This is a genomic window from Streptomyces sp. A1136, from assembly GCF_004795055.1.
Lineage (GTDB): Bacteria > Actinomycetota > Actinomycetes > Streptomycetales > Streptomycetaceae > Streptomyces.
Genome location: NZ_SSBJ01000004.1, coordinates 55,955 through 112,441, shown reverse-complemented (window position 1 = coordinate 112,441; position 56,487 = coordinate 55,955). Strand labels below are relative to the sequence as shown.

Here is a 56,487-nt window from a genome sequence, read left to right as displayed (position 1 = left end):
ATGCGACCAACTTAGCGAGTGTCAGCCGGACATGCGGCCCGAACGGTGTGATCTCTGGTCCCGTAGCGGATCGGACCTGTCCGACAGCCGGCAGGCAGGGTGCGTCCGTCAGGGAGAGGTGGGAGCCGTTCCTACCGTGGGCGCGGGGGGTGCCCAGCGGTGGTTGTGGGGCACGGCGGCGGGGACGCCGAAGTCCTTCTTAAGCTGTTCGGGGATGGCGTAGTGCATGACGCGACCGCGGGTGAGGGAGGACAGTTCGAGGATGGTGGTGAGGTGGCCGAGACGGTCCAGGGCCCAGGCGCCCAGGGGTGAGCGGTCCTCGATGCTTTCCAGGACGCCGAGCAGGCTGGGGACGACTTTGACCACGGTGTCCCAGGCGGTGCGGGGGACCTGGAGCCAGTCCGCGCAGGTGTCGCCGATCAGGTAGCGGATCAGCGCGGAGACGATGGGATCGAAGAAGGTACCGGGGACGACCTCCTCGTAGAGGTCGATCAACTGCCGGGTCAGGGCGGCGCCCTCCGCGGACGGTCCCATGTGGCGGATCATGTAGAGATCGAGGAACTGCCGTGCCTCTTCGAGGGACTTCGGGACGGCGTCCTGGTCGACGCCCAGCATCGCGCCGACCAGGCGCCAGGCGTAGAAGTACGCCTGCGCCCCTTCGACACTCATGTGGATGCCGAGGCGGTGCAGGCTGTCCAGGACGAGCAGCGAGAAGAACATCTGCCCGCCGATCATGTCCTCCTGGCAGATCGGCACCCCCAGCGTCCCGACGTCCCAACGGCCCTCGCGTTTGAGGTGGTGCCGGATGGAAGCGTGCAGCAGGCGCACCTTCTGCGCGGCGGGGATGAAACGGCTGCCCGCCTCGAAGGCATCGGGTTGCATGAGGTAGACGGTGAACTGGCCCGTCTCGGCCATCCGCTTCGACGGATAGTCCAGCCCGTGCGTGGCCGACAGCAGCTTCGCCACATGGGGGACGACGTAGCAGGCGGGCATGGAGGCGAAGGACAGCGCAGTGGAGATATGCACGTTGTTGTCGATGAAGAACAGCCGGGCCTTCTCCATCTCCGCCCAGTCGACCCAGGGCGGCGGCACGCTGGTGGCCCGAAGGTATTCGCGGGCGACATCGGGCAAGCCGTCCGGCAGGGGGGAGCCGGCGGTGGACACGTGACGCATCAAGGTGTTGAAGGTACCCACCTCACCGCGCTCGAACAGTGTGGAGACGACGGCGTCGGCGAGTTCGTCCCCGGTCCGGCGCAGGGCGTCCATGGAGGCATCGGTGTGGGTCATGGCAGCGATCCTTCTCGGTGAGCCGCACGGCCGCGACGGAGAGTCGTCGGGGAAGCCGGTCAGTGGTGGCGGTCGGTGGCCAAGCCGGCGAGGTCGGTCAGCGCTCTCCGGGCGGGGTGCGGCAGGGCGAGCGCGTCCAGGCAGTCGACGGCTTCCCGCACACGGGACGTGATCATGCCTTCCACCTGTTCGGGAGCCTTGAGCGCCACCATCAGTGCGCGCACGTCGTGCAGGTGCTCCTCGGTGAGGTCTTGGCGGCCCAACACGCCCGCGAGGTACTCGCGCTGGGCGGGCAGTGCGGCCTGCCAAGCCGTGGCCAGCAGGGCGGTGGGGCGCTGTCCGCTGATGTCATCCAGGCTCGCTTTCCCCGTACGGCCGGGCTCGCCGAACAGGCCCAACAGGTCGTCGCGGAGCTGGAACGCCTCGCCGAGCGGTATCCCGTACGCGGACAGGCCGTTCCGGAGCCGAGGGGTGGCGCCCGCGAGCAGGCCGCCGATCAGCAGGGGTTGTTCGACGGTGTACTTCGCGGTCTTGTAGCGCACGACCTTCAGCGACATCTGCGGGTCCGGCCGCGCGCCGGTGCTGAGGATTTCCAGACACTCGCCCGCGATCAGGTCCCGCGCCAGGTCAGCCCACATCGGTCGCGCGCGGGCGAGGAAGGCGGCGGGCAAGCCGCTGGTGGCGAACAGCTGCCCCGCCAGGGCCATCAGATGATCACCCATCAGCATGGCGAGAGAGCGGGCGCCGGCATGGCCCCGGGGGCGGCCGGCGACGGCTGCTCGCAGCGCGACGTGGGCAGTGGGCCGGCCGTGGCGCAGGGGGCTGTCGTCGATGAGGTCGTCGTGCACCATCGCGGCGGCGTGGACCAGTTCCATGGAGGCCGCCGCGCGCACCAGGGCGTCGCTGTCGGGCTGGCCGGTCGCACGCCATCCCCAGTAGCAGAACGACGCGCGCAGTCGTTTGCCCTGGCCGGCCGCCGCCTGGAGCTGCGCGGCCACCGGCCTCAGTGCGTCGTCGATCGCGAGGAGTTGCTCGGCCTCCGCCGCGAGGAACTCGGTCAGGACGGTGTCGATGCGGTCCTTGAACGCGGAAGGGACCCAACGCTCAGGCATCGTCACCGGGTGCCGTCCCCGGGGCCGTGGTGTGCTGGGCCATGCTGTGCTGGGCCGCCAGTGCGTGCCGGGCCAGCACCTCCAGGTGGGCGGCGGGTGCGGCGGCGTACCGGTCGAGGGCGATGCGGCCGCGAGCCATCAGGTCCCGCTGGGCGTCACGTGCGATGTCGGGCCCGTCGGCGCGGCGAACCAGCCCCTGCAGCGTTCCCACGGCCGAGCCGATCGTCGTGACGGCCAGGTCCGCCAGCCCGGCCACGAGCAGTACCGCCTGCTCGTCCAAGCCCCGACTGCCGTGCGCGGATGTCATGTCGTGGCGTCCCCTTCGCTGTCGGACACGTACGGCACACACGGGTCGGAGCCATGCGCCGATCCCAGCATGACCGCGCGGCTCGTCCGCGTTACGGGCATTACCGCATCGAGTGACGGGCGGGAACGCATGTCCTACCCGCCGCTCGGCGAACGATCAGCAGGCCCGGCCATCGGCGCCCGGTCGCTCGGCGTGGCGCTCAACCGAAACAGCGGGGCACGGGTACCGGTAGCGGTCCGGTCCGGTCCGGTCGGGAGCGGACCGGCGCGGTGCGGGGCCGTCCCTCGGGCAGCCGCTGTGGGGGAACGCCCGTGCAGGTTGCCGCCCGGACGGCAATGGCTTCGTTCAGCCCCCGTTCACCGCCTCATCGACCGCCCGCGCATACCTACCCGCCAGCGCGGCCACGGCTCGGGCCACCGCTGCCCGCAGGTGTGGCGGACCGAGGACCTCCGCCTCCGCCCCCAACCGGAGCAGATCCCCCACCGCGACGGCCGGTGACTCCACCGGCAGCTCCGCCTCCACCCAGCCGTCCGCGTCCGGGGGCCCGGCACCCTCCAGGGCCCGCGTCCCCGCGGCTCCGAACCGCATGGGCAGCAGCCGCTGCGCGCGCGGCGAGAGCCGCAGCCGCGCCACCCCTTGCACAAGCGCGGTCTCCAGGCGCCGGGATGACTCCTCCCAGTGGGCCGCGAGCCCGAAGCCGACCGGCCGCTCGAAGCGCTCCCCGGTCTCCCGCACGGCCGCCAGCCGCGACACACGGTAGGTCCGTACGCCCCCCTCCGCGGGTCCCGCCACCATGTACCAGATGCCGCCCTTGAGGACGATGCCGAGCGGGTGCAGGTCCCGCTGCCGCAACTCCCCCGACCAGCGCCGGTACTCCACCCGCACCACCTGCTGCTCCCACACCGCCTGTGCGACCGCCGCCAGGTGGGGCACGGGGTCGGCGTCACGGAACCAAGCCGGGGCGTCCAGGTGGAAGCGGTCCTGCACGAGCCGGGCGCGGTCCGCCAGTTCGGCCGGCAGCGCGGCTTGGAGCTTCAGTTGGGCCGTGGCCAGCACGGCGCCCAGCCCCAGCTCCCGCGCCGGCCCCGGCGCCCCGGCCAGGAACAGCGAAGCCGCCTCGGCGTCGGTGAGACCGGTAAGCCGCGTGCGGTAGCCGTCCACCAGCCGGTACCCGCCCGCGGGCCCCCGGTCACCGCACACGGGGACACCGGACGCGCCGAGCGCCTCGATGTCCCGGTACACCGTACGGACGGACACCTCCAACTCCGCGGCCAGCTCCGGGGCGGTCATCCGGCCGCGGTTCTGGAGCAGCAGGAGCAGGGAGAGAAGTCGGTCGGCGCGCATGCGCCCATTCTGGATGCCGTACCTGACAGAGGATGTCAGGTACGGCATCCAGGCTGGTCGAAGCGCGGGGCCGAAGCCCGCGCGGCCCGTCGAAAGGACCACCATGCCCACCCGCACCGCCACCGGCCACTTCACCGCCGCCGACTGGGAGGAGCGCCCCGCCGGCCCCGCCGACACGCTGCCTCGGCTGGCACAGGCCTCGGTCGCGAACACCTTCTCCGGCGGCATCGAGGCCGCCGGCACCCGCTGCGCGTACACCATCGTCTACAGCACGGCGAACACCGGCTCCTACACCGGCCTGGAGCTGTTCACCGGAACCCTCGACGGCCGTACGGGCACCTTCGCGCTGGAGGAACGCGGCACGTTCGAACAGGACGGCACGACCCACTGCTCTTTCGAAGTCGTGCCCGGCTCCGGCACGGGCGAACTGACCGGCCTGCGCGGCACCGGCGGTTTCCTCGCCCGGCACGGCGAGCCGTCCGTCCCCTACACCTTCACATACGACCTGGACTGAGCGAGTTCGTCCGGGCGTCGGCGCCCCGAGGCGGGGGACGCGAGGAAAGCGAGCGACCGGTCCAGGGCCAGTGCGCCTGGGCCGGTGAACACCAGGAGCAGGAAGACCCAGCAGAACATCGCGGACGGTTCGCCGCCGTTCTGCAAGGGCCACACGGCGCGGGGCTGGTGGACGGTGAAGTACGCGTACGCCATCGAGCCGGACGCGAGCAGGGCGGCTGCCCGGGTACCCAGGCCGAGGACGATCAAGGTGCCGGCGACCAGTTGGATGACGGCGGCGTACCAGCCGGGCCACGAGCCGAACGCGATCGTGCCGCCGCCGTGCGCACCACCGAGGACGCCGAAGAGCGAGGCCGCTCCGTGCGAGGCGAACAACACGCCTGTGACGATCCGGAAGGACGCGACGGCATACGCCTGATGCCGGTCGAGGAATCGCGTGATCATGGGGCTCCCTATGGGCGCGGGTCTTCGGCTTTCGGTGAGTGAGGGCAACCGGCGGTTCGGCCGGACGGGCTGCCCGGCCCGGCCGGGGCGGGGTGGGTGCCGGGTGGGTGCCGGGTCGGTCAGCTGCCGCCGACGCCCAGGGCGGACAGGAGGACCAGGACCACTGTGACGACGGCGAACAGTCCGTGTGCGACGACCACGGGAACGGGGAAGTGCCGCTCGGCGGGGCCGGCCTGCTCCCCCGGCCGCGTTGCCGGCGCGGCGGTGGCGGGGGCTCGGTGGAGAGGAATCCAGCGGGCCAGCATCACGAAGCCGAGCAGGGCGACGGGCACCAGCAGGATGAAGGCGGTCCAGGCCAGCGCGTCCTTGTCGATGATGAGGTAGACGATCCAGACGACCAGGCCGATCGCGGCGAGCGCGAAGTGGCCGAAGATGACGGGGACCGGCAAGTGGCTGTTGCCGGCGCGGGCGCCGCCGTGCGAAAGCCAGGTGCCGAGCATGTAGAAGCCGCCGAGTGCGGTGATCACCCAGGCGACCAGTGCGGCGATGTCCATGGGAACTCCAGATCGGCGAGAGCCACTGCCACCGGCCGGTGGCGGACGGGAGGAAGTGGCCGTCAGCGGGTGTGGTGGTTCGGCGCGGGGCGGGCGGGGGCGAAGCCTTCTGCCTGGGTCGCCTCGTCCACGACCCGGACGCCATATCGGTAGGCGAGCTTGCCGCCCAACCATCCCGAGACGCCGAGTACGACGAAGGCGGCGGCGTTGAGTGCCAGCGGCCCGGCGGCAACGCTTCCGGAAGGGCCGCCCCCGGCGTGCCGCCAGAGGAAATTGCCGAGGTACGCGGCGGTCACCAGCAGGTTCAGCGTCATGTGGGTCAGGCCCACCCGAAACGCACGCGTACCGGTCGGGATGGCGAACAGGTCCAGGAAGCCCACCGTCGCCGCCGCCAGAGCGCCGATCACGCCGAGGGCGATCAACCACATCGCCCCGCGTGACAAGAACTCCGGGTCCCCCACCAGGTGGGAGGCGATGTCGAAGACCAGGCTGCCCACCCAGGCCCCGATCGGCACGGTCACCAGGATCGGGTGGAAGGGGTGCCCGTACGGGCCGGCGAGCACGGCGCTGACCGGCTGCTTGGCCTGGTGTGGCTGGGTCATCGTCGCCACCTCCTTATTTCACCAACAAATCTTGGTCTTATTCGGGACGCCGGTCAAGCACAGCAGCCCGAGCGCACACGATTCCCCTTCGATCACGCAGGTTGGCGTTACCGTGAGGAAGTGACCTCCGACATGACTGACACGACTTCGCCGTTGTCCTCCGAGGACGCCGCCATCGACTCCGTCAGCGCGCTCGGCGAGGGCACCAGGCGACAGATGTTCGCCTTCATCCGTCGCGCCCGCCGCCCCGTCACGCGCGACGAGGCGGCCGCCAGCGCCGGCATATCTCGGAAGCTCGCGGCGTTTCACCTCGACAAGCTGGTCGACGCCGGCCTGCTGCGTGCCCGCTACGGGTCCCCCACCGGCATTCGCAAGGTCGGCCGGCAGCCCAAGGTGTACGAACCCACCGACACGCCCATCCAGGTCAGCATCCCCGACCGCCGCCACGAACTCCTGGCCGGCATGCTCCTCCAAGCCGTGGTCAGCGAAGGCGAGGGCGAGAACGCCGTCCAAGCGGCCATGCGCACCGCCGAGGAACGGGGCGAGGCGCTGGGCGAGGAGGAACGCGCACGACTGCGTCCCGGCCGCCTCGGCGCCGAACGCGGCCTGACCCTGTGCGAGCGCATGCTGGACCGGCACGGCTTCGAACCCGCCCGGGAGGCCCCGGACCGGCTACGGCTGCGCAACTGCCCCTTCCATCCGCTGGCCGCTCAGGCGCCCGAGCTGGTCTGCGGCATGAACCACGCCTTCCTCACCGGCTACCTCCACGGCCTGCGGGCGGCGACCGTCCGGGCCGTCCTCGCCCCCCGCCCGGGCGAATGCTGCGTCGAACTGCGGCATGCCGCGGTACCCGATCCCGACCCCGACGCGGACGCGGACGCCGCCGGCCGGCAAGCCGGTGGGGAACGCCGAGAGCCGCAGGGGGGCCGGGTGCGCAGGGCCGTCAGCGGTCGGTGAAGCGGTTGCTCGCTCGGCCGCGGAGGCGGCCGGGCGGCAGACGGCGGCCGAAGGCCACCACGAGGAGGTCCTGGGCGGCTCCGTACACCGGGTCCCCCACGCCGTAGGACCAGTCCATGTCCTCTGCGCACAGCCGTATCCCGGTGAGGTCGACACCGAAGAACTTCAGGCCGCGGGGCTTGATGTCGTCGAGCAGGATGCGGAGCCGGTCCACTGGGACGCGCCGGTCGAGCCCGAGGGCGGTCGTGACGTCCAGCCCGTGGACCACGTCGTGTCCGAGGGCGGCGACGAGCCCGCCGACCGGCGGCGTCCACGGGTGGTCGGCGTTGTCACGCAGGAAGGCGCCGAGTTCCGCGACGGAGTGCGCGGTCGCGTCGCGCCGGGCGACGCGGTCGGTCATGCGGTGGAGGTTGCCTCTGGCTTTGACCAGTTCGCGCAGGGTGGCGGGCAGGGAGAGCCGGAAGCCCATCGACATGTGCGCGACGACCTCGCGGACCGTCCACCCTTCACACAGGCTCGGCGCGTTCCACCCGTCGGCCCGCAGGCTGTCGAAGAGGTCGGCCAACTCGCGGCGTTCCGCGGCGATGGCGGCCTTGATATCGGCTTGCTCGTCCTTGACTGTCGTCGCCTTTTCCATGTGATCAAGCGTGCGGGCGGCTCATCCATATGGCCAATAGACAGTTCTGCTGCCATCTAGCATGCGCGGTTATGGAACTTCGTCAGCTGCGCTACTTCGTCACAGTCGTCGAAGAGGGCAGCTTCACGCGGGCGGCGGCCCGCCTGCACCTGGCGCAGCCGGGCCTGAGTGCGCAAGTCCGGCAATTGGAGTCGGAGTTGGGGCAGCCGCTACTGGATCGCTCGCACCGTTCGGTGACGCTGACCGAGACGGGCCGGGCGGTCCTGCCGTACGCACGGGCGGCACTGGCCGCCGCGGACGCGGTGCGCGAGACGGTCGACGCGTACACGGGGCTCCTGCGCGGCAGGGCGTCGCTCGGCCTCGTCTCCGGGGCCGCAGGCCACGCGTTCGACATCGCCGCGTTTCTCGCGGACTTCCACGAGGCCCACCCCGCCTTGGAGATCGCGCTCACCGAGGACACCTCGGAGCGGATGCAGGCGGCCCTGTTGGCCGGGGAGCTCGACATCGCCCTTCTCGGGCCGACCGGTGAGGTACCGCCGCCCGGGTTGTCGCTGCAGACGGTGATCGACGTTCCCTTGGCCGTCGTCGCCGAGGCCGGCGACCCGGTCTTCGACGGAGCGGACCGTACCGGCATCCCGCTGGCCGGCCTGCGCGACCGGGCTCTGATCTGCCTTCCGCGTGGCACCGGCGTGCGGGCGGCGCTCGAACGTGCCTGCGCGCAGGTCGGGTTCCGTCCCCGCGTCGCCTTCGAGGCGGCGGCCCCGGATGTGCTCGCGCGGCTCGCCGCCCGGGGGCTGGGCGTCGCGGTGCTGCCGAGCGGCGAGGAGGAGGACGGTTCGTCGATCGGCGTGCCCCTGCGGACCCTGACCATCGTCCACCCTCAGATCCGGGCCCGCATCGCCCTTGCCTGGAGATCCACCGGCCCCGCGGGTCCGGCAGCGCGGGCACTGCTGGACAGGCTGCGGGAGAGCCTGCCGGCGGTAGGCGGGAACCCCTGCCGCCACCGATGTTTGGAATCGGGCAGACGGTGCATATGCCTTTAAAAGGGTTTCCATGTAGCTAAGAGGAAATCATGGGCATCATCGGCTGGATTGTGCTTGGCCTTCTCGCCGGAATCATCGCGAAGGTGCTGATGCCGGGCCGTGACCCTGGCGGCTTCATCCTTACGATCCTCATCGGCATCGCCGGCGCCTTGCTGGGCGGATGGCTCGGCAAGGTCATTTTCGGGGTCGACTCCGTCGACGGCTTCTTCGAGCTCTCCACCTGGATCGCGGCCATCGTCGGTTCCCTCGTTCTGCTGGTGGTCTACCGGCTCGTCGCCGGTCGGAGACATTCGTGAAAGTCGGCTCGCGTAGACGCGGGCACAAGCGGGGCGGCCGCCGCTCATTCGCTCGTGTACCCCTCGGGGCTTTCAGGCGCCTGATCCTGCTGCGGCTCGCGATCTGGGGCGTGCGGCTGCTGGCATGGGGCGCGGGACTGGCTCTACGGCGCGCGCTGCGGTGGGCGTTCCGTGCCGCGCTGCCCCGCGGGCTCCGGCTGACGGTGTAAGTCCGTCCCCGTTTGTCGCCCCCGGTGAGAGAGGGGTCGGTCATGAGCGCCGGCGAGAAAATAAAGGCCCGGGCCGAGCAGGTGATCGGCAAGTCCGTGAGGAAAGTGGCGCACGCCTTGGGGAACAGGACCACCGAGGCCAAGGGGGTCGCCCTGGAGGCCCGCGGAAAGGCCCGGCAGGTGAAGGAACAGGGTAAGGACGCCTTCAAGGGCTGACGTGACCTGCCCCCCGAACCCAACGAGGATACAGGGATGTGAGGGACGCACGGGTGGAGGCCCGACCCGGCCCGGCCGTAGCCGGGCCGGGTCGCCCAGCCCCGTCAGGACTGGTCGTCAGGACCGGCCGTCAGGACTGACCGTCGACAGCCATCTCGCCCAGCAAAGACCAGTCGTCCTGCGGCAATTGCATGTTCACGATGCGGGGCGTCGCGGCCAGATGGCGCGGCAGAGTCCGCTGCGCCGCCTTGAAGTGGTCGGACCGGACATGAGCCGCCCCCGCCTCGTCGTCACGGAACGCTTCGACCAGGACGTACTCGTTCGGATCGTCGACGCTCCGCGACCAATCGAAGGACAGACAGCCGGGTTCGGCGCGGGTAGCGGCGGTGAAGTCGGCTGCGATCTGCGGCCAGCGGTCCGCGTGCTCGGGCCGGACCTGGAACTTTGCGGTGATGAAGATCATAAGGCCTCCTTGAGTTCGGTTCCGATTCTCCGTCGTCGGCGTCGCCGGAGGGCGAGACACGACGACCACCCGTGCGGCGATCAGGGCAGATCCGGCACGGGAGTCGCCCGCAGGAAGGAGCCGAGTGCCTCGGCGACGGCGGGCGGATCTTCCAGCTGCGGATAGTGTCCGACCGGAGGCGGTCCGACGAGTTCGACGACCGAGGCCCGGGGGACCCTGGTGCGGATGCGCGCCAGTACGTGGGCGCCGCTGACGGGATCGGCCGGACCCCATACGAAGAGCACCGGGCCGGGGTATTCCTCCAGGGCCGTCGTCCACCGCCCGGCATGGCGACGGCGCTCGTCGATGTAGCGCAGCAGCTTCGGCGCGCGCCGGTGGCCGCCCGCCCGGGACGCCGCCGCCCAGAGTTCCCGTACGTCCTCGTCGCAGAGCTCCCGCCCCAGCACACCGCGCAGGGCAGCCCCGAATCGGCGGCGGGTGGTCAGGGGCGCGACCAGTGGGCCGAGCGGCCCGTGCAGCAGGCGCTGGGTCGGCACCGGGCGGTGCAGGTCGGGGTAGAGCCCGCCGTTGAGCCAGGCCACGCGAGTGAGGCGCGACGGATTCCGGGCCAGCAGCTCCTGCCCCACGCTGACGCCGTAGTCATGGGCGACCAGGGCGGTGGTTCCGATGCCGAACCGGCTCCACACCTCCTCGACCAGCGTGGCCTGGTCGAGCACCGAGTACGTGTGCCGGCGCGGTTTGTCACTCTCCCCGAAACCGAGGAAGTCAAGGGTGGTGACCCGCAGTCCGGCCTCGGTCAGGGACGGCACGACCGCCGCCCAGTCGTGGGAAGAGGTGGGGAAGCCGTGGAGCAGTGTCACCGGAGCCCCGGCCGCAGGACCGTCCTGGCGTACGAAGATCAGCCGGCCCCCGACCCTGACATGGCTGCCGTGCCGGGTCCACTGGCGCAGCGGTGGCAGGACCGCGCTCCTCGGCATGCCCATCACGTTCCGGCCCCTTCGCCCTGCAAGTGATCGAGTCCCGACACCAGCACGCGCAGCCCGAAGTCGAACTCTGCGTCTCCGTCGAGGGAGTTGAGAAGGTCCGCGTGGTGGCGAACCACCGGGTGGGTCAAGGGGGACAGACCGGCGAAGAGTTCGGTCATCGCCGCGCGCTGCGGGGCTGTTCGGGCCGCCCCACCGGTGTCGAGCACGGCGGAGCCGATCACGAAGTGGGTGACCGTGAGGTAGACGTGCACGGCCGTGCGCGGTTCCCATCCCTGGGCGAGGAGCTGCCCGAGGGCGTGCTCACGGGCCCGCAACGCGTTGGGGCCGAGCAACTGGCCGCTCGTCAGGGCCGGTACGAGGGCCGGGTGGCCGAGGAGGACGCGACGGAACTCCCGCGCGCCCTGCTCCAGGCCGGCCCGCCAGTCGCCGTCGAGGGAAGGGAGCCGGATCTCCCCCAGCATGTGGTCCACGGTCTCGATCAACAACTCCTCGCGGCTCGCCACATGGCGGTACAGGGAGGTGTGGCGCACCTGGAGGTGCTCCCCGAGGCTGCGCATCGTGAGGGAGTCCAATCCTGCCCGGTCGGCCAGTTCGAGCGCGCCCGCGGTGATCCGCTCAAGGGTGAGCCCGCCCGTACGCGGTCGGCGTCGGTCGCGTTCGGCGTACCGCGCCTGCCACCACGAGGCGGAACCCGGTTCCGCGGCCCCCTGGGCCGGGGCGGTCGGCTGGCTCTGGTCAGAGGCGGTCGTCATGTGGGCGCCCTACTCGAAGAGGTCGGGGTCGGTGCGCACGATCTCGTCCCACAGGGGCTGGAAGGAGAACCAGCCGGCGAGCGGGAAGCCGGTTTGGTCGCGGGTGTACCGGGCGGCGTCGGGGTCGATCAGCAGGGGCGTGCCGGCGGCCTGCGCGAGCAACTGCGCCTGGGCGCTGCGCTCCATGGAGATGAACCACCAGGCCGCCTCGTCGACGGACTCGCCGACCGTGAAGATGCCGTGGTTCTGGTGGATGACGGCCTTGTGCGGGCCGAGACCCGCGGCGAGCTGTCGGCCCGCCTCCTCGTCCACCACCACCGCGCCGGCGCCGTCCCGGTGAAGAGTGTGCTGCTCGTAGAGGGCGCAGGCGTCCTGGGTGATCGGATCCAGCAGCCGCCCCAGGCTGGAGAAGGCCTTCCCGTGCACGGCGTGTGCGTGGGCGGCCGCGACGACGTCCGGACGGGCCTTGTGAACAGCGGAATGGATCACGAACCCCGCCCGGTTGACCGGGCGCCGACCGTGACGGACCTGACCCTCGTCATCGACCAGGATCAGGTCGGAGACCCGGATGTGTCGGAAGGACATACCGAACGGGTTGACCCAGAACATGTTCGGATACTCGGGGTCGCGCACCGTGATGTGCCCCGCCACGCCTTCGGAGAAGCCGAACCGGCCGAAGACACGGCAGGCGCCCGCGAGCCGCTGCTTGCGGTGCTCGCGTTCCTGGTCCATGTCGTCGAACACGGGAGGCAGTGGCAACCGCAGGTCTTCCTGTCGCGGTACGAAGGCACTGCCGCGCGGGCCGTCCGCCGCCCCGACCGTCGCCGTGCCACTCGTCTTCACGCGGTCGGCCGCCCGCTCCTGCATGTCGCCCTCTTCCCCTTGTGCGTCCATTGGACGCACATCATGCGTCCGATGGACGCATGACGCAAGACCTCGGGGCCGACCGTGCGCACAGGCAGCCGCCGTTGTGGCGCCGGTCAGGGCGCCCCGGCCGTCACCGTTGGTGGTCGGGGTGCATGGTCAGGCAGAGCGCCCAGACGTCGGAGTAGGTGTTCGTTGCGGCCCGCCGCTGATCCTGAGGCCTCCGCCCCCCCGGGCTCGCCCGCGCTCCGGCCCGTCGCCGCCGGTGCAGCCGACCGTCGCCGTCTGCCCGGTCCCTGCCTCCGTGGGGCCCGCCGGCGAGTGAGCCGTCTCCCGGCATCGTGGTGGGGCGTCGGGTTCCGTGTCCCGGCGGAGATCCGAGCGGCGGCCTGCCCGGGCGACCAGGGGCGGCAGGGCCCATACGCTGCCGCACCGAGGGTCACCCGTGCGTCCGCAGATCGGGACTTCAGCAGACTCATCCGACACCATCTGCCGGGTCTGGAGCCGATTTCCCCGGCGTGAGCGGTAGGCCGGTCAGGCATGGGCATGGATCGCCCGGATGCGCGACCTGCTCAGCGGAAAGGGCGGGCGGATGCGCGGCGGCGGCGTGAGGAGGACGCACGTGGCGTCGGCGCCCCAGGCTCGAACACCGCGGGTCCACAGCAGGTCGCGAGCAAAGGCGGCGCGAGGGGCGGCCCTCCGCGGGGGAAAGGGGCCGATCGCGCCGCGCGGGATGGCGGGGCCGGCTGCGGCAGACCGCGGCCGGCCCCCTACGACCGGTGCCCGACGGTCAGCTACCGGCGGCGTGGCGGCGTCGCCACCGGTGGCCGTGCCGGCCGCGCCGCGCTGGCCGGCACCGCCGCGGAAAATGTACTTGCGGGCCCAAGACTCGCCGGCTGCGGGGATGGTTGTACGCAGCATCGAAAATGGCTCGTGGAATCGGGCCGGGCGGGTTTCCCGGGTCGTGCCGCTCAGCGGTCCGTGCGGCGGAAGGCGGTCCGGTAGGCGCTCGGACGGTGACCGGTGTGGCGGGCGAAGAGGGCGGCGAAGGTGCCGGGGTCCTGATAGCCGACGGCTGCGGCGACGGCCGCGACGGTGCGGTCGGTGGTCTCCAGGAGATGGCGGGCGCGGCGGACCCGAGAGGCTTGCAGGTACACCAGCGGGCTGCGTCCGGTCTCTTCGGCGAAGCGGCGCAGCAGCGTGCGTGTGCTGACCCGGAAGGCGTCCGCGAGTGCGACGAGGTCGTACCGTTCGGTGAGGTTCTGGTCCAGCCGGCGCATGACCCTCTGGGCGAACTCCCGGCCGGGCTGCGGGAGGAGCCGGGGATCGACGTAAGCGGTCTGGGACACGCGGGCGTCGTCGACGAGCGCCACCCGGGCGGTGGCACGGGCCACACGCGCGCCGTTGTGTCGGCGGATCAGGTCGAGCGCGAAGTCGTACATGGCGCTGAAGGCGGCCGTGGTCGTCACCCCGGTATCGGTGACGACCAAGTGCTCCGGGCGCACGTCGGCACCGGGGCAGCGCCGGGCCAGTTCGGCGGCGTACAGCCAGGAGGTGGTGGCCCGGCGCCCCTCCAGGAGTCCCGCCTCGGCGAGCAGGAACGCACCGACGCAGAGGGAGACGACGGCGGTGCCGGCGCCGGCCTGCGCGCGGATCGCCGTGATCTCGGGGGCCAGCCGGGCGAGCCGCGCGTCGAGGTCGGCCTCCGGGTGCAGTTCGAAACCGGGGACCACGAGGACGTCGACCTCGCGCAAGGGCCGTACGTCCAGGCTCGCGCCACCCGAGGCGGTGACCCGGCTGCGGGGCGAGAGGACCGACACCCGGTAGCCGGGCGCGTCCGCTCCGGCGACGTGCCCGGCCATCGTCAACAGGTCCGGAACTCCGAAGACTTCGGACGCGAAACAGCCCGGGTACGCCAGGACTCCGACCCGCAGCGCGCCCTGCCCGACGCCCTCACCCACGCCGTCCTCCTCCCGCGAAGCCGACTCGGGCCACCCTGGCCGACCCCCGGCAGATCGCATCACCGCTCGCCTCCGTGTGGCCGTGGCCGTGGCCGTGGCCGTGGCCGTGGCCGTGGCCGTGGCCGTGGCGACATTACCCCTGTCCTTGGCGATCCCGCCCCTCACCCTGTGGCCGGTGCCGCGACCAGGCTGGCCCCCATGAGCGACGACGACGCGATCAGCGACTTCACCCGACGGAGCGTGGCCGTGGAGGGGGTGGAGAAGACGGTGTGGGTGGCCGGGACCGGGCCCGCCGTCGTGATGCTGCCCGAGATGCCGGGCATCAGCCCAGACGTCCTACGGCTCGCACGCTGGGTGCGGGACGCCGGCTTCACCGTCCAGGTGCCCTCCCTGTTCGGGACGGACGGCGCCTTCCCCACCGCCGAGGGCGGCCGGGAAGTCGTCCGCCGCGCCTGTGTCAGCGCGGAGTTCCGTGCCTTCGCCGGGGGCGGCACCAGCCCCGTGACGCTTTGGCTGCGCGGGCTGGCGCGGCAGGCCCACATCGAATGCGGCGGGCCCGGGGTGGGCGCGATCGGCCTGTGCTTCACCGGCAACTTCGCCCTCACCATGGCCCTGGAACCGGCGGTGATCGCCCCGGTGGTCAACCATCCTTCGCTGCCCCTCGACGACCCGGGCGGACTCGAACTCGACGCGGCGGACGCGCGCGATGTGCGCGAGCGGCTCCGCCGCGACGGACTCACCGTCCTCGCCTACCGCTTCGAGGGCGACCGGTGGTGCACGGGGCAACGCTTCGCCGCCTACCGCGCCCTGCTCGGCGACGCCTTTGACGGACGCGTCCTGCCGGACAGCGCCGCCAACCCGTCCCCGCCGCCCTTCTTCGCCGACCTGGTCGGCACCCCGCACAGCGTCGTCACCGCTCATCTCGTGGACGAGGTCGGCCACCCCACGGTCCGGGCCCGCGACGAGATCCTCGCCTTCCTCGGCTCACGCCTCCACCCGCACGGAAACGGACCGCTGTCCGCCACCTGACCCGGCCCCCCGTCACCGGTCGTGTGGCGCACGCGGTCCCCGGCGGCTCACGAGTGTGCGTCTCGTAGGGTGAGGACATACGTCGCGGTCAGGGCGACGGGTCGGTCTCCGTCTCGTGACAGGGCTACGAGGGCACGCGACGCCGTACTCCCGGGGATGTCCGCGAGTGCCTGTGTCAGCCGGCGGCGGGCGGACGGACCGACGGTGTCGCGGTCGAGGCGGTCGACGAGCCCGGTGGCGATCCGCTCCGCGAGCTCGGGATCGCTCGCCAACGCGCTCAGTGCGTCGGCCGCGTCGGCGTCGTTCACGTCCTCGACGATCATGTCGATGAGGATGGGAACCGCGTCGGACACCGCGCGTGTTCCGAGCGCGAGGGCCGCGTACCGGCGAACCACCGTGTCGGAGTGCGTGAGGGCGTCCCGCAGCAGCGTCGTCGCCGCGTCGTCGGGAATCTCGGCGATGGACCGGACGGCACGCGTGCGGACTTCGGCCTCGGTCGAGGCAAGGCCCCGCGCCAACAACGCGAGTCCCCCTCCGGCGCCGCCCGATCGTTCCAGGGCCCAGCGAAGGGCTCCCGCGACGCTCGGGTCCGACTCGTTCAGGACGGCCTCGACCAGAGCCTCCACCGGCACGGGCACTTCCTCGACCGCGGACAGGGCCGCGCGCTGCCGCGCTCCGGCGCTCTTGGACCCCAACGCCTGTAGGAGCGGCACGATGTGAAGGACTGCTTCCCAGCCCGCGGGTTCCGCGGCACCGATCCGACGCAGTCGGGTGAGCAGCTCCGTCTCCGCGGCGATGCGCTCCCGCGTCTGGCGGATCAGGTCCTCGACGAGCTCCGCGGGCGCGAAGCCGGGGTCGTCCAGCGCCCGCCCGACGTCGCGCAGCGACAGGCCCAACGACCGCAGGCTCTCGATGTGGAAGACGCGGCGGATGTCCTCGCCGGAATACTCGCGGTAGCCGGAACCGGTACGACCCGTGGGCCGGACCAGGCCGAGCGCTTCGTAATGCCGGAGCATGCGGGCGCTCACCCCGGACCGTCGCGCGACATCGCCGATCAACACTGTCTACCGTCCTTTCCGTACCTACCCGCCGAGGGCCACGGCGCGCTTGGCCTCCTCGATCGCGAACCCGAAGCCGGCGTCCGGGTCGCGCCACAGCCGTTCCGTGGCGATCGCGTGGGCGCGCACGCGCGGGTCGAGGTCCGTCGTCGCCTCACCCAGCGCCGGCAACATCACCTCCCCGAGCGCGACCAGCGCCCGGCTCAGGCTCACTTGCGTCTCGCGTTCCCCACGCCCGAGTTGCGCCGCCAACCGTACGGCCAGCGCGCCCTCCTGCCCTTCGGGTACCAGTACGACCGCTGCCCGCCAGCCACTTCGGGCCACTTCGTCATCGGGGTCGGACAGCAGCGCCGGTGTGATCGCCGGCCACGCTCGCCGGTCCCCGATCTTGGACAGTGTGTGCAATGCCTGACTCCGTGCCTGCGCGCGCTCCGAGCGGACTTCGTCGACGAGCAGCGGGACCGTCACGGATGCCGCGTACCGGGTCAGGGCCCACGTCAGCATCTCTCGCACGGAGAACTCGGGCTCGACCGCGCACCGCTCGACGAGCTTGCCGACGAATCCGGGGTCCGGGGTCGTGCCGAGTGCGAGTGCCGTCCGCAGCCGGACCGATGAGCTGTCGTTCTCCAACCCCTGTAGGGCCCGCGCCCTATCCGTATCCATACCCGTATCCGTGGCCCTGCTCGCGTTCGTGTGCTCGTTCGCCGTGGTCATTGGCCCACCTCCTTGACCGCAGTGAAGACGTTGTCACCGTGTCAAGGTCAAGCGGGCCGAGCCCGGACAATGGCCGCGGGGGCGATTGCCCGCCGTGGGCAGGGCTTACTCCCGACCACCCGTCAGGGGTCTTACGGCGCGCGCCAGATGTTGGCGAAGGCCGCGTTCTCGATGGTGCGCCTCTGGCGTACGGCCTCCAGCTCCATCACCGCGTCGTGGACGGCGGCCAACACGGTCGTCACCGCCTCGTCATCGAGGCCTCGCTCGCCATCGGTTCGCCCGCCGTCGATGCCCACGACCGAGGCGAGGGCGGTCAGGACGGGTTCCTTCTCCGCCCAGCGGTCGGCCGCCCGGCGGCGGCCCAGCGTGTCGACCGGTTCCACGCGTTCCGAGCCGAAGGACAACCGGCTGCTTCGCTTCCGCGTCAACTCGCCGTCTTCCTCCAGTGCCGCCTGGTACACGGCCGCCAGGTCGCGGCCCCGACGCCACAGCCAGTCCTCGATCGGCTCGTAGGGCGCTTGCCGAGTGAGCACGGCCGCGGCCTCGTCCAAGAGCCGGTCGCCCGGCATCGGCGGACCGCCGGGCACGATGCGGTCGCCGTCCACGGCGACGGCTCCGGCACCGATGAGATCGACCAGCTCGGCTCCCGCGAGTGCGAGCGACAGGTCACCCTGCCCCACGGCGTGCTCCGGCCTCGTGTCCATGGCAATGATGAACAGGTCTTTCGCCGTGGTCATGAACGGCTCCCCTCGGAGACATCGACAAAGGTGCGCCGCCATCGGCCCGGCCCGCATCCGCAGCCGGTTCGGCGACGAGGCGACTGTCTCGACCAGTATCCCTCCCGACCGCCCGGCCGTGTCCCCGATGAGCACACTCACGGCCTGGGGTGAACGCCGAAGCAGGACACCTCGCGGGACATCGCGTAGTCGATCCATTACTCTCTGCTCGTGATGATCGGCGCGGCGGACAGGGCGCGGTGGGCTGTGGCGCGGGCGCTGTGGCCGGCTCTGGTGCTCGTCATCGTCCTGCACGTCGTGGGCTGCGCCCACGGCCCACTGGCCGGCGGCTCCTGGCGGGCCGACACCCTCACGACGTCCGGCACCGCTTCGGCCGCCCCGCCGCAAGCAGCCGCGCCAGGGCAGGCCACGGCCCGCCCGGTCGGGTGCGAGGGGCATCATCACGCACCGCGGCAGTGCGCCGATGTCGACGGGCCGGCTCGGGGGCGGGGCGGGGCCGAAGTCGGACCGAACCAGCCGGGGACGCCGGCCGCCGGTACGCAGCCGGGCGCCCTTCCCGTACGAGGACCGACGGTGTGGCAGCCGGTGCCCGTGCCCGGTGGTGGGCGGGCGCTGCTGCAGGTCTGGCGGATCTGACAGACCCGGTCGCACCGCGCGCCGCTGCCGCGCGCCCGTGCGACAAGACGAGCCGAGTCCGATCCCCTCGACCTTGCACACCGCCGTCCCGGCTGCCGCCGTGCGACCCGGCGGTGGGAGAGCCGTCATCGTGAACCACACCCCCTTGTCCTCCGTCCCTGCTGCCGCCGCTCCCGCCTCCCTCCCCTCGTCTGCCGCGCCGACGCCGGCCGCCCCGGTCCGGGTGGCCGCCACGCCGGCCGCCCTGGTCGGCGACACGCCCGTACTGTGGGTGGGCGAGCCGTTCACCGCGGCCGGGCGCGGATTCTGGGCCAAACTCGAAGGCCACAACCCCGGCGGCATCAAGGACCGCACCGCCTTGTACATGGTGGCCGCCGCCCGCGAGCGCGGGGACCTTCGACCCGGCGCCCGGATCGTGGAGTCGACCTCGGGCACCCTGGGCCTTGGCCTGGCCCTGGCCGGCATCACCTTCGGCCATCCGGTCTCGCTGGTCACCGATGCCGGACTGGAGCCCCAGCTGGCCGGGCTTCTGCGTGCCCATGGTGCCGAGGTCCACACCGTCACCACCCCGCACCCGCGGGGCGGTTGGCAGCGGGCCCGCCGGGAAAGGGTGGCCGAGCTGCTGGCCGCCGATCCGGACGCGTGGTGCCCGGACCAGTACCACAACCCCGACAACGTGCTCGCCTACCGGCCGCTCGCACACGAGCTGCTCGCCCAGCTCGGCCGGATCGACACGCTCGTCGTCTCGGTCGGTACCGGCGGCCACTCCGCGGGGATCGGGCGCGTACTACGAGCGTTCTTCCCCGCCTTGCGCGTGGTCGGCGTGGACAGCTGCGCCTCGACCCTTTTCGGGCAGCCCGCCGGCACCCGGTTGATGCGCGGCCTGGGCTCGTCGATCCACCCCCACAACGTCGCCTACGACATGTTCGACGAGGTCCACTGGGTGGCCGCCCCCGAAGCGGTGTGGGCCGCCCGCGCCCTGGCACGCACCCGCTACGCCACCGGCGGGTGGAGCGTGGGCGCCGTCGCGCTCGTCGCCCGCTTCCTGGCCCGCACCTCCCCCGCCGAGGACCGCATCGCGGCCGTCTTCCCCGACGGCCCCCACCGCTATCTCTCCACCGTCTTCGACGACGAATACTGCCGGGCCAACCAGTTGCTGGGCGCCCCTCCGGCCGACGACCCCGACGAGATCACCCACTGCGACCAGGCGGTGGTCACCCGCTGGACCCGCTGCCCGACCGTCACCCGCCCCCGGCCCGCCACCACCGTCGCCGGCGGTTTCGACCTGGCCGGAGCGGCCCGGTGAAGAACGTCCTCAGCCAGACGCGTTCGTTCTCACCCGCCGCCCGGTTGCTGATGGTGAACCAGTTCGCCATCAATCTGGCCTTCTACATGCTCATGCCCTACCTCGCCGCCCATCTCGCGGGCGACCTCGGCATGGCCGCGTGGACGGTCGGCCTGGTCCTCGGCGTGCGCAACCTCTCGCAGCAGGGCATGTTCCTCATCGGCGGCACCATCGCCGACCGCTTCGGATACAAGGCCCCGATCCTGGCGGGCTGTCTGCTGCGTACCGGCGGGTTCGCCCTGCTGGGCTGGGTGGACACCCTGCCCACGCTGATCGTCGCATCGGCGGCCACCGGCTTCGCCGGCGCCCTGTTCAACCCGGCGGTGCGCGCCTACCTCGCCGCCGAGGCAGGCGAACGGCGCGTGGACGCGTTCGCCCTGTTCAACGTCTACTACCAGGCCGGGATGCTGCTCGGGCCGCTGGTCGGGATCGCCCTGCTGGCCGCCGACTTCCGTGTCGTGTGCACCACGGCGGCCGTGCTCTTCGCCGCCCTGAGCGCACTGCAGGCCCGCGCCCTGCCCGCCCGCCACGCCGGCGCCTCCGGGCGGCCGGAAGGCCGGGCCGCGGCCGGGACGGCGCCGTCGGTGTGGGGGCAGTGGCGGCAGGTGGTCTCGAACCGGCCGTTCCTGTTGTTCTCCGCCGCGATGATCGGCTCCTACGTGCTGACCTTCCAGGTCTACCTCGTACTGCCGCTGGCCGCCGACGCGGCCCTGGGCCCGGACGGCACCAAGGCGACGAGCGGACTGTTCGTCATCTCCGCCGCGGTGGCGGTGACCGGACAACTGCGGCTGACCGGCTGGGCCAAACGCCGCTGGACGCCCCACCAGGCACTGGCGGCCGGGCTCGCGGCGATGGGCGCGGCGTTCCTACCCCTGGCCGTGGCCCCCGTCCACTCCCCCGTCGCAACGTCCGCGGCCCTCGCCGTCTGCGTCGCCGTCCTCGCCGGGGCCGGGGCGTTGGTCTACCCCTTCGAGATGGACACCGTCGTGGCCCTGTCCGGCAACCGACTGGTCGCCACGCACTACGGCCTCTACAGCACCGTCTCCGGGCTCGGCATCACCTTGGGCAACCTGGTCCTCGGAGCGTTGTGGGACGCCGCGCACGTCCACACCCCCTGGGTGGTGTGGACGGTGCTGGCGACGGCCGGAGTCGGATGCGCGGCAGCGATCACCGCGCTCGCCCGCACCGGACGCCTGGACACTCGACCCGTCCGGCCCGCCCCGGCCTGACACGGCCTGGAGCAGGCGCGTCGGCAGGTCTGCGACCCGCTCGTCGGGCCGGGGACCTGCCGACATCCCGAAACAGCACGTGCCGTCCCCGATCGCAGTGGGGACGGGGCGACTGCGGCGGCCGTGACCGGTCGGGCACGGCTCGCCACCGGGGTGCGGGGCAGCGTTCCCGTCAGCCGCCGCAGCCCCCGCACCCCCCTGACGTCTCGTGCCAACCGCCGCCCCCGCCGCGCTCCATGGGCTCCCTCGGGGGACGGGTCAGCAGCCCGCTCTCCTCGGTGAATCGCGGGAGCCGGGTCCGCAGCGCGGGGGCGCCGAACAGGGCCACGCTCAACAGCAGCGCACCCGGGGCGTCCCGCTCCGTGGCCCGGCGGACCCCGGCGTGGTCCTGGCGCAGCCGGGCGAGTAACACCGCCCCGCGCGGGGTGCGCCGGGACCTCGCCCACAACGCCACCGCGGCCACATCGGCGAGGAGGGCGAGCCACGGCCACACCGCCGCCGGTCCCCCCACGGCGGCTTCGACGGGCGCCGCCGCGAACACCGGGAACAGCAGGGCCCGTAGCGCCCACCGCCGCTTGGCCGACACCAGCAGCCCCGCGCGTTCCAGCCCCCGGGAGGTCTCCCCGATCGCACGCCGGACCCGCTCCTCGTTCTGCAGCCGTCGAGGGTGCGTCCGCCGGTAGAGCACGCCGTACTGCGCACGGGCCACCGCGGAGCAGCCTGGCGGCGGCAGCCGGGTCTCGACACCCCGGACCGTCTGCCGGAACCCGGCCTCCACCGCGCCGGCCAGGTACAGCTCCACCAACCCGGTCTGCGCCGCCCCCCGCGCGCCGCCGCGCAACAGCCCCACGTCGACCGGCGACAGCACCCTGCCGAGCGGCCGGGCCCGCCGGCCGCCGGGCCGCAGCAACAGGGCGAGCAGCACCAGGCACCACGCCACGCCCGCCGGCACCCCACCTGTCAGACCCACGCGAACCACCCCCGGCCGTTACCTCCCCGAGGGTCCGTCGGCCCAAGCCTCCGCTACGGCGGCGGTCGGGGGCGGTGACATCGATCACGAGCGGCGGCGTGGCTTGGCCGGCCGGCCTAGCGGCCCAGCGCGGTGCGCAGGGTGATCCCGTGCCGGCTGCGCAGGCGACGCACCTCCCAGACGGACAGCGCGGTCACCGAGAGCGGCCCGCCGAGGAGGAAGGTGTACAGCACCTCCGGGGGCGCGGCGACGTCGGGACCGGTGAACACCTGGAAGGCGAAGAGCGACCAGACCAACAGGGGTGAGAGCAGCGCCGGGAGCAGTTGGTGGACGTCCGAGGCGCGGAAGCAGGAGGCGACGCAGACATAGGCCGTGAGGACGGTGAAGGGGATCGAGACGATCAGCAGGACGAGCGCGAGGAGCCAGCCGAGGACGAGGACCGCGAAGCTGAGCAGGGAACACATGATGCCGCGGCCGACCACCGGGGAGAAGAAGTCCATGAGGTCCGCTCCCCCGACGAGGTCGCCCTTCACGGTGGTGAGGGACAACCAGATCGCCAGGGGGCCCGCGGCGAGAGCCAGGATGGACAGGACCGGTCTGAGCAGGCGGCCGGCGAAGTCGCGTCGCCTGTCCGGGGTGCCCGCGACGAGGAAGGCGGTGATCCCGATGATGCTCGCGACCAACAGGATGGCGCAGGAGATGCCCAGTTCGACGAGCTTGCCGAGGACGAACTCCTCGCGGCCGTTGCTCAGCGGGTACGCCAGGACCAACCAGACCGCGGCGATGATGCCGAGGATCGTACGCCCGAGCTGCACCCGGGCGATCACCGCGTCGTCCGGGCGTTCCTCTTGCCGGGGGCCCGCAGCCACGTACGCGTGGAACGCATCGTTCAATGTGGCCACGGAACCCGCTTCGCCTCCGAAACGCGGCCTGTCCCAGCTCACTTCTCGTCCCCCGGATACCACGTGTGCTTCGTGCGACGCTCGCGTTCACCACCGACGCGACCGTCGAACACCCTAACGGATCATGACTCGTTCGAGCCGCCGGCACCTGATCGCCGACAGACCGAGGACATGCCTTGGGGGGGTCCGGGGCGGGGGCTCGGTTCGGGCGCCGGCTACCTGGCTGTCGGGCACCACGGGGCGACTCCGGCCGGGCCGCGTCGGGGGTCCCGCACAGGCCGCGCAAGACCCTGATCGGGTGCCGCGCATCCCCCCTCCACTCGAACGTGTGAGTTCAAACGCGCCGAACCCCGGAGGCACTGCCTCGCACACCCGGCTCGCAATCGCGTTCGACCACTTCCCACTTCCGGGGCCGTTACGGCCTGGATTCCGGGGCGTTTTTGGAGCACCAGTGCCATCCCGCCGCCCAGTTGGAGGACACCATGAACAACGCCCCCGCCCCCACGCACCGCCCTCCCGGAATCGAACGGCCCGGAGCGACCCGGCACGGCGTTGCGGGTGGCCTCGGCCCGGCGCGTACGGACGCGGGGTGGGCGGCATGAGCGAATCCACCGATGCGGCGACCGACGGCGTCCCGGGGCAGCGCACCACTCCGCCGACGGCGTCTCCGCCGATGCCGCCGGGCGACACCTCCGGGACGGCCGCTCCCGAGCCACAGCTCCGGTACGTAGACCTGACCGGCAGCCGCGAAGCGGCCGGCCGTTCCATCCGGATGCGTGACATGGGCCGGCGCCTGCCGCAACTGGTGCGCCGTTCGCTGGCTTTGGCCTGGCGGGTCGACCGGCGGGCGACCGTAGGCCTCTTGCTCTGCCAGGTCGTCGCCGGCGTGATGCAGGCCCTGGGCCTGATCGCCATCGCCGGCACCCTGACCGCCCTTCTGAGCAGCGGAGACGTCTACCACCGCCTGCTGGAGGCGTGGCCGTCCGTGGTCCTGCTGGCCGGCGCTTCGGGGGTGCGCGCCCTCCTGGGGATCACCGTCAATTGGCTGTCCTCCCGGCTGGGCCCGCTGATGTCGCGCGAGGCCGAGCAGATGCTGTTGACCGGTTGCGCCGAGGTGGAACTGTGCGCCTACGACGAGCCCGACTTCAACCGGGACCGCGAGGCAGCCGACCGTGGGGCGCAGGTCACCGGTGACCTGATCGACGAGGGCCAGGACCTCATCGCCTCGGCGGCCTCCTTCCTCGCCGGGGCGGTCGTGCTGGCCGGGGTGCACTGGGTCCTCCTGCCGCTCCTCGTCGCCGCCAGCCTCCCGCAGGCCTTGGCCCAGGTCAGTGCCGCCCGGGTGCGGTACCTCGCGAACCTGCGCAGCAACGGCGACCAGCGAATGCTGTCGGTGCTGCGCTGGCACATCTACACCAAGGACGCCGCCGACCAGATCCGCGCCGGCACCATGAGCGGGTTCCTGTCCGGCCGGTACCGGCAGACGGTCGCCCGGATCAACCGCGAGGACCGGGCCGCGGCCGACAAGGGCGCCCGCATGTCCCTGGTCGGCGCGCTGTGCGGAGGCGTGGGCTCGGCGGTGGTGTGGGCGGCGGTCGTGTGGTTGCTGGCCACCGGCCGCATCAGCGTCGGACACGCCGGAACGGCGGTCTTCGCCCTGCAGACGGTCGGGCAGTCGGTGCGCGGACTGGTGGCAGTGGGGGCGCGTGCCGTGCGTACCGGCCTTTACATGGACGACTGGAGCGGCTTCCTGGACAAGGCGGGCGGATTCCGGATGCGGCGGGGCCCGCGCCGGCCGGCGCCGCCGAAGACGATCGAGATCCGGTCGGTCACCCACCGGTACGCGGGCAAGGACCGCGACGCGCTGTCCGACGTCTCGCTCACCTTGCGCCGCGGCGAGGTCACGGCCCTGGTCGGCTTCAACGGCTCGGGCAAGTCGACACTGTCGAAGCTGGTCAGCGGCCTGTATCTGCCCACCGGCGGTCAGGTGCTGTGGGACGGCGTCCCCACGGGCGACGCCGACCCGCAGAAGCTGTGGGAGCAGGTGGCCCTGGTGCCGCAGGACTACGCGCACTGGCCCCTGACCGTGCGCGAGAACGTGACGCTGGGGCAGCCCACGGCGCGTGGTGACGCGGCGGTGCGCGCGGCGTGCGAGGCCGCCGGCGCCGACGAGGTCGTCGACCGGCTCGGGGCCGGGCTCGACACGCTCCTGGCCCGCGAGTGGCTCAACGGAGAGGAACTGAGCGGCGGACAGTGGCAACGCATCGCTCTCGCCAGGGCGTTCTTCCGCGAAGCCGGGTTGCTGGTCCTCGACGAACCGACCGCGAACCTCGACCCACGAGCCGAGTACCGGATCTTCCAGCGGCTGCGGGACCTGGCCCGGGAGCGGGTGGTGCTGTTGGTGACCCACCGCATCACCAACGTCGCCGTGGCCGACCGGATCGTGGTCCTCGACGAAGGGAAGATCGTCCAGGTGGGCACCTACCGGCAACTCGCCGTACAGGAAGGCCTGTTCAAACAGTTGCTGTCCTACCAGGTCACGTCCGAATCGGACACCGCGAAGCCCGGCGCGCCCAGGTGACTGGCTCGCCGTCCTGATCCTGCGGGGGCCGTGTCAGCGCGGCACACGGGCGAGGGAACGCGAGCACGGCCGGTCCGCTCCGGCGGCCACCGCCGCCTTGGCGGTGGCCGCCGACGAAGCAGGCCGGGTGCTGCCGGTCCCCTGACCCCGCCCGGCCGTACGTGCGGCACACCGTACGTACGGCCGGGGGCGCTCCCGGGCGGCCGAACCCGGCTCGCGGGGTCGGTACGGGTGCACGGGCTCGCGGGGTAGGTCCTCCCGCGGAGCGGCCGGTGGTGATCATCTTCGAATGCGCGGATGGCCTCAGGGCATGAGCGCGGTGTGATGACGAAGCTCAAGGTGATGGTGTTCGCAGTGCCGGGCGTCCTGGCGGGCGCCGCGGCCGTCGCGGCGGTGGCGCTCTCCGCTTGGTGGTGGGCGCTCGCCGTGCCGATGGCCCTTCTGGTGGCCCTGGCGGTATGGGACGTATGCCAGCGGCGGCACTCCGTCCTGCGCAACTATCCGGTCCTCGGCCATTTCCGGTTCGCGCTGGAGACGCTGCGGCCGGAGCTCCAGCAGTATTTCATCGAGCGCAATTTCGACGGTCGTCCATTCGACCGCGACACCCGCAGCATCGTCTACGAGCGCGCCAAGGGCACCGATGCCGAGGAACCGTTCGGCACGGAGCGTGACCTGTACCAGCCGGGTAGCGAGTACCTCGTCCCCTCCATGGCCCCGCGGCCGGTCCACGAGGACCCCCCGCGGGTCAGGATCGGCGGGCCCCACTGCACCCGCCCCTACGAGATGGCCCTGCTCAACGTGTCGGCCATGAGCTTCGGCTCCCTGTCGGCCCAGGCCGTCACGGCGCTGAACACCGGTGCTCGACAGGGCGGCTTCGCCCACGACACGGGCGAGGGCGGTCTGTCCGAGTACCACCTGGGGCCGGGCGGTGACCTGGTCTGGGAGATAGGCACCGGCTACTTCGGCTGCCGCACCGACGACGGCCACTTCGACGAGCGACAGTTCGCCGAGAAGGCCGCCAAGGAACAGGTGAAATGCGTTTCGCTGAAGCTGAGCCAGGGCGCCAAGCCCGGCATCGGCGGCGTGCTCCCGGGCGCGAAGGTCAACTCCGAGATCGCTTCGGTGCGCGGGGTGCCCGAGGGGGTCACCGTCGTCTCACCGCCCTACCACACCGCGTTCTCCACTCCTCGGGGGCTGGTTCTGTTCCTCGCGCGCATGCGTGAGCTGGCGGACGGCAAGCCGGTCGGCTTCAAACTGTGCGTGGGCTCGCGACGCGAGTTCCTCGCGGTGTGCAAGGCCATGCTGAGCGAGGACATCACTCCGGATTTCATCATCGTCGACGGCGCCGAAGGGGGCACCGGCGCCGCGCCCCTGGAATTCGCCGACAGCGTCGGACTGCCCCTCACCGACGGTCTGATCACCGTCCACAACGCCCTGGTCGGCACCGGGCTGCGCGACCGGATCAAGATCGGCGCCAGCGGCAAGGTCGCCACGGGGGGCGACTTGGTCAAGCGGCTGGCGCAGGGCGCGGACTACGCCAACGCCGCCCGGCCGATGATGTTCGCACTGGGCTGCATCCAGGCCCAGCGGTGCCACACCAACACCTGCCCCGTCGGCGTCGCCACCCAGGACCCGCACCGCGCGGCGGCCCTCGACGTGCCCGACAAGTCGCAGCGCGTCCGGCGCTACCAGGAAGCCACCGTCAAGAGCGCCCTGCAGATCATGGCGGCGATGGGGGTCGACCACCCGGGTCAACTGCATCCCGGCCTGCTGATGCACCGCGTCGATCCGCACACGGTGCGCTCCGGTGCGCAACTGTACGAGTGGCTCACGCCGGGGCAGCTCCTGGACGACGCGCCTAGCTCCTGGGCCGAGGACTGGGCCGCCGCCGACCCCACCCGTTTCACCCACTGACCCGCTGTCCCCCGACTTCCCACCCGGCCCGCCGGCAGCGCCGTACGAGCACCGGCCCGCCCACGACCCCACAGGACTGCCTCATGACACGCACCGTTGCCCGCGCGATCGTCGACGCGTTGAAGGACCTGGACGTCCGCCAGGTCTTCGGCGTCGTCGGCGACGCCCTCAACCCGCTCACCGATGCCATCCGCACCACAGACGGCGTGGACTGGGTCGGCTGCCGCCACGAAGAGGCGGCAGCCTTCGCAGCCGGCGCTCAAGCCCAGCTGTCGGGCCGACTCGGGGTGTGCATGGGCACCGTGGGCCCCGGCTCGGTCCACCTCCTCAACGGGCTGTACGACGCCGCCAAGAGCCACGCCCCCGTCCTGGCCATCTGCGGGCAGGTCCCGCTCGCGGAGATGGGCACCGACTACTTCCAGGAAGTCGACAACGAGCAGCTCTTCCGTGACGTCGCCGTCTACCGGGCGACCGTCACCTCTCCACAGCAGATGCCCCGAATGCTGGAATCCGCCGTCCGTGCGGCGATCAGCCAGGGCGGCGTGGCCGTCCTGACCGTCCCGGGCGACCTCGGCGACCAGGAGATCGAGGACGACCGCCCCGTGCGCTTCGCCCTGGACCGCCCGGTGACCCGGCCCGACGATCCGGCCCTCGCCGAAGCCGCCGAGCTCGTCAACGCCGGGTCCAGGACCACGCTGCTGGTCGGCCGCGGCGCACGGGAGGCGCGGGAGGAGGTGTTTCGCCTGGCCGAGCTGCTCAAAGCGCCCATGGTGCTCACCCTGAAGGCCAAGGAGGGGTTCGAACACGAGAACCCGTACCAGGTGGGCCAGACCGGTCTTATCGGCAACCCCGCCGCCTCCCACGCGCTCGACCAGTGCGACACCCTGGTCATGTTGGGTACCGACTTCCCGTACCGCGACTGGTATCCCACCGACTGCAAGGTCGTTCAGATCGACACCCGGGGTGAACACCTGGGCCGGCGGGTCCCGGTGGACGCAGGGCTGGCCGGAGACGTCGGCGCCACCCTGCGCGCCCTGCTCCCGCGACTCGACGCGGCGTCCGACCGGTCCCACCTCGACGACTCCCGCTCCCGCTTCGACTCCTGGACCGAGGACCAGCACAAGCTCGCCGACCCCCGCCACGACCACCGCTGGACGGGCAAGCTGCGCGCCCTGGTGGACAACCGGGACCACGACATCCGCCCCGAGGCCTTGGCCGCGTGCGTGGACCGGCACGCCGCCGACGACGCGATCTTCACCTCCGACACGGGGATGGCCACCGTCTGGCTGTCCCGGTTCGTCACCATGCGCGGGACGCGGCGGCTGCTCGGTTCGTACAACCTCGGATCGATGGCCAACGCGATGCCGCAGGCCCTCGGCGCCCAGCTGTGGGCGCCCGATCGCCAGGTGGTCGCGTTCTGCGGCGACGGCGGCCTGAGCATGCTCCTCGGTGACCTGATGACCATCAAGACGTACCGGTTGCCGGTCAAGCTCGTGGTCTTCGACAACCGGCGCCTGGGCATGGTCAAACTCGAACAGGAGCAGGCCGGTCTGCCCGAGTTCGGCACAGAACTCGACAACCCGGATTTCGCGGCGGTCGCCACCGCCCTCGGCCTGACCGGCATCCGCGTCACCGACCCGACGGCATTGGACGACGCGGTACGCCAGGCGTTCGACACCCCCGGCCCCGTCCTCCTCGACGTGCTGACCAATCCCCGGGAGATCGCCGTACCGGGCAAGCCCACCGTAAGCCAGGGCTGGGGCTTCGCCATCGCCAAGGTCAAGGAGACCCTCACGAGCGACGGCGGCTGACGACCGTACGACTCGCGCCTCCGCACGCGTCTCGGTACTCGCCACCTGCGCTTCCGGCGGTTCGCCTCGGGCCCCTCTTGAGGGTGAACGGGGGCAGAGCGGCCGGTGACGGACGCGAGGCGGTTGCAGACTGTCGGGCGGACACATCGGGAGCCTCTGCGCGAAGGCGGATGACATGACTGACGACGGCGTGGTCCTGCTGGCATTGCGTGAGAACCCGCTCGGCGGTGGTGCCGACGGCGAGCAACTGCGGCGGATCGGGAAGGAGCTGGAGAACCGGGGCCTCACGTTGCGGTGGGCCCGCACCGCGCGGGAGGCTCGTGCCGTCCTGCACACGGAGACGGGACTTTCGGCGGCCGTGGTCGCCTGGGATCTCCAGCCGGACGCGGCCCGTGAGGACGAGGAGGGCGGCGGGGCCTCGGTGTTGCGGCAGATCGAGCGGCGGTTCAAGGACCTACCGGTGTTCCTGGTGATGGCGGACGAGTCGGATCACGACCTCGAAAGGCTGCCCCTGTGGGTGTCGGAGACGGTCGTCGGCTACATCTGGGCCCTGGAGGACACCCCTGCCTTCATCGCCGGCCGTGTCGCCGCCGCCGCACGCTCCTACCGCAGGGGCGTGCTGCCGCCGTTCTTCAAAGCGCTCCGTCGGTTCGACGACGCGCACGAGTACTCCTGGCACACGCCCGCCCACGCGGGCGGGGTGGCGTTCTTGAAGTCCGCGGCCGGGCGGGCGTTCTTCGACCACTACGGGGAGCGGCTGTTCCGGAGCGACCTTTCGATCTCCGTGGGTGAGCTCGGCTCGCTCTTCGAGCACAGCGGTCCCATCGGCGAGGCGGAGCGCAACGCGGCCCGGGTCTTCGGCGCCGACCGCACCTATTTCGTCCTGCACGGCGACTCCACCGCCGACCGCATGGTGGGGCACTTCAGCGTCACCCGCGACGAGATCGCCCTGGTGGACCGCAATTGTCACAAGTCGGTCCTGCACGGGCTGGTCATCTCCGGTGCCCGGCCGGTGTACCTGGTTCCGACCCGCAACGGCTACGGCCTGGCGGGTCCGCTGCCGCCCACCGAGATCTCCCCCCAGGCGGTGGCGGCAAGGATCGCGGCCAACCCACTGGCCGTGGGGGCGGCGTCGCGCGAGGCGCAGTACGCGGTGTTGACCAACTCCACGTATGACGGACTGTGTTACGACACCTTGCAGGTGACGCGCGCCTTGGCCGCCAGTACGCCCCGGCTGCACTTCGACGAGGCCTGGTTCGCCTACGCCCGCTTCCATCCCCTCTACGCCGACCGCTACGGGATGGCCGTCGGGCCCGACTCCTTCGACGGGCCGATGCGCCCCACGGTCTTCGCCACGCAGTCGACGCACAAGCTGCTGGCGGCGCTGTCGCAGACGGCGATGGTGCACGTGAAATCGGGGCCCAGGGCGCCCGTGGAACACGAGCGTTTCAACGAGGCGTTCATGATGCACGGCACCACCTCGCCGCTGTATCCGGCCATCGCCTCGCTGGACGTGGCGACCGCCATGATGGACGGCCCGCAGGGCAGGTGGCTGATCGAGGAAGCCATCACCGAGGCCATCCGTTTCCGTCAGGCCATCGTGCGCACGGGTCGGCGTATCGCCGCCGCCGGCGACCGCCCGGCCTGGTTCTTCGGCGTCTGGCAGCCCGACACGGTCACCGATCCCACCACCGGTGAACGCGTCGCGTTCGCCGACGCCCCGCCCGCGCTGCTGGCCGGCGAGCCCGGCTGTTGGCACCTCGAACCCGGCGCCGCGTGGCACGGCTTCCGCGATCTGAGCGAGGGTTACTGTCTGCTGGACCCGGTCAAGGTGACGCTCACCTGCCCCGGGGTCACCGCCACCGGCGAAACGAGCGAGTGGGGCATCCCCGCCCGGATCCTGACCGCCTACCTGGCCACCCGCGGCATCGTGGTGGAGAAGACCGACACCTACAGCACCCTCGTGCTGTTCTCGATGGGCATCACCAAGGGCAAGTGGGGCACCCTGGTGGACGCGCTGATGGACTTCAAGGCCCTCTACGACAGCGACGCGCCCCTGGACCGCGTCCTGCCCGCCCTCGTCGGGCAGCACCCCCGCCACTACGCCGGCACCACCCTGCGCGCCCTGTGTCAGGAGATGCACGAGCACCTCACCCACGCCGAACTGATCACGGCCCTCGACACCGCTTTCCAGCAGCTCCCCGAGCCCGTCGCACCCCCGCAGCACTGCTACCAGCAGCTCATCCGGGAAGGTACCCGGCGCATGCGCCTCGCGGATGCCGCGGGCCACATCGCCGCCGCGATGGTCACCGTCACACCGCCCGGCATCCCGGTCCTCATGCCCGGCGAGGCCGTCGGCACCCCGGACGGCCCCCTCCTTCGGTACCTGTACGCCCTGGAGGCCTTCGACCGGCGCTTCCCCGGCTTCCACAGCGAGGCCCACGGCGTCACCATCGACCCGGAGACCGGCGACTACCTCATCGAATGCGTCCGTCCCGGCTCCGAGCAGGCGGCGCCGGGGGCCTGAACCGTCGGCCCCGCCGGGTGTCGGCGCGCAAGGCGTGAGGGTTCGCGTCAGGACGGGGCGAGGACGCAGAACTCGTGGCCCTCCGGGTCGGCCAGGCACGTCCACGGAACGTCGCCCTGCCCGAGGTCGAGGTCGGTGGCGCCGAGGGCCCGCAGCCGGGCCACCTCCGCCGCCTTGTCGTCGCCTGGGTAGGGAAGCATGTCGAGATGGACACGGTCCGGCACGGTCTTCACACCGGGTGTGCGGAGGAATTCGAGGAACGGGCCGCCGCCCTTCGCGGACCGCAACACGGCCAGTTCGTCGGTGACTTCGTGCACGGTCCAGTTTGTCGCCTCGCCCCAGAACCGGGCCATGGCCCGCGGATCCGCGCAGTCGACCACCACCGCGGCGATCGGCCCGGTGTCCCGGTAGGTCTCCCGGGGCTCCAACACGCAGAACTCGTTGCCCTCGGGATCGGCGAGGACCGTCCACGGGACGTCGCCCTGACCCACGTCGACGGGCGTCGCGCCGAGAGCACGGAGGCGCGAGACCGACTCCGCCTGATGGGCCGCCGAGGTGGAGGCCAGATCGAGGTGCACCCGGTTCTTCGTCGCCGTCTTGGGCTCCGGCACGGGAACGACGTCGATGCCGAGGATGACGGGGTCCGGCCACACGAGGCCGCCGGCGGGCCCGACGTAGGTGGTCACGCCGGGGCTGTAAGCACTCCAGCCGAGCGCCTCCGCCCAGAACCGGCCGACTGCCGCGGGATCGAGGGCTTTGATGTTCACCTGGACAGGTCGCAGCGCCATGCCGGGGATTCTATTCGTCCGGGCCGGTCGATGATCGTTCAGCCCGTTGCCCTAGAGGAGGGCCAGGTCCTCGCCCTTCGTCAGCACGGCCGCGCCGCCGGCACGGCGACCGTGCCCCGCCTCCTGTCCCCCGCCCAGCCGCGCCGGCTCGACCGGGCGCAGGCCCGGCGCCCGCGGCCTGCGTGCGCGGCCGGGGCGGCGTCGGAGCCGGGGCGGCGGGTGAGGCGTCGCGTGGCTCAGCCGGCTGTGGACCGGTGCAGGTGCGGCATGTTCCAGCCTTCGGCCAGTCTCGACGGATGAATGGTGTGGCCACCGCCGAAGAACTCGCAGAATTTCATGATCAAGGGGTCCCAGCCGAGGGGGTCCACGTAGTGAGTCCCCGGAAGAACCAACTCCTCCTCCACGTGGGCTCGTACGACCTCGACCTGGAAGGCAGTGGCGCTCGGAGACGGGCTGCCGAAGGGGTGGGCGGATACGACCCTGCACTCCAGTTGGATGGGGCATTCCGCGACCCTGGGGGCTCGCACCAGGTCCGATGCCTGCTCGGTCAGTCGCGCGACGGAGAACTTGTCCGGCTCGTGCCGGTAGCCCTGCTTCGCCTTGTGGTCCGAGACCACCGCCTTCCCGGTGGTGAGCGCGAGGCGGTCGACGGCATCGACCATCGCCGACGACGGCAGGTTGAGCACGCACTCGCCCTCACGGAGCAGGTTCGCGGTCGTCTGGGCGCCGTTGCCGAGGCCGAGCATGCAGGACTGCCCCAGCCACCAGGCCGAGGACATCGGCGCGAGGTTCGCCGTGCCGTCCTCGTTGAGCGAACTGATCAGAACCACCGGGGTTCCGAAGTACAACACCTTCAACCCGGGGACGACGTGCATGCGCTGAGCCTTTCGCAGAGGGTCGGGGGGAGGAGGGCCCACGATCAGGGCCGCGAGCCGTCACCGACTCTCTCCCGAGCCGGACCGCACCCGCCGGCACCTATACGACATCGCGTTCCGGCCGAAGCGGTTGCGTAGGCGGTGGCCTCGGCCCGCCCCGTTCCCTCAATACGCCCGCGGGCCGTCCTCGGTGGCACGCATCGGCTGCGGGTAGTACAGCTTCCCGTCCTTCATTCGGGTTGGCCAGGGCCCACAGGGTCGGGGTGCCGGTCGGGGTGCAGACCAGGAAGAGGCGAAGGCCCCGCAAGAACCGGCTGTGGCCGGCGCAGTACCCGTATCCGGCCCAGCCGGCCGTGTCCGACCGCTTCATGGTCGGACGCGAGCGGCCGCATTCCACGGGGTGGAGTCGATGATCCAGTGCGGGTCGAACCAGAAGTCCGTGTCGACGGCCGGCAGCCGTATTGCCTTCTTGCCCAGTGGCAACGCGGCCCTCAGTCGCTTGTTCCAGCCCGGCTGCTTGGGCACGTACGGGAACATCGCGCCCAAGCGGGAGTCCACGAACCGCAGCCACCGCGACTCCGAAGTGAAACCCAGCAGCGCCTGCGCGACGGCGAGGCAGACGCGCTCGGAGTCCGTCAGCTGCGGCGGTCGGCCGGCCCGGCCACCGGGTACCTCCGATCTCGTCGTCGATCTTCACGTACAGTGCGGTCAGCAGGCGTCTGGGTTGTTCGTCACACAATGATCTTGGACGCCCTGTCCGTGCTCCTGGACACCGTCAGCAGTCGAAATGACTCGACGGGAGATACACCCCAGTCGAGTCGGCGACCGTCCAAGCGTGGGTGACAGGGTGAACGAATGGTGACGAAGCGCGAGTACTCATCCGATCTCCACCCCACTGGATTCACACCGTGGCCGGACACCGCCCCGGCCCACAGTGATCTCCTTGCGGCGAAGACCCTCGTCTACGACCCCTGCGGGTTCACCTGCTCGCAGCCGGTCCCCGAAGCTGAGAGTGCCGCGTACGCGGCCCACGCATTCACCCTTGACGGAATCTCCATCCGATTCCGCGCAGCCAAGACGACCCCCACCAAGGTCGGCCAGTTCGTCACCATATGGAAGAGGTCCCCGGGCGGGCCCATCCAGCCCTTCGACGCCACGGACCCCGTCGACCTCTTCGTCATCAGCACCCGCGACCAGCACTGTCTCGGCCAGTTCGTCCTTCCCATGGACGCGCTCCGCCGGCACGGCGTCGTGTCGGCAAACGGTTCCGGTGGGAAACGGGCTTTCCGCGTCTATCCGCCCTGGGTGACCACCCCCAACCGCCAAGCCGGCATGGCGCAGGCCTGGCAGCTGGACTACTTCCTGCACCTGCCTCAAGACGGGGCCATCGACTCAGCCCGTGCCCGAGAGCTCTACCGTCGATAGGACGGCGGTGACGCAACCACAAGTAGAGCCATCCCATCACGCGATCACTGATCGCCGACGACCACTGATCATTTGGAATGACTCGTCCAGTGCGCGGGGCAGTCACGTGATCACGGCCGCGAAGCCGGTGGTGGGCCGGCTCGCGCGGCCCGGTGGGGGCCCGGGCCGCGCAGGGCCGCATCCCCCGGGCTCTGTCCAAAGACAGAGCCCGGATCGGTCCTGAGGTCGACGCCCGCCCGCCGGACGCGATCGATACTGGGCGATGTGTCGCTCATCAGCCGTTTCCGTCAGTGTGTCCCGCCGAGGGTGGATGGTCCGGCACGCCGGACGGGAGTCGGTCGAGTCGTCGGCGAGAGCGCCGGTGTGACGCTCGCCGCGCTCTGTCTGTTCGCGGTCTCCCTCCGGTCGTGGGATCTGCCGCATCCCGGGTTCCAACTGTGCGCGATCGCGGTTTCCGTCGCGCTCTTCCCGCTGCGTCGGCGCCGGCCCGAGGTCGTGCTCCTGCTGCTCGCCGTCCTCACCGGCGCCGCACCCGTCGTCGGCCCCGTCACGGCCGCCTCCTCGTACGGGGCGGCGATCGGTACGGTCCGTCCGCGTCATCGCGCCCGGCTGATCGGCGGGGCGAGCCTGCTCGTCATGCTGTCCGCGGCCGCGACCGGACCCTTGCTCGGACCCGGGGGTCGGGTCGTCTACGCGCTGGAGCTGGCGTTGCTCCTCGCGGTGACCTCGGTGGTCCTACCCGGCCTGGTCGGAACGGTCCACGGGCAGCAGGACCGGCTGCTGCAGGCGCTGCGCGAACGCGGTGACGCGGCCGAGCGGGCCCGCCGGTCCGCGGACAGCGAGGCCCGCACCCGTGAGCGGTCCAGGATCGCCGCCGAGATGCACGACCTGGTGGGCCATCGGCTCAGTCTCATCTCACTGCACGCCGGTGGCCTGGAACTGGCCCTCGACGAGGCCGACCCGGAGCTGCGCGAAGAGGCCGTCCTGGTGCGCCGCGCCACCCGGGACGCGATGCGCGAACTGCGGCAGGCGCTCGGGGTTCTCGGCCCGCTGGGCCGGGACACGGGACCGGACGCGCTCACCGACGCCACCGGCACCCGGGCCGACGTCGAGGCGCTGGTCGCGGAGTCCCGCGACGGCGGGATCGCCGTGCGGCTGGAATGGAGCGGCCCCGACCTCGACGGCCGCCCGGCGCGGGTACGGCGCGCGGTGCACCGGCTGGTGCGGGAGGCCCTGACGAACGTACACCGGTACGCGGCGGCCTCCCACGTCCTCGTACGGGTCGAGCACGACGACCGGGCGGTGCGCGTGACCGTCCGCAACGGCGCGCCGGCCGCTTCGGCCGAGGCCCCGCCCGGGGGCGGGACGGGACGCGGTCTGCCGGGTCTGCGCGAACGGGTCGAACTGCTCGGCGGCGCCTTCGAGGCCGGCGCGCTGCCGTCCGGCGGATTCCGGGTCTCGGCGACCGTCCCCGCGGATCCGGGCGACTCAGTCACGAGGAGACCGTCCGAAGGCGGCGCGGCAGCCTCCCCACCCGAGACGTTCGACGACACCGTGGGCGCGGCGGCGCGCGGACCGCGGACCGCCGGCGTCTTGACGTTCGGACTGGGGGCGGCGGCGCTGTGGGTGCTGATGGCACTGTCGATCAGCATGGTGTACGGCCAACCGAGGGGCGCGCCCCTGCCTCCGGAGCCGCGCCTCGGCATGACGTACCAGGAGTTGAAGGGGGTCTTCGACAGTCCGGCCGTGCGGGCCGCGGCCACCGGACACGAACCACCGCGCCCGGACGGCACCGCGGGGTGCGTCTACCCACCCGCCGGCCCCGGCCCCCGCCCCGGTGCCTTCACCGTCACCCGCTACTGCTTCGACGCCTCGCAACGCCTCATCTCCATCAACCGCTTCACCGTCGCGTCCGTACGGGACGCACCGCCCTGGGAGACCCTGTGAGCCAACCCGCCCAGCCGATCCGTGTCCTGCTCGCCGACGACGAGACGATGATCCGGCACGGGGTCCGTCTGATCCTGCGCCATGCCGAGGGCATCGAGGTGGTCGCAGAGGCCGCCGACGGACACGCGGCCGTCGAGGAGGCCGCCGCGCACCACCCGGACGTGGCCCTGGTCGACATCCGGATGCCGGTGTGTGACGGGCTGGCGGCGATCGCGCCGCTCCTCGCCCTCGACCCCGCGCCGCGAGTGGTGATGCTGACGACCTTCGGGGACGACGACAACGTGGTGCGGGCGCTGCGGGAGGGCGCCGCCGGGTTCCTGTTGAAGGACGAGGGGCCCCAGGAGCTGATCAGCGCGGTCCGGGCGGCCGCCGCCGGGGACGCCGTACTCTCGCCGGGCGTGACCGGGACGGTGATCTCCCGGATGCTGCGGTCCGATGCGTCCAAGGACGTCGGGGCCGTGCCGGTCGACGAGCGGATCGCCCGGCTCACCGGTCGGGAGCGGGAGGTGTTGGCGATGCTCGGACAGGGGCTGTCGAACCAGGACGTCGCCGGGCGGCTCGGTATCGGCGTCGGCACGGTGAAGACGCATGTGGGCGCCATCTTGGACAAGACCGGTTCGGCGAGCCGGGTCCAGGCCGCACTGCTGGCCCACAGGGCCGGCCTGGCGTCCTGACGGGGCCCCGGAGACCGGCGACCCACCTGCTGCCCCTGTGCCCCGGATGGGGTTTCCCCTGGCCGGTCCTCGACCTTCGACAGAGGGGAAGCGGGGGCGGTCGGCCTTTGGGCAGAGGTCGACTCCCGCCTACAGCACGATGTTTGCGCAGTTCAGGGCCGTGAGGATGGATGCGTCCCCCCGGCTCGCGGCATTTCTCGCGGGCCGTCGCACGCCACACGGGAGTTCCCATGCCAACCGCTTTCCCTTCCTCCGGCACACCGTCCACGGAGCCCGCCGCCCGTGCGTCCGGCCTGACCAAGACGTACGGGAAGGGGGAGACCCGGGTCACCGCGCTGGACGCGGTGTCCGTGGAGTTCGCGCGGGGCCGCTTCACGGCCGTCATGGGTCCCTCCGGCTCCGGTAAGTCCACCCTCATGCATTGCATGGCCGGCCTCGATCCGGTCACCTCCGGCTCGGCCCGGATCGGTGGTGTCGAACTGTCGTCCCTGAACGACCGGCGGCTCACCGAGTTGCGCCGGGAGAAGGTCGGCTTCGTCTTCCAGGGCTTCAACCTGCTGTCCACCCTGACCGCACTGGAGAACATCCTCCTGCCGCTGCGGCTGGCCGGCCGCCGACCCGAGGCGGCCTGGCTGGACACCGTCATCGCCACCGTCGGGCTCGCGGGCCGGCTCGCGCACCGCCCGTCCCAGCTCTCCGGCGGCCAGCAGCAGCGGGTCGCCGTGGCCCGTGCCCTGCTTGCCCGGCCGGAGATCGTCTTCGCCGACGAGCCGACCGGCAACCTCGACTCCCGCTCCGGTGCCGAAGTGCTGGGTTTCCTGCGCGAGTCGGTACGGGAACTGGGCCAGACCGTCGTGATGGTGACCCATGACCCGGTGGCCGCCGCGCACGCGGACCGGGTGGTGTTCCTGGCGGACGGGCGGCTCGTGGACGAACTGCGCGAACCGACCGCCGACGCCGTACTCGACAGGATGCTCGCCTTCGAGGCCCGGGGCCGCGCCTCCTGACCGCGTTCCCGTTCCGTCCTCGCCCTTCCGCACTCTCGAAAGCCGACCATGCTGCGAACAGCCCTGCGCAACGTCCTCGCCCACAAGGCCCGACTGGTCATGACCGTGCTCGCGGTCGGTCTCGGTGTCGCGTTCATCTCCGGCTCCCTGGTCTTCGCCGACTCCACCACCGCCGCCTATCGCGCCTCCATGTCGCGCGACTACGCGGACGTCGCCGTGAGCGTGACCGCGAAATCCCCTCCGGGCGCCTCGGAGGCCGAGCAGTACGGCGCGCTCGACGACGTACTCGTACACAAGCTGTCCGCCGTTCCCGGCGTCGCCTCCGTCCGTCCGGCCGCGGACGGTTCGGTCACCCTGTCGGCCAAGGACGGCACACCGATGCGACCCGGGAGCAAGATGGGCCGGTTCGGTGCTGCCTACGTCCCGGGTCCCGGGGGCACGGACGGCCGCCACCCGCTGACGGCCGGGCGGGCCCCCCGGGACGGCGGTGAAGTCGCCCTCGACCGCGGGACCGCGGCCGCGGGCGGTTACGTACTCGGCGACACCGTCACCCTCGCCAAGGACGGACCGGTCCTCAGGATGCGCCTGGTGGGTCTGGTGTCCACCGGGGACGGTCGGGTGAACGCCGGCGGCACCCTGGCGGTCTTCGACAAGGGCACCGCCCAGAAGTCGTTCGCCTCACCGGGGCACTACAACCGGATCGACCTGAGCGCCAAGGCCGGCACCGGCCAGCCCCTGCTGGCCGAGCGGGTCACCGCCATGTTGCCGGCCGACCGCGCCGAGGCCACCACCGGCGCCGCCCAGGCCGAGCAGCAGTCCGTCTTCGTCAACGGCAAGATCCACAGTTACGCACGACTGCCCGTGCTCTTCGCCGTCGTCTCGCTGTTCATCGGCACGTTGCTCATCGTCAACACGTTCACCATGCTCGTGGCGGGGCGCAGCCGTGAGATCGCCTTGCTGCGTGCGATCGGCGCCACCCGTCGCCAGGTGGTCCGTTCGGTCCTCGCCGAAGCGGCCGTGGTCGGGCTCGCCGCGTCCGTGCTCGGATTCGCGGTGGGGCTCGGGGTGGCGGTCGCGCTGCCGGGTGTACTGGGCACCTCCGACGACCTGATGCCCGACGGACCGTTGGTGATCGGTCCGACCACCGTCCTCGCCTCGGTCGTCGTGGGCGTCGGCGTCACCGTGCTCGCCGCCTGGCTGCCGTCGCGCCGCGCGGCGCGGATCGCTCCCGTCGAGGCGATGCGCACGGTGGGGCAAGCGCCGTCGGGCATGGCGTCGCGCGTCCGCGCCTGCGTCGGTCTGGTCGTCGTCGCCGTGGGTGTGGGGCTGCTGTTCTCGCTCGGTGACGCCGACAGTGCCACCGATGAGAACCTGCGGACCGCGCTGTTCGGCGCGGGCCTCCTCGTGCTCGGTCTGATCACGACGGCTCCCCTGCTCGCCGCCCCGGTGATCCGTTCCCTCGGCCGCTTCACCACCCGCTTCGGTGTCGTGGGCGACCTGGCCCGCGAGAACACCCTGCGCGACCCGCGCCGTACCGCCGCGACCGCCGCCACCTTGCTGATCAGCACCGCGCTCGTCTCGGGCCTCGCCGTCATCGACCAGTCCAGCAGCCGGGCCCTGGACGCCCAGGCCGCCGCCGGGCTGAGCGCCGACTACGTCATCAGCGCCCGCGACACCACCACCGCCGTCGCCTCCGCCGACCTCCGGCGCGTCGCCGATGTGCCCGGGGTGCGGACCTCTTCCGCCGTGGCGGACTCCACCATCGACGCCGACGGTCTCGTCAAGACGATCTCCGGGGTGGACCCCGAGACCGTGGGCGAGGTGATGAGGCTGCGCTTCCTCAGCGGTTCCGCCGAACACCTCCGCCCGGGCACCATCGCCGTCTCCCAGAGCTTCGCCCGGGACCGGCACGTCACCACCGGCGAGCGCGTCCGGGCGGGCATCGGCCCCGGAACCGGCGACCGTGACGAGTCGTACACCGTCGTCGGCGTCTACCGGGACAACCCGACCGCCCAGGACGTCATCGGGTACCGCACCGACGTGCAGCAGCGCGGCTTCCTGCACGACTCCGTGCAGCGCATCCTGGTCCGCACCGCGGACGGCGCGGTCTCCCCGGACCTGGAGAAGCGCCTGCGCGCCGCCGTGAGTGACAGTCCACTGCTGAAGGTCCAAAGCCGCGCGCAGCTCGTCCGGGAACAGGCCGGAGTCGCGGGCGACCTGATGACCATGGTGTTCGGGCTGCTCGCCGTCGGCGTACTGATCTCCGGGCTCGGCATGGTCAACACGCTCGCCATGGCGGTCTCGGAGCGCACCCGGGAGATCGGCGTCCTGCGGGCCATCGGCATGGACCGCGGCGGCGTCCGCCGGATGATCCTCCTGGAAGCCGTCGGCGTCGCCGCCTTCGGCACCCTGCTCGGTCTGGCCGGTGGACTGTTCGGTGCGTGGAAGGTCAGTGGATTGGCGGGCGGCGCGATCCCCCAGTACACCTTCTCCCCGCCGTGGGGCACGCTCGCCTGCGTGGTCCTGCTCTCCCTGTGCGTCGGCGCCGTCGCGGCGGTCCTGCCCGCCCGCCGGGCCGCCGCGCTCAGCCCCTTGCGGGCCGTCACGCAGTCATAGGCCCGGTCGCCGAAGGCCTGTCTGTCGGGTCGCGCGCGGCGCCGTCCGGGTGGTGGCGCCCGTTCGGCCACCACGCCCGGAACCGCGCCACGGCGATCACTACCGTCTCAGCGCCGCGACACGGGGAAAGGTTGCCTGTATGACAACAGAGCTCGGTTTGCCCGAAGAGATCCAGGCGTGCCTCTTCGACCTCGACGGGGTCGTCACCAAGACGGCCGTGGTGCACGCGGCCGCCTGGAAGGAGACGTTCGACGCGTTCCTGCGCGAGCGCGAAGGGGACGGCTTCCGGCCCTTCGACCCGGTCGCCGACTACGACGAGTACGTCGACGGCCGTCCCCGCGCCGACGGCGTCCGCACCTTCCTCGAATCGCGCGGCATCCGACTGCCCGAGGGCGGCCCGGACGACCCGCCGGACGCCCGGACGGTCAACGGCGTCGGCAATCGCAAGAACCAGCTCGTGCTGAAGAAGATCCACGACGAGGGAGTGGAAGCGTACGACGGCACGTTGCGCTACATCGAGACGGCCCGGGCCGGCGGCCTGAAGACGGCGATCGTATCCTCCAGCGCGAACGCCCGGGACGTGCTGCACTCCATCGGCGCGGAACACCTCTTCGACGTACGCGTCGACGGGGTGGTCGCCGCCGAACGCGAGTTGCCGGGCAAGCCGCACCCGGACACGTTCCTGTCGGCCGCCCGGGACCTCGGCGTGGACGCCGAGCACGCCGCCGTCTACGAGGACGCGCTGGCCGGCATGGACGCGGGCCGCTCCGGCGGCTTCGGCTTCGTCGTCGGTGTCGACCGCGTCGGCCAGCGCGACGCGCTGTACGCGCACGGCGCCGACGTGGTGGTCAAGGACCTCGCGGAGCTGCTCCGGGAGCGGGGAGGCGCCGCGTGATCACCCATCGCTCCTACACCGTCGAACCCTGGGCCGTGCGGGAGACCGAGCTCGACTTCGAAGTCCTGGCGCAGAGCGAATCGGTGTTCGCGCTGTCCAACGGACATGTCGGCTGGCGCGGCAACCTCGACGAGGGCGAACCGCACGGTCTGCCCGGCTCCTACCTCAACGGCGTGTACGAGGTGCATCCGCTGCCGTACGCCGAGGCCGGTTACGGCTACCCCGAGTCCGGTCAGACGGTCATCAACATCACCAACGGCAAGATCGTGCGGCTGCTCGTCGACGACGAGCCGTTCGACCTGCGCTACGGCCGGCTCGTCTCGCACGAACGCGTCCTGGACCTGCGCGCGGGAACGCTCACGCGGACCTGCGAATGGGTCTCCCCCGCCGGCTCCCGCATCCGGGTGCGTACCACCCGGTTGGTCTCCCTCACACAGCGGGCGATCGCCGCCGTGGCCTACGAGGTCGAGGCCGTCGACCGCCGGGCGCGCGTGGTGCTCCAGTCCGAGCTGGTCTCCAACGAGCAACTCCCGGAGTCCGACGGCGACCCGCGTGCGGCGATGGCGCTGCAGGCGGCGCTGGAGCCGGAGGAGAACTTCGCCTCCGGCAGCCGGCTGCGCCTCGTCCACCGCACTCGGCGCAGCGCGCTGCGCGTGGCCGTGGCCGCCGACCACGTCGTGGAGGGCCCCGAGGCGACCACTACCGCGAGTGAGAGCCATCCCGATCTGGCCCGGGTGACCGTCACCTCGGTCCTGGAGCCCGGGCAGCGGCTGCGGGTGGAGAAGCTGACCGCCCACGGCTGGTCCGGAGTCCGCTCACTGCCCGCGATGAGCGACCAGGTCGACGCGGCGCTCGCCGCCGCCGCACGCGGCGGCTGGTCGGGACTGGTGGACGAACAGCGGGGCTACCTGGACGACTTCTGGGCCCGCGCCGACGTCGAGGTAGAAGGCGACGAGGAGATCCAGCAGGCCGTACGGTTCGCCCTCTTCCATGTCCTGCAAGCCGGCGCCCGCGCCGAGCAGCGGGGCATCCCCGCCAAGGGACTGACCGGCTCCGGCTACGACGGGCACGCCTTCTGGGACACCGAGATGTTCGTGCTGCCCGTGCTCACCTACACCGCGCCCCAAGCGGTCGCCGAGGCCCTGCGCTGGCGGCAGTCGACGCTGCCCGCCGCGCGCGAGCGCGCCGCTCAGCTCGGGCTGTGCGGCGCGGCCTTCCCGTGGCGGACCATCGAGGGGCAGGAAGGGTCGGCGTACTGGCCCGCCGGGACGGCCGCGTTCCACGTCAACGCCGACATCGCGCACGCCGTGACGCGGTACGCGGCGGCGAGCGGCGACGAGGAATTCGAGCGGGACACCGGGGTGGAACTGCTGGTGGAGACCGCCCGCCTGTGGCATTCGCTGGGCCACCACGACCACCACGGCGCCTTCCACATCGACGGGGTCACCGGGCCCGACGAGTACAGCGCGGTCGCCGACGACAACACCTACACCAACCTGATGGCCCGGGCGAACCTGCTGGCCGCCGCGGAACTCGTGGAACGGCATCCGAAGGAGGCCGAACGGCTGGGCGCCGGCGAGGAGGAGAGTGCCGCGTGGCGCGACGCCGCCCACGCCATGAACATCCCCTACAACGACGAGATCGGTGTCCACGAACAACACTCGGGCTTCACCCGCAACCAGCGGTGGAACTTCGCCGGCACGCGACCGGACCAGTATCCGCTGCTCCTGAACTTCCCCTACTTCGACCTGTACCGCAAGCAGGTCGTCAAGCAGGCCGACCTCGTGCTCGCCATGTACACCTGCGGTGACTGGTTCGACGAGGAGCACGTCGCCCGCAACTTCGCCTACTACGAGCCCCTGACCGTGCGGGACTCCTCTCTGTCGGCCTGCGTCCAGGCCGTGATCGCCGCGCAGACGGGACACATGCGCCTCGCTTACGACTACGCGTCCGAGGCGGCGTTGATGGACTTGGAGGACCTGGAGCACAACACGCGCGACGGGCTGCACATCGCCTCGCTCGCCGGCACGTGGATGGCGCTCGTCGCGGGGTTCGGCGGCACCCGACGAACGCGAGACGAGCTGCGGTTCTCGCCGCGGCTGCCGGAGAAATTCAGCCGTCTCACCTTCACGCTGCAGTTCCGCGGCCGGCGAGTCCGGGTGGAGATCGGCCGGCAGAGCGCCACCTACACGCTGCTGGAGGGCCCGACCCTGACGATCCACCACCACCGCGAACCGGTCGTGCTGCGCCCCGGCACCCCGATGTCCCGCCCCATCGCCCCGCTGAAGCCGGGTCCGGCTCCCGAGCAGCCCCCGCACCGCCGCCCGAACGCCCATCACGGCCGCGTGTGAGGGACAACAGGACAACGTCGGCGGCGACCTCGCGGCTGCCGCGGATGTGCTGCTCACACCGGTCCGGGAGGCAGGTGCCCCCACGTCGGGCCGGGTTGCGCACACGGTAGGCGAAGGCGAGCCCGGCCGGTCGCTCCGGCCGGGTTTCCTTTGCCTCCGCCGTGGTTCGGGCCCACCGCGAGTCGGGCCTGCCGGGTTTCAGCCCTTCCGACGGGCCGTGTGGTAGAGCTCGGCGGTCAGCGCGGCGGCCTCGTCCTGCGAGGCGCCCGGACCTCCGGTCCTGGTCTGCGACCAATGGTGCGCACGCTGACCCCGGACCGTTCGGCCACCTGCTCCTGCGTCAGGTTCGCCCGCACGCGTAACGTGCGTAGCATCATGCCGAGGTCGTCCCCTGTCATCGAGCGTCTCCCCCTACCTGCCGGTGTGAACGGCGGAGAGCCTGCCCGCGACCTCCGGTCACGAATGGCCGGTCGTCTGGCCTGTACGGCCGCCACGACCGGGGACACGGTGGAAGTCGGCGCCCGGAGCGCACCGATGGAAGGCAAGGAGCCGCGTGTGGCCAACCGCTACTGGTGCGGGGAGTGCGGCTTCAAGACGCCCTGGCTCGGCAGGTCCGAGGGACTGCGCCGACGGGTCGAGCACTACGCCCGCAAGCACCCCGGCACTTCCCCCGGCGGCCAGGTCGAGACCCGACGGCGCGGCCCCGCGCCGGTCCGCTGTCGCCTGGCGGCCCTCGCACTCGCCCTCCTCGCCGTCGTGGCCGCCCGGCACCGATGAGATGGGCGGAGGGAGGCTAGTCGACCTGCGGCCAGTCCCAGCCGAGTTGGAGGAAGAGACCGAGACGGTCGCTCACCGCGCGGATCTCGGCGATCTTGCCGTCCCGCACGGTGAGGATCCAGATCGCCTCGTTCTCGAAGGGACGACCGGTCGGCTCGGGCATACGGGGGTGGGCGCCGCCGTTGACACCGCGCTGCGTGAGGCGGGCGACGACCTTGTCGCTGGCGGCGATCACTTCCTCGACGTGGATGGTGAGGGGATCGAAGGCGGCGAGCTGCCGGCGCAGGCCCTCGAAGGCCGCACTCGGCTCGTCGGCCTCGCCGTGGATGATCTTGTTGTGGTCGACGACGTCGTGCGCCATGAACTCCGGCAGGTCCGCGAGGCGGCGTTCGCTGACCGCCTCGAAGAAGTTCCGGATCGCTTCCTCGTTGTCGTCCATCACGGTGGTTTCCCCCCGTCGATCAAGGTTTGGTGACCGAGACCTTACCTCTTGGCCATGGGTTCGACCTCTCAAGTGATCACCCACGCACGGTGAATGGCGGTGGCCGGCACCACTGCCGGCCCCGCTGCCGGCGTTGTCGGGGCGCCCGGGATACCTCCGGTGCACGGGCGCCGTCGCCTCGTCAGGAGAGCTTGCCGCCGTAGTCCGGGAGCTTGAAGGTGCGTTCCGCGTGACCTCCGACGAGGTCGCTCTCGTTGTTGCCGATGTTGGCGATGATCGTGTAGCCGCGGTTCTCGATCTCGGTGCGCTTGGCCGTCTTGTACGCGCTGACCTCGCTGAACAGGTTCGGCAGGTCGCGTACGTAGAGTCCCGACACCGGGTAACCCACCGAGGTCAGGTTGTGTTCGGTGAGCGAGTAGAGGATGCCGGGGCGGGCGGTGACGAAGAAGACGGCGACGCCGCGCGCGTTCGCGTACCGGGTCAGGTCGAGGACGGGGGCGATCGCGGGGGTGGGGTTGGTCCAGAACCAGTGGAAGTCCGTCTCCAGCGATGAGTTGTCGATGTCGAGGACGATGGCGGGCTTCTCGCCGGCGGGGGATGAAGCGAGCCGTTGCTCGATGTACGGCCGGGCGGCGCCCATGACGGCTCCGACGTCGCGCTGCCAGGTGGCGTAGTCGATGCCGAGGATCGCGGCGTTCCCGCCGGGCGCCCAGGCGGTGACGGCGGCAGGGGCCTGCGCGGGCGCGCCCGTCGCCGCGTCGGCGGCGGTGGCCGGGGCCAGGGACAGTACGGCCGCGGCGGCGGCGATGCCCATGGCGGTGCGGGCTCTGCGTGTGGGGGTCACGGGGTCACTCACTCCTGGTCGCGGATGGCATGTACGCGAAAAGAATCAGTCACAACTCCCGCGATTTCTACTGGCCGGTAGGTAATTTCTGGCGACCGCCCGGTGAACACGGGACGCGGACGCCGCGAGGGCGGCGCGGTCACCACACCACCCGGGCGGGCTGCGCGGGCGCGGCACTCGACGGCAGCCGACGAGTAACGAAGACATGGCCTCGACTCTGCTCGGTACGCGGTCACTTCCCGAAGTCGACCGGGCGCTCCGCCCCGCCGGGCGGGCACGACGGGACGGAGCGGTCAGGAACTGAGTAGAGCCCTGTGACGTTTTTTCGTCAACACTTTTCACAAGGATTGAAGAAACTCCAAGTTCACAGGCTCGTTGCCCAGTTGAGCAACAGTCAGGCCTTAAGTTCCTGAACGCCGAAACCCTTGACGGCCCACCTGAGGGGCAGTTCACTCACGCTTCGATCCCCCCAGGATCCAAGACGTCAGGAGCCCCCCGCATGCCAGTCCTCTCCGATCGCCCGCCGCGGCTGACCGTGGCCGCGCTCGCCGCCGCCCTGATCGCGGCCCTCCTCGTACTGCTGCCCGGCACCCCGGCCCAGGCGGCCCCCGTCCTGCTCTCCCAGGGCAAGCCCGCCACCGCCTCCAGCGTGGAGGGCGCCGGGACCCCGGCCGGCGCGGCCGTCGACGGCGACAACGGGACCCGCTGGTCGAGCCAGTTCGCCGACCCGCAGTGGATACAGGTCGACCTCGGCGCCACCGCCCAGGTGAACCAGGTGGCGCTGCGCTGGGAGGCGGCGTACGCGAAGTCCTACCGGATCGAGCTGTCCACCGACGGCGCCACCTGGTCCACCGCCTACTCCACGACCGCGGGCACCGGCGGGGTCGCGACCCACGACATCACGGGCACCGCACGCTACGTCCGCGTCCACGGCATCCAACGGGCCACCACCTACGGCTACTCGCTCTGGGAGTTCCAGGTCTACGGCACCACGGGCACCGGCCCGGTGATCCCCGGCGGCGGAGACCTCGGACCGAACGTGATCGTCTTCGACCCCTCGACGCCGGACATCCAGACCAAGCTGGACCAGGTCTTCGCCCAGCAGGAGTCCGCCCAATTCGGCTCCGGTCGTTACCAGTTCCTCTTCAAGCCGGGCACCTACAACGGCCTCAACGCCCAGATAGGCTTCTACACCTCGATCTCCGGCCTCGGCCTCAACCCCGACGACACCACCATCAACGGCGACGTGACCGTCGACGCCGGCTGGTTCGGCGGCAACGCCACCCAGAACTTCTGGCGCTCCGCCGAGAACCTCGCCCTCAATCCGGTCAGCGGCACGGACCGGTGGGCCGTCTCGCAGGCCGCGCCGTTCCGCCGGATGCACGTCAAGGGCGGCCTGAACCTGGCGCCCAACGGCTACGGCTGGGCCTCGGGGGGCTACATCGCCGACTCCAGGATCGACGGGCAGGTCGGCAACTATTCGCAGCAGCAGTGGTACACCCGTGACAGCTCGATCGGCGGCTGGTCCAACGCCGTCTGGAACCAGGTGTTCTCGGGCGTCCAGGGCGCACCGGCACAGAGCTTCCCGAACGCCCCCTACACCACGCTCGACAGCACGCCCGTCTCGCGCGAGAAGCCCTTCCTCTACCTCGACGGCACCCAGTACAAGGTCTTCGTACCGGCCAAGCGCACCGGTGCCCGCGGCACCTCCTGGGGCAACGGGGCGCCACAGGGTTCCTCGATCCCGCTGAGCCAGTTCTACGTGGTCAAGCCGGGCGCGGGCGCCGCGACGATCAACGCGGCGCTGGCCCAGGGTCTGCACCTGCTCTTCACGCCCGGCGTCTACCACGTGGACCGGACCATCCAGGTCAACCGCCCGGACACGGTCGTACTGGGTCTCGGCCTGGCCACGATCGTCCCGGACAACGGAGTGACCGCGATGAAGGTCGCCGATGTCGACGGCGTCAAGCTCGCCGGCCTCCTGATCGACGCTGGTCCGGTCAACTCGCCCAACCTGCTGGAGGTCGGTCCCACCGGTACCACCACGGACCACGCCGCGAACCCGACCACCGTGCAGGACGTCTTCGTCCGGGTCGGTGGCGCGGGCGCCGGCAAGGCCACGGTCGGCATGGTGATCAACAACCACGACACGATCGTCGACCACACCTGGATCTGGCGCGCCGACCACGGTGACGGGGTCGGCTGGGAGACCAACCGATCCGACTACGGGTTCCGGGTGAACGGCGACGACGTCCTGGCCACCGGTCTGTTCGTCGAGCACTTCAACAAGTACGACGTGCAGTGGAACGGCGAACGGGGCCGCACGATCTTCTTCCAGAACGAGAAGGCGTACGACGCGCCCAACCAGGCCGCCATCCAGAACGGCTCCACCAAGGGCTTCGCGGCCTACAAGGTGGCCGACTCGGTGAACACCCACGAGGGGTGGGGGCTGGGCAGCTACTGCTACTACAACGTGGACCCGACCATCCGGCAGGACCACGGCTTCGAGGTGCCGGTGAAGCCGGGCGTCAAGTTCCACGACCTGCTCGTCGTCTCGCTCGGCGGCAACGGCCAGTACGAGCACGTCGTCAACGCCACGGGAGCACCGACCTCGGGCACCTCCACCACCCCCTCCACCGTCGTGTCCTTCCCCTGACCCGTCCCTGAACCCCGGGGAGACGCGGGGCGGCAGCCGGCCGCCCCGCGTTTCCCGGGCCGCTTGAGAGAGCGCTCTCCCACCGTCGGGGGAGCGTCCCACCGATCGAAGGAGCAGAAGTGAACCACCGACCCCGAAGGCTGTCAGCCCTACTGGTCCCCCTCGCCTTCGCCCTGACCGCCGCCGCCGGTCTGGGCGGTCTCGCCCTGACCGCCCAAGCCTCCGTCGACGGCGGCACGGCCGTCCACATGGACCACACCGCCGTCGCGCCCCTGGCCACCGGTGACGACCCGGACGGGGACGGCTACGTCCCGGCCGTTCCGCCCGTCACCGGCGTCACCCCCTCCTGGGCGAACCCGCCCGACCGCTACTTCCACGAGTTCCAGGCCGACTGCGCCGTCAGCAGGACCGCGCCCGACGACCCCATCGTCTTCGCGGGCCGGCCCGGCGCCTCGCACAACCACACCTTCATGGGCAACACCACGACCGACGCCTACTCCACCACGGCCTCGCTCAGCGCCGGCGGCACCCGCTGCAACGCCCCCGGCGACCTGTCCGGCTACTGGATGCCCACGCTCTACAACGGCAACCAGGCCGTCCTGCCCACCGGACCGCAAGTGATCTACTACAAGAGCGGCGTCACCGACTACAAGAGCGTGCGCCCCTTCCCCAAGGGACTGCGCTTCGTGGTCGGCAGCCCCACCCAGACCGCGACCGAGTTCCGCGGCCACCGCGGCTGGGTCGAGGGCTGGGAGTGCGGCGACAGCTACAAGAACGTCGAGTTCCCCGCGAACTGTCCCGCCGGGACGCAGCTCAACATCCGTATGCAGGCCCCCAGTTGCTGGGACGGCCGGTATCTCGACACGCCCGACCACAAGGCGCACATGGCCTATCCGGTCGTGAAGCCCGGCGGCAACGACAACGTGTGCCCGGCCGACCACCCCGTCGCGCTCCCGATGATCGAGTTCAAGATGGCGTTCCCGGTCAGCGGTGACATGTCGCAGGTCAGGCTCTCCAGCGGCAGCGGCCACTCCTTCCACTACGACTTCTTCAACGCCTGGGACGACCGGACGCTGAAGGCCCTCGTCGACAAGTGCGTAGGCGGCGGCTTCCAGTGCGACGCCCGCGGTTACGACGAGACCCACCCCGAGGCGGGATCCGTCCTGGGTCCGGACTACCGGCTCCCTTGACCCCCTCCCCCACCCCCTCCCAAGGAGGTCCAGGCATGCACTCCCGCACGGGTTCCCTCGTCACGGCCGCGCTCCTCGCGGGAACCGTGGCAATCCTCCCCGCAGGCCCGGCGCAGGCCGCCGGCAGCGTGGTGAAGGTGACCGGTTCCCAGGGGAACTGGCAGTTGACGGTGAACGGTTCGCCGTACGTCGTCAAGGGCGTCACCTGGGGCCCGTCCCCGGCGGACGCCGGACGGCTGTTGCCCGACGTCAAGTCGCTGGGCGCCAACACCATCCGTACGTGGGGCACCGACGCGAGCAGCCGACAGTTGTTCGACGCCGCCGCCGCGAACGGCATCAAGGTGGTCGCCGGCTTCTGGCTGCAGCCGGGCGGCGGCCCGGGCAGCGGTGGCTGCACCGACTACGTCAAGGACACCACCTACAAGAACGACAGACTCGCCGAGTTCACCAAATGGGTGGAGACCTACCGCGACCACCCGGCGGTGCTCATGTGGAACATCGGCAACGAGTCGGTGCTCGGCCTGCAGAATTGCTACAGCGGAGCCGAACTGGAGAACCAGCGCAACGCCTACACGACCTTCGTGAACGACGTCGCGAAGGCCGTCCACCGCATCGACGCCGACCACCCCGTGACGTCCACCGACGCATGGGTCGGCGCGTGGGCGTACTACAAGCGCAACTCCCCCGACCTGGACCTGTACGCCGTCAACTCCTACAAGGAGGTCTGCGGCGTCCGCCAGGCCTGGGAGCAGGGCGGTTACACCAAGCCCTACATCGTCACCGAGACGGGTCCGGCCGGCGAGTGGGAGGTGCCGAACGACGCCTACGGGGTCCCGCTGGAGCCCGGCGACCAGGCGAAGGCGGACGGTTACACCAAGGCCTGGGCCTGCGTCACCGGCCACCGGGGCGTGGCCCTCGGGGCGACGGTCTTCCACTACGGCACCGAGTACGACTTCGGCGGCCACTGGTTCAACCTGACCCCGGCCGGTGAGCGCCGCACGTCCTACTACGCGGTCAAGCGGGCGTACGGCGGCAACACCGCCGGGGACAACCTGCCGCCCACCGTGGCGGTGCCCTCCGTGGCCGACCCGGGCGCCGTCCCGGCGGGCAAGGAGATCACCGTCAGGGCCCCCGCGACCGATCCGGAGGGCGACCAGCTCGCCTACGAGGTCCTGTGGGGGAGCAAGTACGTCGACGGTGGGGGCGGTCTGCTCTCCGCGCCGTCCACGAACCTGGGCAACGGCGCGCTGAAGGTCACGGCTCCGGCGAGGACCGGTACCTGGAAGCTGTACGTGAAGGTCAAGGACGGGAGGGGCAACGTGGGCGTGGAACAGCGCTCGGTCAAGGTTGCGCCGCCCCCGGTGGCGGGCACCGACGTGGCACTGGGCCGGCCCACGACCGCCTCCACCTACCAGAGCGACGGCTACGGCGGTTGTCCGTGCACGCCCGCGCCGGCCACGGACGGCCGCGACGACACCCGCTGGGCGAGCGCCTGGGCCGACCCGCAGTGGCTCCAGGTGGACCTGGGCGCGGTGAAGACGCTCAGGCACGCCCAACTGGTGTGGGAGGGCGCCTACGGGAAGGCCTACACGATCCAGGTGTCGGACGACGACCGGAACTGGCGGACGGCGTACGCCACCTCGACCGGTGACGGGGGCATCGACGACTTCGACATCAGCGCGTCGGGCCGTTACGTCCGGCTGGAGCTGACGCAGCGGGGCACCGGCTACGGCTACTCGCTGTTCCGCTTCGGGGTCTATGCCTGACCACCCGGCCGGCTGAAGGCGCCCGCCCCGGGGAAGCGGGGCGGGCGCGGTGCGTGCGGGCCGGGGCGGCTCGGGTTCAGCGGGAGCGGTGGGCGGCGATGACGTCCGCGTAGGCGCGACCGCTGGACTTGACCGTGCGGGCCTGGGTCTCGTAGTCGACGTGGACCAGGCCGAAGCGCTTGTCGTAGCCGTAGGCCCATTCGAAGTTGTCCAGCAGCGACCAGGCGTAGTAGCCGGCCACCGGTGCGCCGCGGCGGACAGCGCGGGCGCAGGCGGCCAGGTGGGAGGTCAGGTAGGCGGTGCGCTCGGGGTCGTGGACACTGCCGTCGGGGGCGACGGCGTCGGGGTAGGCGCAGCCGTTCTCGGTGATGAGGATGCGCCGGGCCCCGTACTCCTCGTACAGGCGCATGATCAGCGTTTCCAGGCCGTCGGCGTCGACCTCCCAGTCCATGCCGGTGCGCGGGACGCCGGGCCGGTCGACCTGGCGGGCGAACGGCGCGGGGCCGGCCGGGTCGGCGGTGACGACCTGCGGGAAGTAGTAGTTGAGCCCGATCCAGTCGAGGGGTGCGGCGATGGCGGAGAGGTCACCGGGTCGTTCGGGGAGGTCGACGCCGTAGACCTCGCGCATGTCGGCGGGGAAGCCGCGGCCGTGCACCGGGTCGAGCCACCAGCGGTTGACGTGGCCGTCCATGCGGTGGGCCGCGGCCAGGTCGGCTTCGTCGGCGGTGGCGGGCGCGACGGTGGAGAGGTTGTTGACGATGCCGATCCGGGCGCCGGGGGCCGCGGCCCGGACGGCCTGGGTGGCGAGGCCGTGGCCGAGCAGCAGGTGGTAGGAGGCGCGGACGGCCGCGGTCAGGTCCGTCCGGCCGGGGGCCATCCGACCCTCCAGATGGCCGATCCAGGCCGAGCACAGCGGCTCGTTGAGCGTGGCCCACTCGGTGACGCGGTCGCCGAGGCGGTCGGCGACGAGGCCGGCGTACACGGCGAAGTGCTCGGCGGTGGCGCGCTCGGGCCAGCCGCCCCGGTCTTGGAGGGCTTGCGGGAGGTCCCAGTGGTAGAGGGTGACGTTGGGTTCGACGCCGGCGGCGAGCAGGGCGTCGATCAGGCGGTCGTAGTGGTCGAGGCCCTTGGTGTTGACGCTTCCGTCGCCACCGGGACGTATCCGCGGCCAGGCGACGGAGAGTCGGTAGGCGTTGGTGCCGAGCTCGCGCATCAGGGCGATGTCCTCGCGCCAGCGGTGGTAGTGGTCGCAGGCGGTGTCGCCGGTGTGGCCGTTGTCGATGGCTCCGGGGACGCGGGTGAAGGTGTCCCAGATGGAGGGGGCGCGGCCGTCCTCGTCCACGGCGCCCTCGATCTGGTAGGCGGAGGTGGCGGTGCCCCAGGCGAAGTCGGCGGGCAGCGCGGCGAGGTCGATGGCGGGCGGGGCGGTCAGGGGGACGCTTTCGGAGAGGGTCATTTGACGGCTCCTGCCGTGAGTCCGGCCACCAGGTACTTCTGCAACAGCAGGAATCCGGCGACGACGGGGATGCTGACGACGAGCGAGGCGGCCATGATCTGGTTCCAGTAGACGTCGTTCTGTGTGGAGTAGCCCTGCAGTCCGACGGCCAGGGTGCGGGTGGTGTCGTTCGTCATGACGGAGGCGAACAGGACCTCGCCCCAGGCGGTCATGAAGGCGTAGACGGCGACGGCGACGATGCCGGGCACGGCGGCCGGGATCACGATCCGCAGCAGTGCCCCGAGGGGGCCGCAGCCGTCGACCGTGGCTGCTTCGTCGAGGTCGCGGGGCACCGAGTCGAAGTACCCGATGAGCATCCAGATGGAGAAGGGGAGGGAGAAGGTGAGGTAGGTGAGGATGAGCCCGCCGCGGGAGCCGTAGAGGGCGACGCCGGTGCTGTTGCCGATGTTGACGAAGATCAGGAACAGCGGCAGGAGGAAGAGGATGCCCGGGAACATTTGCGTGGACAATACGGTCACCGTGAACAGGCGCTTGCCGCGGAAGCTGTAGCGGCTGACGGCGTAGGCCGCGAAGACGGCGATGACCACGGAGCAGACGGTGGCCGCACCGGCCACGATCAGCGAGTTGAGGAAGTACTCGGCGAGCGGGATGGTGTGCCAGATGTCTATGTAGGGGCGGACGGTGAGCCCGGTGGGAATCCAGCGGAACCGGCCGGCGACATCCTCCAGCGGTTTGAGCGAGCTGGTGACCATCACGTAGACGGGCAGCAGGACGAAGGCGGCGAGCACGGTCAGGAACACGGCCCGCACCACCCGGAAGGAAGCCGGCGGGGCGAGGGGGCTGCGCGGTCTAACGGGCATCGTCGTTTCTCCGTCCGCGGTTGGTGACGAGCAGGTACCCGGCGGTGACCAGCAGGAGGAACAGCAGCAGCAGGACGGACATGGCCGATCCGGTGCCGAAGTTCCACGTGACGAAGCTGGACTGGTAGATGTGGATGGAGATGAGGTCGGCCGCCTCGGGCGCCGACTTGCCGAAGAGCACGAACGGCGTGTTGAAGTCGTTGAAGGTCCACAGGAACAGCACGAGGATCAGCACCTGGTTGACGGGGCCGACCGACGGCAGCGTGATCCGGCGGATCTGTTGCCAGACGCCCGCGCCGTCCAACGCGGCGGCCTCGTAGAGCTCTTTGGGGATGTTCTGCAGGGCGGCCGTCACGATCAGGAAGGCGAACGGCCACCCCTTCCAGACGGACACGATGAGCAGGGCCCAGAAGCTGTTGTCGCCCAGCAGCCAAAAGGTGTGTTCGGCGCCGCCGATGCCCAACTGGTCGTGGATGACGTGGTTCACCAGGCCGTTGTCCCGTTGGAACATGAACGACCAGGTGATGACGGCCGCGTAGACGGGCAGCGCGTAGGGGACGAGGAAGAGCGCCCGCAAGAGGCCCCTGCCGCGGAAGGTCTCCTGCATGAACACGGCGGCGGCGGTGCCGATCAGCCAGCAGAGCGCGACCGAGAGCAGGGTGAACAGGCAGGTGGTGAGGAAGGACCCGAGCAGGGCCTCGCCGACGGGCCGGTTGACGTCGACGGCGAGGTCGTAGTTGTCGAAGCCCGTCCAGGGGGCGCCGGTCCAGTCCCGGATGTGGAACTGGGTGAGTTCCCGGAAGCTGGCCACGATGCCCATCGCCATCGGCACGAGGTGGATGAGCAGTTCGAGCAGGAGCGCGGGCAGGAGCAGGAGGTAGGGCAGGGCGGTGCGACGCAGCCGCCCGGGGCGCGACGTGCGTTTCGGACGGCGCTCCCGCGGCGTTGTGGGGCGTTCCCCGCGCGGCTTGGCGGCGGGGGCGTGGGTGGTGGGCGCGGCGGTCATCGTCGCGGGTCAGTTCGACATCTGCTGCTGGGCCTTGGTGAGCTTCGCCTTGACCGAGTCGGTGGTCACCGGCCGACCGGCCGCGGCGTCGGCGAAGAGCTCCTTGACGGCGGTGCCGACGGCCGTCTCGAACTGCGACTCCTCGGGGACCTGCGGGAGCGGTGCGGCGCTGGTGGCGAGGGTGTTGCGGAGCACGGTGAGGTCCTCGGTGGCGAAGGCCGGGTCCGCCTGGGCGGTCTTGACCGGCGGGACGGAGCCGTAGGTCTTGTTCAGGAGCGTCTGCTCCTCGTCGCTCGTCATGAACTTCACGAACTTCAGCGCGCCGTCCATGTTGTCGGTGTTCTTGAAGACGGCCATGTTGATGCCCGCGACCATGGAGTTGGTGTTCTTGCCGGTCCCGGGGGCGCCGCCGGCGGGGACCGGGACGGGGGCCACTCCCCAATCGCCCTCCTTCATGCCGTGCGCTTTGAAGCTGCTTGCCGCGCTCTGCCACAGGACCATGGCGGTCTTGCCGTTGGCGAAGTCCTGGAGGGACTGGTTCTTGTCGTATTCGGCGTTGCCGGGAGCGATGATCTTGTCCTTGGCCATCAGGTCGACGTACTGCTTGACGGCCTCGACGTTGGCGGGGGTGTCGAAGGTGGGCTTGCCGGCGGCGTCGAAGAACGCAGCACCGTGCTGCTTGGAGAGCACGAAGACCTGGTGGATGTCGTTGGAGAGGTTCGAACCCTCCGCCCCCAACGCCCACTTGCCGTCCTTGGACAGCCTTTGGCCGACGGTGACCATCTCGTCCCAGGTGGCCGGGGGCTTCTCGATGCCCGCCTCCCGGAACATCTTCTTGTTGTAGTAGAGCGCGTAGGACATCGAGTAGAGCGGGACGGCGGCCGGGTCCTTGCCGGCCGCACCGGCCGAGCC

53 protein-coding genes (2 of these 53 only partly in view) are annotated in these 56,487 nt (G+C 71.3%); 24 read left to right on the top strand and 29 right to left on the bottom strand.

All coding sequences use genetic code 11. The features are described 5' to 3' along the window. The 5 genes from E6R62_RS05320 to E6R62_RS05300 form a co-directional block, all read right to left on the bottom strand. A protein-coding gene (locus E6R62_RS05320) for a hypothetical protein (protein ID WP_136211882.1) crosses the window boundary here: on the bottom strand, positions 1-2 show a 2-nt sliver of it. The gene continues 349 nt to the left of window position 1, outside the view; a 2-nt sliver of its 351-nt coding sequence is all that appears in the window; the start codon is cut by the window's left edge — 2 of its three bases fall inside, at positions 1-2; the stop codon falls past the left edge of the window. A gap of 106 nt (positions 3-108) precedes the next feature. Next, positions 109-1,287, bottom strand: coding sequence for an oxygenase MpaB family protein (locus E6R62_RS05315; RefSeq protein ID WP_136211880.1), 1,179 nt, complete (start codon positions 1,285-1,287; stop codon positions 109-111). A 59-nt stretch (positions 1,288-1,346) separates the two neighbouring features. Beyond that, positions 1,347-2,399, bottom strand: coding sequence for a polyprenyl synthetase family protein (locus E6R62_RS05310; protein ID WP_136211878.1), 1,053 nt, complete (start codon positions 2,397-2,399; stop codon positions 1,347-1,349). Then, positions 2,392-2,706 (bottom strand): polyprenyl synthetase, encoded by a 315-nt coding sequence (locus tag E6R62_RS05305; protein WP_136211876.1) that lies wholly within the window; start codon positions 2,704-2,706, stop codon positions 2,392-2,394. Before E6R62_RS05305 ends, E6R62_RS05310 begins: the two co-directional genes overlap by 8 nt. A 345-nt stretch (positions 2,707-3,051) precedes the next feature. Continuing rightward, entirely contained in the window at positions 3,052-4,050 is a 999-nt protein-coding gene (locus tag E6R62_RS05300; RefSeq protein WP_136211874.1) for a YafY family protein, read from the bottom strand. 103 nt (positions 4,051-4,153) lie between these two features. Here E6R62_RS05300 and E6R62_RS05295 point away from each other — a divergent pair, with 103 nt between their 5' ends. Next, positions 4,154-4,564, top strand: a complete 411-nt coding sequence (locus E6R62_RS05295; protein ID WP_136211872.1) for a DUF3224 domain-containing protein — start codon at positions 4,154-4,156, stop codon at positions 4,562-4,564. Here E6R62_RS05295 and E6R62_RS05290 read toward each other — a convergent pair. From E6R62_RS05290 to E6R62_RS05280, 3 genes are all read right to left on the bottom strand, one after another. After that, positions 4,537-5,004 (bottom strand): DoxX family protein, encoded by a 468-nt coding sequence (locus tag E6R62_RS05290; protein WP_136212201.1) that lies wholly within the window; start codon positions 5,002-5,004, stop codon positions 4,537-4,539. The genes E6R62_RS05295 and E6R62_RS05290 overlap by 28 nt on opposite strands. A gap of 122 nt (positions 5,005-5,126) precedes the next feature. Continuing rightward, positions 5,127-5,561 carry a hypothetical protein gene (locus tag E6R62_RS05285; protein ID WP_136211869.1) on the bottom strand — a complete coding sequence of 145 codons (435 nt, stop codon included), beginning with the start codon at positions 5,559-5,561 and terminating at the stop codon, positions 5,127-5,129. Positions 5,562-5,623: 62 nt separating this feature from the next. Beyond that, complete coding sequence (locus E6R62_RS05280) at positions 5,624-6,163, bottom strand: DUF2231 domain-containing protein (RefSeq protein ID WP_136211867.1); 540 nt, start codon at positions 6,161-6,163, stop codon at positions 5,624-5,626. Between the two features lie 132 nt (positions 6,164-6,295). On the opposite strand from E6R62_RS05280, the gene E6R62_RS05275 reads away from it, so the two are divergent. Next, positions 6,296-7,120 carry a helix-turn-helix domain-containing protein gene (locus E6R62_RS05275; RefSeq protein WP_240801483.1) on the top strand — a complete coding sequence of 275 codons (825 nt, stop codon included), beginning with the start codon at positions 6,296-6,298 and terminating at the stop codon, positions 7,118-7,120. Here E6R62_RS05275 and E6R62_RS05270 read toward each other — a convergent pair. Next, entirely contained in the window at positions 7,107-7,757 is a 651-nt protein-coding gene (locus E6R62_RS05270; RefSeq protein ID WP_136211865.1) for a maleylpyruvate isomerase family mycothiol-dependent enzyme, read from the bottom strand. The genes E6R62_RS05275 and E6R62_RS05270 overlap by 14 nt on opposite strands. Positions 7,758-7,828: 71 nt before the next feature. Between E6R62_RS05270 and E6R62_RS05265 the strand changes: the two genes are divergently transcribed. The 3 genes from E6R62_RS05265 to E6R62_RS39390 all read left to right on the top strand — a co-directional run bounded on the left by E6R62_RS05265 (position 7,829) and on the right by E6R62_RS39390 (position 9,521). Next, positions 7,829-8,800: a LysR family transcriptional regulator gene (locus E6R62_RS05265; RefSeq protein ID WP_136211864.1), complete on the top strand. Its 972-nt coding sequence runs from the start codon at positions 7,829-7,831 to the stop codon at positions 8,798-8,800. Positions 8,801-8,829: 29 nt separating this feature from the next. Continuing rightward, complete coding sequence (locus tag E6R62_RS05260; RefSeq protein WP_136211862.1) at positions 8,830-9,096, top strand: GlsB/YeaQ/YmgE family stress response membrane protein; 267 nt, start codon at positions 8,830-8,832, stop codon at positions 9,094-9,096. Positions 9,097-9,347: 251 nt separating this feature from the next. Then, the gene (locus E6R62_RS39390) at positions 9,348-9,521 is read left to right on the top strand and encodes a hypothetical protein (RefSeq protein ID WP_168713970.1); all 174 of its coding nucleotides are present in this window, start codon (positions 9,348-9,350) and stop codon (positions 9,519-9,521) included. A 130-nt stretch (positions 9,522-9,651) separates the two neighbouring features. Here the strand turns inward: E6R62_RS39390 and E6R62_RS05255 are convergent, their stop codons facing one another. The 5 genes from E6R62_RS05255 to E6R62_RS05235 all read right to left on the bottom strand — a co-directional run bounded on the left by E6R62_RS05255 (position 9,652) and on the right by E6R62_RS05235 (position 14,547). Beyond that, the gene (locus E6R62_RS05255; protein ID WP_136211860.1) at positions 9,652-9,984 is read right to left on the bottom strand and encodes a putative quinol monooxygenase; all 333 of its coding nucleotides are present in this window, start codon (positions 9,982-9,984) and stop codon (positions 9,652-9,654) included. Between the two features lie 80 nt (positions 9,985-10,064). Beyond that, positions 10,065-10,961, bottom strand: a complete 897-nt coding sequence (locus tag E6R62_RS05250) for an alpha/beta fold hydrolase (RefSeq protein WP_136211858.1) — start codon at positions 10,959-10,961, stop codon at positions 10,065-10,067. A 5-nt stretch (positions 10,962-10,966) separates the two neighbouring features. Continuing rightward, positions 10,967-11,722: a TetR/AcrR family transcriptional regulator C-terminal domain-containing protein gene (locus E6R62_RS05245; RefSeq protein WP_136211856.1), complete on the bottom strand. Its 756-nt coding sequence runs from the start codon at positions 11,720-11,722 to the stop codon at positions 10,967-10,969. 9 nt (positions 11,723-11,731) lie between these two features. Continuing rightward, positions 11,732-12,616 carry a class II aldolase/adducin family protein gene (locus E6R62_RS05240; protein WP_276615526.1) on the bottom strand — a complete coding sequence of 295 codons (885 nt, stop codon included), beginning with the start codon at positions 12,614-12,616 and terminating at the stop codon, positions 11,732-11,734. Positions 12,617-13,557: 941 nt separating this feature from the next. Then, positions 13,558-14,547: a GlxA family transcriptional regulator gene (locus E6R62_RS05235; protein ID WP_240801482.1), complete on the bottom strand. Its 990-nt coding sequence runs from the start codon at positions 14,545-14,547 to the stop codon at positions 13,558-13,560. Positions 14,548-14,745: 198 nt separating this feature from the next. Here E6R62_RS05235 and E6R62_RS05230 point away from each other — a divergent pair, with 198 nt between their 5' ends. Continuing rightward, positions 14,746-15,576, top strand: coding sequence for a dienelactone hydrolase family protein (locus tag E6R62_RS05230; protein ID WP_136211852.1), 831 nt, complete (start codon positions 14,746-14,748; stop codon positions 15,574-15,576). 47 nt (positions 15,577-15,623) lie between these two features. On the opposite strand, the gene E6R62_RS05225 is transcribed toward E6R62_RS05230, so the two are convergent. The 3 genes from E6R62_RS05225 to E6R62_RS05215 all read right to left on the bottom strand — a co-directional run bounded on the left by E6R62_RS05225 (position 15,624) and on the right by E6R62_RS05215 (position 18,085). Continuing rightward, the gene (locus tag E6R62_RS05225) at positions 15,624-16,637 is read right to left on the bottom strand and encodes a MerR family transcriptional regulator (RefSeq protein ID WP_136211850.1); all 1,014 of its coding nucleotides are present in this window, start codon (positions 16,635-16,637) and stop codon (positions 15,624-15,626) included. A gap of 21 nt (positions 16,638-16,658) precedes the next feature. Then, entirely contained in the window at positions 16,659-17,297 is a 639-nt protein-coding gene (locus E6R62_RS05220; RefSeq protein WP_136211848.1) for a HEAT repeat domain-containing protein, read from the bottom strand. 182 nt (positions 17,298-17,479) lie between these two features. Further along, positions 17,480-18,085, bottom strand: a complete 606-nt coding sequence (locus E6R62_RS05215; RefSeq protein WP_136211846.1) for a GPP34 family phosphoprotein — start codon at positions 18,083-18,085, stop codon at positions 17,480-17,482. 210 nt (positions 18,086-18,295) lie between these two features. On the opposite strand from E6R62_RS05215, the gene E6R62_RS05210 reads away from it, so the two are divergent. The 3 genes from E6R62_RS05210 to E6R62_RS05200 all read left to right on the top strand — a co-directional run bounded on the left by E6R62_RS05210 (position 18,296) and on the right by E6R62_RS05200 (position 21,295). Further along, positions 18,296-18,721 (top strand): hypothetical protein, encoded by a 426-nt coding sequence (locus tag E6R62_RS05210; RefSeq protein ID WP_136211844.1) that lies wholly within the window; start codon positions 18,296-18,298, stop codon positions 18,719-18,721. Between the two features lie 223 nt (positions 18,722-18,944). Further along, positions 18,945-20,027 carry a PLP-dependent cysteine synthase family protein gene (locus E6R62_RS05205; protein WP_240801503.1) on the top strand — a complete coding sequence of 361 codons (1,083 nt, stop codon included), beginning with the start codon at positions 18,945-18,947 and terminating at the stop codon, positions 20,025-20,027. Continuing rightward, entirely contained in the window at positions 20,024-21,295 is a 1,272-nt protein-coding gene (locus E6R62_RS05200; RefSeq protein WP_136211842.1) for an MFS transporter, read from the top strand. The genes E6R62_RS05205 and E6R62_RS05200 overlap by 4 nt, the downstream gene beginning before the upstream one ends. 172 nt (positions 21,296-21,467) lie before the next feature. Here E6R62_RS05200 and E6R62_RS05195 read toward each other — a convergent pair whose 3' ends face one another. Together E6R62_RS05195 and E6R62_RS05190 are read right to left on the bottom strand one after the other, a co-directional pair. Further along, entirely contained in the window at positions 21,468-22,265 is a 798-nt protein-coding gene (locus E6R62_RS05195; RefSeq protein ID WP_168713969.1) for a TIGR04222 domain-containing membrane protein, read from the bottom strand. Positions 22,266-22,381: 116 nt separating this feature from the next. Next, entirely contained in the window at positions 22,382-23,167 is a 786-nt protein-coding gene (locus E6R62_RS05190) for a hypothetical protein (RefSeq protein WP_136211838.1), read from the bottom strand. Positions 23,168-23,765: 598 nt separating this feature from the next. Between E6R62_RS05190 and E6R62_RS05185 the strand changes: the two genes are divergently transcribed. The 4 genes from E6R62_RS05185 (at position 23,766) to E6R62_RS05170 (ending at position 32,000) form a co-directional block, all read left to right on the top strand. Next, entirely contained in the window at positions 23,766-25,748 is a 1,983-nt protein-coding gene (locus E6R62_RS05185) for an ABC transporter ATP-binding protein (RefSeq protein WP_206308651.1), read from the top strand. A 324-nt stretch (positions 25,749-26,072) separates the two neighbouring features. After that, entirely contained in the window at positions 26,073-27,662 is a 1,590-nt protein-coding gene (locus E6R62_RS05180; protein WP_136211836.1) for an FMN-binding glutamate synthase family protein, read from the top strand. An 83-nt stretch (positions 27,663-27,745) separates the two neighbouring features. Continuing rightward, entirely contained in the window at positions 27,746-29,473 is a 1,728-nt protein-coding gene (locus E6R62_RS05175; RefSeq protein ID WP_136211835.1) for a thiamine pyrophosphate-dependent enzyme, read from the top strand. Positions 29,474-29,648: 175 nt separating this feature from the next. Next, the gene (locus E6R62_RS05170) at positions 29,649-32,000 is read left to right on the top strand and encodes an Orn/Lys/Arg decarboxylase N-terminal domain-containing protein (RefSeq protein ID WP_136211833.1); all 2,352 of its coding nucleotides are present in this window, start codon (positions 29,649-29,651) and stop codon (positions 31,998-32,000) included. A gap of 47 nt (positions 32,001-32,047) precedes the next feature. Here the strand turns inward: E6R62_RS05170 and E6R62_RS05165 are convergent, their stop codons facing one another. The 3 genes from E6R62_RS05165 to E6R62_RS40220 all read right to left on the bottom strand — a co-directional run bounded on the left by E6R62_RS05165 (position 32,048) and on the right by E6R62_RS40220 (position 34,221). Then, entirely contained in the window at positions 32,048-32,788 is a 741-nt protein-coding gene (locus tag E6R62_RS05165) for a VOC family protein (protein ID WP_136211831.1), read from the bottom strand. A gap of 236 nt (positions 32,789-33,024) precedes the next feature. Continuing rightward, positions 33,025-33,663 (bottom strand): flavin reductase family protein, encoded by a 639-nt coding sequence (locus E6R62_RS05160; protein WP_136211829.1) that lies wholly within the window; start codon positions 33,661-33,663, stop codon positions 33,025-33,027. Positions 33,664-34,029: 366 nt separating this feature from the next. Next, entirely contained in the window at positions 34,030-34,221 is a 192-nt protein-coding gene (locus E6R62_RS40220; protein ID WP_206308650.1) for a hypothetical protein, read from the bottom strand. Between the two features lie 297 nt (positions 34,222-34,518). On the opposite strand from E6R62_RS40220, the gene E6R62_RS05150 reads away from it, so the two are divergent. From E6R62_RS05150 to E6R62_RS05120, 7 genes are all read left to right on the top strand, one after another. After that, entirely contained in the window at positions 34,519-35,088 is a 570-nt protein-coding gene (locus E6R62_RS05150) for a MepB family protein (protein WP_136211827.1), read from the top strand. A 363-nt stretch (positions 35,089-35,451) separates the two neighbouring features. Then, positions 35,452-37,035 (top strand): sensor histidine kinase, encoded by a 1,584-nt coding sequence (locus tag E6R62_RS05145; RefSeq protein ID WP_240801481.1) that lies wholly within the window; start codon positions 35,452-35,454, stop codon positions 37,033-37,035. Continuing rightward, complete coding sequence (locus tag E6R62_RS05140) at positions 37,032-37,709, top strand: response regulator transcription factor (protein ID WP_136211823.1); 678 nt, start codon at positions 37,032-37,034, stop codon at positions 37,707-37,709. Before E6R62_RS05145 ends, E6R62_RS05140 begins: the two co-directional genes overlap by 4 nt. A 230-nt stretch (positions 37,710-37,939) precedes the next feature. Beyond that, positions 37,940-38,716, top strand: coding sequence for an ABC transporter ATP-binding protein (locus E6R62_RS05135; RefSeq protein WP_136211821.1), 777 nt, complete (start codon positions 37,940-37,942; stop codon positions 38,714-38,716). A 48-nt stretch (positions 38,717-38,764) separates the two neighbouring features. Beyond that, the gene (locus tag E6R62_RS05130; RefSeq protein WP_136211819.1) at positions 38,765-41,332 is read left to right on the top strand and encodes an ABC transporter permease; all 2,568 of its coding nucleotides are present in this window, start codon (positions 38,765-38,767) and stop codon (positions 41,330-41,332) included. 139 nt (positions 41,333-41,471) lie between these two features. Continuing rightward, positions 41,472-42,227 (top strand): HAD family phosphatase, encoded by a 756-nt coding sequence (locus tag E6R62_RS05125; RefSeq protein WP_136211817.1) that lies wholly within the window; start codon positions 41,472-41,474, stop codon positions 42,225-42,227. Next, positions 42,224-44,578, top strand: coding sequence for a glycoside hydrolase family 65 protein (locus tag E6R62_RS05120; protein WP_136211815.1), 2,355 nt, complete (start codon positions 42,224-42,226; stop codon positions 44,576-44,578). The genes E6R62_RS05125 and E6R62_RS05120 overlap by 4 nt, the downstream gene beginning before the upstream one ends. A gap of 236 nt (positions 44,579-44,814) precedes the next feature. Here E6R62_RS05120 and E6R62_RS05115 read toward each other — a convergent pair whose 3' ends face one another. After that, positions 44,815-44,952 (bottom strand): helix-turn-helix transcriptional regulator, encoded by a 138-nt coding sequence (locus E6R62_RS05115; RefSeq protein WP_240801501.1) that lies wholly within the window; start codon positions 44,950-44,952, stop codon positions 44,815-44,817. Between the two features lie 181 nt (positions 44,953-45,133). Here E6R62_RS05115 and E6R62_RS05110 point away from each other — a divergent pair, with 181 nt between their 5' ends. Next, a complete protein-coding gene (locus E6R62_RS05110) occupies positions 45,134-45,355 on the top strand; it encodes a hypothetical protein (RefSeq protein ID WP_168713961.1) in 222 nt (73 codons plus the stop codon). Positions 45,356-45,371: 16 nt separating this feature from the next. Here the strand turns inward: E6R62_RS05110 and E6R62_RS05105 are convergent, their stop codons facing one another. Beyond that, positions 45,372-45,794 carry an ester cyclase gene (locus tag E6R62_RS05105; RefSeq protein ID WP_136211809.1) on the bottom strand — a complete coding sequence of 141 codons (423 nt, stop codon included), beginning with the start codon at positions 45,792-45,794 and terminating at the stop codon, positions 45,372-45,374. Between the two features lie 184 nt (positions 45,795-45,978). Beyond that, positions 45,979-46,611: an HAD family acid phosphatase gene (locus tag E6R62_RS05100; protein WP_136212193.1), complete on the bottom strand. Its 633-nt coding sequence runs from the start codon at positions 46,609-46,611 to the stop codon at positions 45,979-45,981. Positions 46,612-47,140: 529 nt separating this feature from the next. Between E6R62_RS05100 and E6R62_RS05095 the strand changes: the two genes are divergently transcribed. From E6R62_RS05095 to E6R62_RS05085, 3 genes are all read left to right on the top strand, one after another. Then, positions 47,141-49,297 carry a discoidin domain-containing protein gene (locus E6R62_RS05095; protein ID WP_136211807.1) on the top strand — a complete coding sequence of 719 codons (2,157 nt, stop codon included), beginning with the start codon at positions 47,141-47,143 and terminating at the stop codon, positions 49,295-49,297. A 119-nt stretch (positions 49,298-49,416) separates the two neighbouring features. Then, entirely contained in the window at positions 49,417-50,487 is a 1,071-nt protein-coding gene (locus E6R62_RS05090) for a DUF1996 domain-containing protein (protein WP_136211805.1), read from the top strand. A gap of 35 nt (positions 50,488-50,522) precedes the next feature. Then, positions 50,523-52,253, top strand: a complete 1,731-nt coding sequence (locus tag E6R62_RS05085; RefSeq protein ID WP_136211803.1) for a discoidin domain-containing protein — start codon at positions 50,523-50,525, stop codon at positions 52,251-52,253. A gap of 76 nt (positions 52,254-52,329) precedes the next feature. Here E6R62_RS05085 and E6R62_RS05080 read toward each other — a convergent pair whose 3' ends face one another. The 4 genes in view from E6R62_RS05080 to E6R62_RS05065 are tightly spaced (at most 9 nt apart) and all read right to left on the bottom strand, a layout consistent with a single transcriptional unit that may run on beyond the window. Continuing rightward, positions 52,330-53,709: a GH1 family beta-glucosidase gene (locus E6R62_RS05080; protein ID WP_136211801.1), complete on the bottom strand. Its 1,380-nt coding sequence runs from the start codon at positions 53,707-53,709 to the stop codon at positions 52,330-52,332. Beyond that, positions 53,706-54,569, bottom strand: coding sequence for a carbohydrate ABC transporter permease (locus E6R62_RS05075; RefSeq protein ID WP_136211799.1), 864 nt, complete (start codon positions 54,567-54,569; stop codon positions 53,706-53,708). Before E6R62_RS05075 ends, E6R62_RS05080 begins: the two co-directional genes overlap by 4 nt. Beyond that, complete coding sequence (locus tag E6R62_RS05070) at positions 54,559-55,575, bottom strand: carbohydrate ABC transporter permease (protein ID WP_136211797.1); 1,017 nt, start codon at positions 55,573-55,575, stop codon at positions 54,559-54,561. Before E6R62_RS05070 ends, E6R62_RS05075 begins: the two co-directional genes overlap by 11 nt. A gap of 9 nt (positions 55,576-55,584) precedes the next feature. Further along, a protein-coding gene (locus E6R62_RS05065) for a sugar ABC transporter substrate-binding protein (protein WP_136211795.1) crosses the window boundary here: on the bottom strand, positions 55,585-56,487 show its 3' portion. Its footprint extends 417 nt past the window's final position; the window shows 903 of its 1,320 coding nt (coding positions 418-1,320); its start codon lies beyond the right edge, outside the window; it ends in the stop codon at positions 55,585-55,587.

Excerpts from the sequence above, each read along its gene's own strand:
- E6R62_RS05180 (WP_136211836.1), top strand. The coding sequence starts at position 26,073 with ATGACGAAGCTCAAGGTGATGGTGTTCGCAGTGCCGGGCGTCCTGGCG.
- E6R62_RS39390 (WP_168713970.1), top strand. The coding sequence starts at position 9,348 with ATGAGCGCCGGCGAGAAAATAAAGGCCCGGGCCGAGCAGGTGATCGGC.
- E6R62_RS05310 (WP_136211878.1), bottom strand. The coding sequence starts at position 2,399 with ATGCCTGAGCGTTGGGTCCCTTCCGCGTTCAAGGACCGCATCGACACC.
- E6R62_RS05270 (WP_136211865.1), bottom strand. The coding sequence starts at position 7,757 with ATGGAAAAGGCGACGACAGTCAAGGACGAGCAAGCCGATATCAAGGCC.
- E6R62_RS05265 (WP_136211864.1), top strand. The coding sequence starts at position 7,829 with ATGGAACTTCGTCAGCTGCGCTACTTCGTCACAGTCGTCGAAGAGGGC.
- E6R62_RS05250 (WP_136211858.1), bottom strand. The coding sequence starts at position 10,961 with ATGCCGAGGAGCGCGGTCCTGCCACCGCTGCGCCAGTGGACCCGGCAC.
- E6R62_RS05095 (WP_136211807.1), top strand. The coding sequence starts at position 47,141 with ATGCCAGTCCTCTCCGATCGCCCGCCGCGGCTGACCGTGGCCGCGCTC.
- E6R62_RS05160 (WP_136211829.1), bottom strand. The coding sequence starts at position 33,663 with ATGCACGTCGTCCCCGGGTTGAAGGTGTTGTACTTCGGAACCCCGGTG.
- E6R62_RS05220 (WP_136211848.1), bottom strand. The coding sequence starts at position 17,297 with ATGGATACGGATAGGGCGCGGGCCCTACAGGGGTTGGAGAACGACAGC.
- E6R62_RS05245 (WP_136211856.1), bottom strand. The coding sequence starts at position 11,722 with ATGACGACCGCCTCTGACCAGAGCCAGCCGACCGCCCCGGCCCAGGGG.
- E6R62_RS05315 (WP_136211880.1), bottom strand. The coding sequence starts at position 1,287 with ATGACCCACACCGATGCCTCCATGGACGCCCTGCGCCGGACCGGGGAC.
- E6R62_RS05165 (WP_136211831.1), bottom strand. The coding sequence starts at position 32,788 with ATGGCGCTGCGACCTGTCCAGGTGAACATCAAAGCCCTCGATCCCGCG.
- E6R62_RS05300 (WP_136211874.1), bottom strand. The coding sequence starts at position 4,050 with ATGCGCGCCGACCGACTTCTCTCCCTGCTCCTGCTGCTCCAGAACCGC.
- E6R62_RS05255 (WP_136211860.1), bottom strand. The coding sequence starts at position 9,984 with ATGATCTTCATCACCGCAAAGTTCCAGGTCCGGCCCGAGCACGCGGAC.
- E6R62_RS05080 (WP_136211801.1), bottom strand. The coding sequence starts at position 53,709 with ATGACCCTCTCCGAAAGCGTCCCCCTGACCGCCCCGCCCGCCATCGAC.
- E6R62_RS05260 (WP_136211862.1), top strand. The coding sequence starts at position 8,830 with ATGGGCATCATCGGCTGGATTGTGCTTGGCCTTCTCGCCGGAATCATC.
- E6R62_RS05075 (WP_136211799.1), bottom strand. The coding sequence starts at position 54,569 with ATGCCCGTTAGACCGCGCAGCCCCCTCGCCCCGCCGGCTTCCTTCCGG.
- E6R62_RS05295 (WP_136211872.1), top strand. The coding sequence starts at position 4,154 with ATGCCCACCCGCACCGCCACCGGCCACTTCACCGCCGCCGACTGGGAG.
- E6R62_RS05150 (WP_136211827.1), top strand. The coding sequence starts at position 34,519 with ATGGTGACGAAGCGCGAGTACTCATCCGATCTCCACCCCACTGGATTC.
- E6R62_RS05280 (WP_136211867.1), bottom strand. The coding sequence starts at position 6,163 with ATGACCCAGCCACACCAGGCCAAGCAGCCGGTCAGCGCCGTGCTCGCC.
- E6R62_RS05175 (WP_136211835.1), top strand. The coding sequence starts at position 27,746 with ATGACACGCACCGTTGCCCGCGCGATCGTCGACGCGTTGAAGGACCTG.
- E6R62_RS05070 (WP_136211797.1), bottom strand. The coding sequence starts at position 55,575 with ATGACCGCCGCGCCCACCACCCACGCCCCCGCCGCCAAGCCGCGCGGG.
- E6R62_RS05115 (WP_240801501.1), bottom strand. The coding sequence starts at position 44,952 with ATGCTACGCACGTTACGCGTGCGGGCGAACCTGACGCAGGAGCAGGTG.
- E6R62_RS05135 (WP_136211821.1), top strand. The coding sequence starts at position 37,940 with ATGCCAACCGCTTTCCCTTCCTCCGGCACACCGTCCACGGAGCCCGCC.
- E6R62_RS05285 (WP_136211869.1), bottom strand. The coding sequence starts at position 5,561 with ATGGACATCGCCGCACTGGTCGCCTGGGTGATCACCGCACTCGGCGGC.
- E6R62_RS05230 (WP_136211852.1), top strand. The coding sequence starts at position 14,746 with ATGAGCGACGACGACGCGATCAGCGACTTCACCCGACGGAGCGTGGCC.
- E6R62_RS05275 (WP_240801483.1), top strand. The coding sequence starts at position 6,296 with ATGACTGACACGACTTCGCCGTTGTCCTCCGAGGACGCCGCCATCGAC.
- E6R62_RS05100 (WP_136212193.1), bottom strand. The coding sequence starts at position 46,611 with ATGGGCATCGCCGCCGCCGCGGCCGTACTGTCCCTGGCCCCGGCCACC.
- E6R62_RS05125 (WP_136211817.1), top strand. The coding sequence starts at position 41,472 with ATGACAACAGAGCTCGGTTTGCCCGAAGAGATCCAGGCGTGCCTCTTC.
- E6R62_RS05215 (WP_136211846.1), bottom strand. The coding sequence starts at position 18,085 with ATGACCACGGCGAAAGACCTGTTCATCATTGCCATGGACACGAGGCCG.
- E6R62_RS05130 (WP_136211819.1), top strand. The coding sequence starts at position 38,765 with ATGCTGCGAACAGCCCTGCGCAACGTCCTCGCCCACAAGGCCCGACTG.
- E6R62_RS05085 (WP_136211803.1), top strand. The coding sequence starts at position 50,523 with ATGCACTCCCGCACGGGTTCCCTCGTCACGGCCGCGCTCCTCGCGGGA.
- E6R62_RS05170 (WP_136211833.1), top strand. The coding sequence starts at position 29,649 with ATGACTGACGACGGCGTGGTCCTGCTGGCATTGCGTGAGAACCCGCTC.
- E6R62_RS05105 (WP_136211809.1), bottom strand. The coding sequence starts at position 45,794 with ATGGACGACAACGAGGAAGCGATCCGGAACTTCTTCGAGGCGGTCAGC.
- E6R62_RS05185 (WP_206308651.1), top strand. The coding sequence starts at position 23,766 with ATGAGCGAATCCACCGATGCGGCGACCGACGGCGTCCCGGGGCAGCGC.
- E6R62_RS05240 (WP_276615526.1), bottom strand. The coding sequence starts at position 12,616 with ATGGACGCACAAGGGGAAGAGGGCGACATGCAGGAGCGGGCGGCCGAC.
- E6R62_RS05305 (WP_136211876.1), bottom strand. The coding sequence starts at position 2,706 with ATGACATCCGCGCACGGCAGTCGGGGCTTGGACGAGCAGGCGGTACTG.